This window comes from Mesorhizobium sp. WSM4823 (assembly GCF_055811195.1).
This window is the reverse complement of the sequence record NZ_JBVVQL010000004.1, coordinates 114792-171515: the sequence shown is the minus strand read 5'-3', so window position 1 is coordinate 171515 and position 56724 is coordinate 114792. Positions and strand designations below refer to the sequence as shown.

Annotated in this window: 50 protein-coding genes and 1 riboswitch (2 of these 51 running past the window's edge); of the genes, 19 read left to right on the top strand and 31 right to left on the bottom strand. The window is 62.7% G+C overall.

Features of this window, described 5'->3' with window-relative positions; translation table 11 throughout:
* From AC0L26_RS12765 to bcoG, 7 genes are all read right to left on the bottom strand, one after another.
* Window positions 1–604, bottom strand: partial view of an alpha/beta hydrolase gene (locus AC0L26_RS12765; protein WP_473632849.1) — the 5' portion only. The gene continues 338 nt to the left of window position 1, outside the view; the window shows 604 of its 942 coding nt (coding positions 1–604); the start codon lies at window positions 602–604; its stop codon lies off the left edge, out of view.
* A 214-nt stretch (window positions 605–818) separates the two neighbouring features.
* Window positions 819–1601, bottom strand: coding sequence for a carnitinyl-CoA dehydratase (locus AC0L26_RS12760; protein ID WP_473632848.1), 783 nt, complete (start codon window positions 1599–1601; stop codon window positions 819–821).
* Window positions 1594–3672 carry an acetate--CoA ligase family protein gene (locus AC0L26_RS12755; RefSeq protein ID WP_473632847.1) on the bottom strand — a complete coding sequence of 693 codons (2079 nt, stop codon included), beginning with the start codon at window positions 3670–3672 and terminating at the stop codon, window positions 1594–1596. Before AC0L26_RS12755 ends, AC0L26_RS12760 begins: the two co-directional genes overlap by 8 nt.
* A 186-nt stretch (window positions 3673–3858) precedes the next feature.
* Window positions 3859–5022, bottom strand: a complete 1164-nt coding sequence (locus AC0L26_RS12750; protein ID WP_473632846.1) for an acyl-CoA dehydrogenase family protein — start codon at window positions 5020–5022, stop codon at window positions 3859–3861.
* Between the two features lie 5 nt (window positions 5023–5027).
* Entirely contained in the window at window positions 5028–6125 is a 1098-nt protein-coding gene (locus tag AC0L26_RS12745; protein WP_473632844.1) for a carnitine 3-dehydrogenase, read from the bottom strand.
* On the bottom strand, window positions 6122–6751 hold the full coding sequence (locus AC0L26_RS12740) for an HD domain-containing protein (protein ID WP_473632843.1): 630 nt from the start codon (window positions 6749–6751) through the stop codon (window positions 6122–6124). Before AC0L26_RS12740 ends, AC0L26_RS12745 begins: the two co-directional genes overlap by 4 nt.
* A 28-nt stretch (window positions 6752–6779) precedes the next feature.
* Window positions 6780–7691 (bottom strand): 3-dehydrocarnitine:acetyl-CoA trimethylamine transferase BcoG, encoded by a 912-nt coding sequence (bcoG, locus tag AC0L26_RS12735; protein ID WP_473632842.1) that lies wholly within the window; start codon window positions 7689–7691, stop codon window positions 6780–6782.
* A 125-nt stretch (window positions 7692–7816) separates the two neighbouring features.
* Here bcoG and AC0L26_RS12730 point away from each other — a divergent pair, with 125 nt between their 5' ends.
* A complete protein-coding gene (locus AC0L26_RS12730; RefSeq protein ID WP_473632841.1) occupies window positions 7817–8797 on the top strand; it encodes a GlxA family transcriptional regulator in 981 nt (326 codons plus the stop codon).
* A 62-nt stretch (window positions 8798–8859) separates the two neighbouring features.
* On the opposite strand, the gene AC0L26_RS12725 is transcribed toward AC0L26_RS12730, so the two are convergent.
* Entirely contained in the window at window positions 8860–9069 is a 210-nt protein-coding gene (locus tag AC0L26_RS12725; RefSeq protein WP_473632840.1) for a hypothetical protein, read from the bottom strand.
* Between the two features lie 185 nt (window positions 9070–9254).
* Window positions 9255–10580 (bottom strand): xylose isomerase, encoded by a 1326-nt coding sequence (xylA, locus tag AC0L26_RS12720; protein WP_473632839.1) that lies wholly within the window; start codon window positions 10578–10580, stop codon window positions 9255–9257.
* 113 nt (window positions 10581–10693) lie between these two features.
* On the opposite strand from xylA, the gene AC0L26_RS12715 reads away from it, so the two are divergent.
* Window positions 10694–11056: a nuclear transport factor 2 family protein gene (locus AC0L26_RS12715; RefSeq protein ID WP_473632838.1), complete on the top strand. Its 363-nt coding sequence runs from the start codon at window positions 10694–10696 to the stop codon at window positions 11054–11056.
* A gap of 194 nt (window positions 11057–11250) precedes the next feature.
* Here the strand turns inward: AC0L26_RS12715 and xylB are convergent, their stop codons facing one another.
* Together xylB and AC0L26_RS12705 are read right to left on the bottom strand one after the other, a co-directional pair.
* Window positions 11251–12705 (bottom strand): xylulokinase, encoded by a 1455-nt coding sequence (gene xylB, locus AC0L26_RS12710; RefSeq protein ID WP_473632837.1) that lies wholly within the window; start codon window positions 12703–12705, stop codon window positions 11251–11253.
* A gap of 81 nt (window positions 12706–12786) precedes the next feature.
* Entirely contained in the window at window positions 12787–14109 is a 1323-nt protein-coding gene (locus AC0L26_RS12705) for a tetratricopeptide repeat protein (RefSeq protein ID WP_473632836.1), read from the bottom strand.
* 226 nt (window positions 14110–14335) lie between these two features.
* On the opposite strand from AC0L26_RS12705, the gene AC0L26_RS12700 reads away from it, so the two are divergent.
* A complete protein-coding gene (locus AC0L26_RS12700; RefSeq protein WP_473632835.1) occupies window positions 14336–17176 on the top strand; it encodes an autotransporter family protein in 2841 nt (946 codons plus the stop codon).
* A gap of 89 nt (window positions 17177–17265) precedes the next feature.
* Here the strand turns inward: AC0L26_RS12700 and AC0L26_RS12695 are convergent, their stop codons facing one another.
* Window positions 17266–17889 carry a LysE family translocator gene (locus tag AC0L26_RS12695; RefSeq protein WP_354489625.1) on the bottom strand — a complete coding sequence of 208 codons (624 nt, stop codon included), beginning with the start codon at window positions 17887–17889 and terminating at the stop codon, window positions 17266–17268.
* A gap of 204 nt (window positions 17890–18093) precedes the next feature.
* Between AC0L26_RS12695 and AC0L26_RS12690 the strand changes: the two genes are divergently transcribed.
* Entirely contained in the window at window positions 18094–18867 is a 774-nt protein-coding gene (locus tag AC0L26_RS12690) for a L,D-transpeptidase (protein WP_473632834.1), read from the top strand.
* A 120-nt stretch (window positions 18868–18987) separates the two neighbouring features.
* On the opposite strand, the gene AC0L26_RS12685 is transcribed toward AC0L26_RS12690, so the two are convergent.
* Together AC0L26_RS12685 and AC0L26_RS12680 are read right to left on the bottom strand one after the other, a co-directional pair.
* The gene (locus tag AC0L26_RS12685; protein WP_473632833.1) at window positions 18988–19326 is read right to left on the bottom strand and encodes a hypothetical protein; all 339 of its coding nucleotides are present in this window, start codon (window positions 19324–19326) and stop codon (window positions 18988–18990) included.
* A 48-nt stretch (window positions 19327–19374) separates the two neighbouring features.
* Window positions 19375–20478, bottom strand: coding sequence for a hypothetical protein (locus AC0L26_RS12680; protein ID WP_473632832.1), 1104 nt, complete (start codon window positions 20476–20478; stop codon window positions 19375–19377).
* A 525-nt stretch (window positions 20479–21003) separates the two neighbouring features.
* Between AC0L26_RS12680 and AC0L26_RS12675 the strand changes: the two genes are divergently transcribed.
* The 5 genes from AC0L26_RS12675 (at window position 21004) to AC0L26_RS12655 (ending at window position 26372) form a co-directional block, all read left to right on the top strand.
* Window positions 21004–22170, top strand: coding sequence for a diphosphate--fructose-6-phosphate 1-phosphotransferase (locus tag AC0L26_RS12675; protein ID WP_473632831.1), 1167 nt, complete (start codon window positions 21004–21006; stop codon window positions 22168–22170).
* Between the two features lie 16 nt (window positions 22171–22186).
* Window positions 22187–22912, top strand: coding sequence for an MBL fold metallo-hydrolase (locus tag AC0L26_RS12670; RefSeq protein ID WP_473632830.1), 726 nt, complete (start codon window positions 22187–22189; stop codon window positions 22910–22912).
* Between the two features lie 460 nt (window positions 22913–23372).
* On the top strand, window positions 23373–24908 hold the full coding sequence (locus AC0L26_RS12665) for a DegQ family serine endoprotease (RefSeq protein ID WP_473632829.1): 1536 nt from the start codon (window positions 23373–23375) through the stop codon (window positions 24906–24908).
* Window positions 24909–25017: 109 nt separating this feature from the next.
* Window positions 25018–25629, top strand: a complete 612-nt coding sequence (locus AC0L26_RS12660; RefSeq protein WP_473632828.1) for a molybdopterin-dependent oxidoreductase — start codon at window positions 25018–25020, stop codon at window positions 25627–25629.
* A complete protein-coding gene (locus AC0L26_RS12655) occupies window positions 25626–26372 on the top strand; it encodes an FAD-binding oxidoreductase (RefSeq protein WP_473632827.1) in 747 nt (248 codons plus the stop codon). Before AC0L26_RS12660 ends, AC0L26_RS12655 begins: the two co-directional genes overlap by 4 nt.
* 87 nt (window positions 26373–26459) lie before the next feature.
* On the opposite strand, the gene AC0L26_RS12650 is transcribed toward AC0L26_RS12655, so the two are convergent.
* Complete coding sequence (locus AC0L26_RS12650) at window positions 26460–27575, bottom strand: FAD-binding oxidoreductase (protein WP_473633200.1); 1116 nt, start codon at window positions 27573–27575, stop codon at window positions 26460–26462.
* 25 nt (window positions 27576–27600) lie between these two features.
* On the bottom strand, window positions 27601–28848 hold the full coding sequence (locus AC0L26_RS12645) for an aromatic ring-hydroxylating oxygenase subunit alpha (RefSeq protein WP_473632826.1): 1248 nt from the start codon (window positions 28846–28848) through the stop codon (window positions 27601–27603).
* 112 nt (window positions 28849–28960) lie between these two features.
* Window positions 28961–29162: riboswitch (cobalamin riboswitch) on the bottom strand.
* A 507-nt stretch (window positions 29163–29669) separates the two neighbouring features.
* Between AC0L26_RS12645 and AC0L26_RS12640 the strand changes: the two genes are divergently transcribed.
* The 3 genes from AC0L26_RS12640 (at window position 29670) to AC0L26_RS12630 (ending at window position 30486) form a co-directional block, all read left to right on the top strand.
* Window positions 29670–29870, top strand: a complete 201-nt coding sequence (locus tag AC0L26_RS12640; RefSeq protein ID WP_473632825.1) for a DUF680 domain-containing protein — start codon at window positions 29670–29672, stop codon at window positions 29868–29870.
* Window positions 29871–29956: 86 nt separating this feature from the next.
* The gene (locus tag AC0L26_RS12635) at window positions 29957–30178 is read left to right on the top strand and encodes a DUF680 domain-containing protein (protein WP_352926646.1); all 222 of its coding nucleotides are present in this window, start codon (window positions 29957–29959) and stop codon (window positions 30176–30178) included.
* A gap of 71 nt (window positions 30179–30249) precedes the next feature.
* A complete protein-coding gene (locus tag AC0L26_RS12630; RefSeq protein ID WP_473632824.1) occupies window positions 30250–30486 on the top strand; it encodes a DUF680 domain-containing protein in 237 nt (78 codons plus the stop codon).
* 156 nt (window positions 30487–30642) lie between these two features.
* Here AC0L26_RS12630 and AC0L26_RS12625 read toward each other — a convergent pair whose 3' ends face one another.
* From AC0L26_RS12625 to AC0L26_RS12605, 5 genes are all read right to left on the bottom strand, one after another.
* Window positions 30643–31755, bottom strand: coding sequence for an ABC transporter ATP-binding protein (locus AC0L26_RS12625; protein ID WP_473632823.1), 1113 nt, complete (start codon window positions 31753–31755; stop codon window positions 30643–30645).
* Between the two features lie 24 nt (window positions 31756–31779).
* A complete protein-coding gene (bglA, locus tag AC0L26_RS12620) occupies window positions 31780–33444 on the bottom strand; it encodes a beta-galactosidase BglA (RefSeq protein WP_473632822.1) in 1665 nt (554 codons plus the stop codon).
* Between the two features lie 4 nt (window positions 33445–33448).
* Window positions 33449–34603 carry a carbohydrate ABC transporter permease gene (locus AC0L26_RS12615; RefSeq protein WP_473632821.1) on the bottom strand — a complete coding sequence of 385 codons (1155 nt, stop codon included), beginning with the start codon at window positions 34601–34603 and terminating at the stop codon, window positions 33449–33451.
* 1 nt (window position 34604) lies between these two features.
* The gene (locus AC0L26_RS12610; RefSeq protein ID WP_352926632.1) at window positions 34605–35618 is read right to left on the bottom strand and encodes a carbohydrate ABC transporter permease; all 1014 of its coding nucleotides are present in this window, start codon (window positions 35616–35618) and stop codon (window positions 34605–34607) included.
* Between the two features lie 230 nt (window positions 35619–35848).
* Window positions 35849–37204 (bottom strand): ABC transporter substrate-binding protein, encoded by a 1356-nt coding sequence (locus AC0L26_RS12605; protein WP_473632820.1) that lies wholly within the window; start codon window positions 37202–37204, stop codon window positions 35849–35851.
* Between the two features lie 359 nt (window positions 37205–37563).
* Here AC0L26_RS12605 and AC0L26_RS12600 point away from each other — a divergent pair, with 359 nt between their 5' ends.
* Entirely contained in the window at window positions 37564–38586 is a 1023-nt protein-coding gene (locus tag AC0L26_RS12600; RefSeq protein WP_473632819.1) for a substrate-binding domain-containing protein, read from the top strand.
* A gap of 175 nt (window positions 38587–38761) precedes the next feature.
* Here AC0L26_RS12600 and AC0L26_RS12595 read toward each other — a convergent pair whose 3' ends face one another.
* The 5 genes from AC0L26_RS12595 to AC0L26_RS12575 all read right to left on the bottom strand — a co-directional run bounded on the left by AC0L26_RS12595 (window position 38762) and on the right by AC0L26_RS12575 (window position 45954).
* Window positions 38762–40414, bottom strand: coding sequence for an ABC transporter ATP-binding protein (locus tag AC0L26_RS12595; protein WP_473632818.1), 1653 nt, complete (start codon window positions 40412–40414; stop codon window positions 38762–38764).
* Window positions 40414–41238, bottom strand: coding sequence for an ABC transporter permease (locus AC0L26_RS12590; protein ID WP_473632817.1), 825 nt, complete (start codon window positions 41236–41238; stop codon window positions 40414–40416). Before AC0L26_RS12590 ends, AC0L26_RS12595 begins: the two co-directional genes overlap by 1 nt.
* A gap of 9 nt (window positions 41239–41247) precedes the next feature.
* Entirely contained in the window at window positions 41248–42207 is a 960-nt protein-coding gene (locus AC0L26_RS12585) for an ABC transporter permease (protein ID WP_352926619.1), read from the bottom strand.
* Between the two features lie 16 nt (window positions 42208–42223).
* Entirely contained in the window at window positions 42224–43813 is a 1590-nt protein-coding gene (locus tag AC0L26_RS12580) for an ABC transporter substrate-binding protein (protein WP_473632816.1), read from the bottom strand.
* Between the two features lie 155 nt (window positions 43814–43968).
* On the bottom strand, window positions 43969–45954 hold the full coding sequence (locus tag AC0L26_RS12575; protein WP_473632815.1) for a CocE/NonD family hydrolase: 1986 nt from the start codon (window positions 45952–45954) through the stop codon (window positions 43969–43971).
* Between the two features lie 180 nt (window positions 45955–46134).
* Here AC0L26_RS12575 and AC0L26_RS12570 point away from each other — a divergent pair, with 180 nt between their 5' ends.
* Together AC0L26_RS12570 and AC0L26_RS12565 are read left to right on the top strand one after the other, a co-directional pair.
* Window positions 46135–46389: a BrnT family toxin gene (locus tag AC0L26_RS12570; protein ID WP_473633199.1), complete on the top strand. Its 255-nt coding sequence runs from the start codon at window positions 46135–46137 to the stop codon at window positions 46387–46389.
* Window positions 46376–46687, top strand: a complete 312-nt coding sequence (locus AC0L26_RS12565) for a BrnA antitoxin family protein (protein WP_473632814.1) — start codon at window positions 46376–46378, stop codon at window positions 46685–46687. Before AC0L26_RS12570 ends, AC0L26_RS12565 begins: the two co-directional genes overlap by 14 nt.
* A gap of 10 nt (window positions 46688–46697) precedes the next feature.
* Here the strand turns inward: AC0L26_RS12565 and AC0L26_RS12560 are convergent, their stop codons facing one another.
* Genes AC0L26_RS12560 through puuE form a run of 4 tightly spaced genes read right to left on the bottom strand, consistent with a single transcriptional unit; the run spans window position 46698 to window position 50118 of the window.
* Complete coding sequence (locus AC0L26_RS12560; RefSeq protein ID WP_473632813.1) at window positions 46698–47291, bottom strand: nucleoside deaminase; 594 nt, start codon at window positions 47289–47291, stop codon at window positions 46698–46700.
* Window positions 47291–47794 carry an ureidoglycolate lyase gene (locus tag AC0L26_RS12555; protein ID WP_473632812.1) on the bottom strand — a complete coding sequence of 168 codons (504 nt, stop codon included), beginning with the start codon at window positions 47792–47794 and terminating at the stop codon, window positions 47291–47293. Before AC0L26_RS12555 ends, AC0L26_RS12560 begins: the two co-directional genes overlap by 1 nt.
* Window positions 47791–48654, bottom strand: a complete 864-nt coding sequence (locus tag AC0L26_RS12550) for a bifunctional allantoicase/(S)-ureidoglycine aminohydrolase (protein ID WP_473632811.1) — start codon at window positions 48652–48654, stop codon at window positions 47791–47793. Before AC0L26_RS12550 ends, AC0L26_RS12555 begins: the two co-directional genes overlap by 4 nt.
* Before the next feature lie 30 nt (window positions 48655–48684).
* The gene (gene puuE, locus AC0L26_RS12545) at window positions 48685–50118 is read right to left on the bottom strand and encodes an allantoinase PuuE (protein WP_473632810.1); all 1434 of its coding nucleotides are present in this window, start codon (window positions 50116–50118) and stop codon (window positions 48685–48687) included.
* Between the two features lie 174 nt (window positions 50119–50292).
* On the opposite strand from puuE, the gene uraH reads away from it, so the two are divergent.
* The 4 genes from uraH to xdhC all read left to right on the top strand — a co-directional run bounded on the left by uraH (window position 50293) and on the right by xdhC (window position 55671).
* Window positions 50293–50667 (top strand): hydroxyisourate hydrolase, encoded by a 375-nt coding sequence (gene uraH, locus AC0L26_RS12540; protein ID WP_473632809.1) that lies wholly within the window; start codon window positions 50293–50295, stop codon window positions 50665–50667.
* Between the two features lie 3 nt (window positions 50668–50670).
* Window positions 50671–52152 carry a xanthine dehydrogenase small subunit gene (xdhA, locus tag AC0L26_RS12535; protein WP_473632808.1) on the top strand — a complete coding sequence of 494 codons (1482 nt, stop codon included), beginning with the start codon at window positions 50671–50673 and terminating at the stop codon, window positions 52150–52152.
* Window positions 52153–52357: 205 nt separating this feature from the next.
* Window positions 52358–54706: a xanthine dehydrogenase molybdopterin binding subunit gene (gene xdhB, locus AC0L26_RS12530; RefSeq protein ID WP_473632807.1), complete on the top strand. Its 2349-nt coding sequence runs from the start codon at window positions 52358–52360 to the stop codon at window positions 54704–54706.
* Window positions 54707–54768: 62 nt separating this feature from the next.
* Complete coding sequence (gene xdhC / locus AC0L26_RS12525) at window positions 54769–55671, top strand: xanthine dehydrogenase accessory protein XdhC (RefSeq protein ID WP_473632806.1); 903 nt, start codon at window positions 54769–54771, stop codon at window positions 55669–55671.
* Between the two features lie 68 nt (window positions 55672–55739).
* Here the strand turns inward: xdhC and AC0L26_RS12520 are convergent, their stop codons facing one another.
* Window positions 55740–56724, bottom strand: partial view of an LLM class flavin-dependent oxidoreductase gene (locus tag AC0L26_RS12520; protein WP_473632805.1) — the 3' portion only. The gene runs 281 nt beyond the window's last position; 985 of the gene's 1266 nt are visible here — the last part of the coding sequence; its start codon lies beyond the right edge, outside the window — the gene reads right to left on this strand; the stop codon is at window positions 55740–55742.

Here is a 56724-nt window from a genome sequence, read left to right as displayed (position 1 = left end):
GCGCCTCCGCATGGGTCACGTAAGAGCCTTGCGAGCGGTCGCCACCGAGACCGGGATAGATCAGCACCTGGCCGATCGGCCTTCGCGCATGGCCGCGTGTTGCGTGGCTGACCGCAGCGGCGAGATTGCCGCCGGCGCTGTCACCGCAAAGCAGGATCGGGCGCTTGTAGGCCGTCGCCGCCCATTCGAAGGCGCTGATGGCATCGTCGAAAGCGGCCGGGTGAAGATGTTCCGGGGCCAGCCGGTAGTCGACCGAAACCACCTCATAGCCGGTGCGGGCGCAAAGCTCGGCGCAAAGATCGTCATGGCTGTCGAGCCCGCCGAGGATAAAACCGCCGCCATGGAAGTAAAGCACCATCGCCGCCGCTTCCGGCGCCGGCGTCCGGTAGATGCGGATCGGGATGGGATGCGACCGCGTGGCAATGGCGGTGGTCTCCGCCGTGACATTGTCTGGGTAGCCGGCAAAGAACTCGCGGCACATGCGGTCGTAGATGGCGCGCTGCTGATCGATCGTGAAGTCGATCGTATCAGGCGGATAGTAGGAATTGGTCCGCTCGATGAAGGCCCATGTCTCGGTGTCGATGAGGGTTTTGTAGTCGGTCATGGCGTCTGTGCCGACTGCAAAGGTCGAGCCCAGGCACCCCCCTCTGCCCTGCCGGGCATCTCCCCCTCAAGGGGGGAGATTGGCAGCTTCGGGTTCGGTGCTTTTCCTGCGACATAGAAGATTGGCGAAAGCCTTAGCGACATCCAATCTCCCCCCTTGAGGGGGAGATGCCCGGCAGGGCAGAGGGGGGTGCCTCGCGCCATCATCTCCGATGTTATCGTCCCTTCCACACCGGCTCGCGTTTTTCGGCAAAAGCGCGAAAACCCTCGAGATTGTCCTCCGAGCCGTACAGCGCGTCAACCGTCGGCAACTGGCGGCGCGTTACCTTGTTCATCGCATCCTGGAAGGTGAGCGCCTCGGCGATCCGCGCCGTCTCCTTGATCGCGGCGAAGACCAGCGGCGGGCCGCCGGCCAGCAGCCGTGCGACCTCCCAGACGCGCTCCTCGAGCCTGTCCTTTGGCAGCACTTCGTTGACCAGGCCCCAGCTATGCGCTTCGGCGACATCCATCCAGCGGCCGGTGAGCAAAAGATCCATGGCCACATGATAGGGGATGCGCTTCGGCAGCTTGATCGTCGCTGCATCGGCAAGGGTGCCGGCGCGGATTTCGGGCAGCGCGAAAGAGGAATGATCCGACGCGTAGATGAGGTCGCAGGACAGCGCCAGCTCGAAGCCGCCGCCGACCGCCATTCCGTTGACGCAGGCGATGACCGGCTTGTTAAGGTCGCGCAGTTCCTGCAACCCGCCAAACCCGCCGACGCCATAGTCGCCGTCGACCGCATCGCCGCCGGCCGCGGCCTTCAGGTCCCAGCCGGCGCAGAAGAACTTGTCGCCGGCGGTCCTGACGATGGCGACCCGCAGATCCGGATCGTCGCGGAACGCCTTGAAGGTCTCGCCCATCAGCCGCGAGGTTTTCAGGTCGATGGCATTGGCCTTGGGCCGGTCGAGCGTGACTTCGAGGATCGTGCCCTCGCGGCGGGTGGTGATGACGTCAGACATTCTTTTCCTCTCCCAGCACCAGCAGCGCGTCGGCGATCCAGGCGCCCTTGCCTTGCGCGCAGACGATCAGCGGGTTGATGTCGAGCTCCTCGATCTCGCCGGCACTCTGCTGCACGAAGGCGGCAATGCCCGAAATCGCATCAATAGCAGCCGCGACATCGGCCTTGGGCCGGCCGCGGTAACCTTCGAGCAGCGGGAACAATTTGAGCCCGCGCAACGCCGCCTCGATGTCGTCGCGTGTCGCCGGCAGCATCAGCGTGACGCTATCGCGCAACAGCTCGACCAGCACGCCACCCGTGCCCAGCGTCATCACCGCGCCGAACATCGGGTCGCGGGTGAAGCCGACGAGCAGCTCGGCGACGCCGTCGCGCACCATGCGCTCGACATAGAGGCCGGTGCCGAGCGGTTCGAGATCATGAGCGGCGGTGCTGACGGATTCGGCATCCCTGAGGTTGAGCCGCACCGCGCCAAGCTCGGATTTGTGGGTGACGCCCAATGCCTTCAGCGCCACCGGAAAGCCGAGCGCCATCGACGAGATCACCGCCTCGACCGCGTTGCCGGCGCGCTCGCCCTTGGGCACGGGAAGCCCGGCCTCGATCAGCCGCGCCTTCGCCTCGGCATCATCAGGTGTGACATGGTCGCCGGCCGGCGCCCCGGAAGCAGACGTGTCGATCGGCCGCGCCTGCGGCTGGCGCCACGCCCAGCCGATAAAGGCGGCCGCCTGGGCGGCGTCCATGGCTTCGGAAATGCCGAACAGCGGCACCATGCCGCGAGCCATCAGCCCGGCGGTGTATTCCTCGGGCAGGTTCTCCGGCAGCGACGAGACGATCGCACCCTGCGCCTTGTTGGTCTTCAGCGCCGATTCGAAGGCGCGCAGCGTCGCCCACCAGTCGGTGTCCGAGCAGCGGTCGGGACGGGGAAAATCGAGCACAAGCATGTTGAGATCGAAGCCGCCCGACACCATGGCGGTGAAGGTGGCGGTCATCGCCGGCTCGTTGTTCCAGATGAAGGTGTGATAGTCGAGCGGGTTGGCCACCGCAACCAGCGGCCCGAGCGTCGATTTTACATGGACACGGTGCGTGTCGGTGAGAACAGGGAAATTGACCCAGCGGCCTTCGGCGCTGTCGGCCATCACAGAGGCTTCGCCGCCCGAACAGCTCATCGACGACAGCCGGTAGCCGGGCAGGGGTCCGGTGACATGCAGCAGTTTCAGCGCCTCGATGAAGGCCGGGATGGAATCGACGCGGGCGATGCCGAGCCGCTTCAGGAAGGCGCCCGAGGCGGCGTCGGAGCCGGCAAGCGAAGCAGTGTGCGACACCGTCGCCTGCCGCGCCTGCTCGGAGCGGCCGACCTTCATGGCGATAATAGGCTTCTTCAACTCCCGCGCCCGCGCCGCCAATCTTTCAAAGCCGGCTACCGAATCGAACGCCTCGATATGCAGCCCGAGCGACGTGACGCGGTCGTCCTCGATCAGGCCGAGCGCCATCTCGGAAAGCCCGGTCTGCGCCTGGTTGCCGGCGGTCATCAGAAAGGCGATCGGCAGGCCGCGCTTCTGCATCGTCATGTTGATGGCGATGTTGGACGACTGGGTGATGATGGCAACGCCACGGCCGCCCTCGGCCAGCCTGATGCCGCCATGCTGGTCGGGCCACAGAAGCGCGCCGTCGGCATAATTGATCAAGCCATAGCAGTTCGGCCCGATGATCGGCATCCGGCCTGCGGCCGCGACCAGTTCGGCCTGCAGCCGTTCGCCGTCCTCGTCATAGGCCTCGGTCTCGAGAAAGCCGGCGGCAAAGCAGACGGCGCCGCCGGCGCCGCGTTCGGCCAGTGCTTTGACCACCTCGATGGTCAAATGCCGGTTGACGCCGACAAAGGCTGCATCGGGCGCGCCCGGCAGCTCGGCCACGGAGCGATAGGCCCTGCGGCCGGCGACTTCCTCCTTGGTCGGGTGAACCGGCCAGATCTCGCCGGCAAAGCCCATCTTGATCGATTGTGCGACGACCGCAGCCGCCTGTGCGCCGCCGAACACGGCAATTGTTCGCGGGCGCAAAAGGCGCTCAAGTTTGTGCATGAACACCCCCCTCTGCCCTGCTGGGCATCTCCCCCGCAAGGGGGGAGATTGGCAGCTTTGCCAGCCGCGCCACATTTGCAACGGTAGCTATTGGCGAAGTCAGAGATCGGAGCGAATCTCCCCCCTTGCGGGGGAGATGTCCGGCAGGACAGAGGGGGGTGGGAAGGAATGCGAACATTGCGCTGTTCAGCCCCCAAACGGGCGCAGCAGCGCCCGCGAAATAATGTGGCGCTGGATTTCCGACGTGCCTTCCCAGATGCGCTCGACGCGGGCGTCGCGCCAGATGCGCTCCAGCGGCAGATCGTCCATCAGACCCATGCCGCCATGGATCTGGATCGCCTCATCGGCGACGAAGGCGAGCATTTCGGTGGCCTTCAGCTTGGCCATGGCCATGTCCTGGTCGGTGATGGTGCCCTGATCGTACTTCCAGCCGGCTTCGAACACCATCAAATCGGCAGCCTTCAATTCGGTCGCCATGTCGGCGAGCTTGAACGACACACCCTGGAACTTGCCGATCTGCTGGCCGAATTGCTGGCGCTGCGCGGCGTACTCGATGGCATGGCCAAGCGCCCGCTCGGCACGGCCGAGACAGGTGGCGCCGACCTGCAGGCGCGTTGCGCCAAGCCATGAATTGGCGACGTCGAAACCCTTGTGAACCTCGCCCAGAACCTGGCTCGCTGGCAGCCGGCAATCGTCGAATTCGAGGATGGCATTGGTGTAGCCGCGATGCGACACGTTGCGGTAGCCGTCGCGCACCGTAAAACCCTTGGTGCCCTTGTCGACGAAGAAGGCGGTGATCTTCTTGCGTTTTCCACGCGAAGTTTCTTCCTCTCCCGAGGCCATGAAGACAATGGCGAAGTCGGCAAGATCGGCATGGCTGATGAAATGCTTGGTGCCGTTCAGCACCCAGTCGTCACCGTCCTGCACGGCGGTCGCCTTCATGCCGCGCAGGTCGGAGCCGGCGCCCGGCTCGGTCATCGCCAGGCAATCCCATTTCTCGCCGCGAATGCAGGGAAACAGATATTTTTCGCGCTGCTCCGGCGTGCCGGCCAGAAGGATGTTGGAAGGCCGCGCCACGCAGGTCCAGTGCAGCGCATAATTGGCACGGCCAAGCTCCTTTTCGTAGAGCAGCCAGGTCACCCTATCGAGCCCGGCGCCGCCGACTTCCGTTGGCATGTTGGCGGCATAGAGCCCGGCTTCGATCGCCTTGGCCTTGATCTCCTCGATGAGCTCGCGGCGCAGCACGCCGGTGCGCTCGACCTCGCGCTCATGCGGGTAAAGCTCGTTCTCGACGAAGGCGCGTGTGGTCTCGACGATGAGCTTCTGTTCCTCGGAAAGACCGAAATCCATGGTCTTCAGCCTTTCTTCTTTTTCTTCGGCTTTTCAGCTTTGGCCTTCACCGGCTTGCTCGCCTTGGCCTTCTCGGCCGTCTTGGAGGCGGTGGGCTTCGTCGCCGCAAGCTTGGCGAGCTGCTTGGTATAGTCCTTGTGCAAGGCGCCGGCGCCCCAGCCCTTGCCTTTGTTCTGTTTCGACAGCGCATCCATGATCGCGACCAGATTGTCGTCGCGGATCTTTTCCAGCTCGCGGATCGACAGCCCATGCGCCTGGTCGTCCGACTGGGTGGCGATCAGGTCGACCAGTTCGTCGTTGAACTCCGGCACATCCATCAGCTTGGTCCACGGCCATTTCAGGCACGGCCCGAACTGCGCCATGAAGTGGCGCATGCCGGCCTCGCCGCCGGCGACGCGATAGACCTGGAACATGCCCATCTGCGCCCAGCGCAGGCCGAAGCCATAGCGCATAATGTCGTCGAGTTCCTCGACCGTGCAGATGCCGTCCTTGATCAGCCACAGCGCCTCGCGCCATGCTGCCTCCAGCAGCCGGTCGCCGACGAACGCCTCGATCTCCTTGCGGATCACCACCGGCTTCATGCCGATCGAGGCGTACATCTCCTTGGCAACCTCGATCGCCTCGGGAAAGGTCTGTTGGCCGCCGACGATCTCGACCAGCGGCAAAAGGTAGACCGGGTTGAACGGATGACCGACGACCAGCCGCTCCGGATGCTTCTTCATCGCCACCTGCATGTCGGTCGGCTTGATGCCCGAGGTGGACGAGCCGACGATGGCGTTGGCCGGCGCATAAAGGTCGATCTCGGCCAGCACGCGGTGCTTCAGGTCTAGCCTTTCGGGCACGCTTTCCTGGATGAAATCGGCATCGGCGACGGCATCGGCGATCGTCTTGGCAAAGGTCAGTTTGCCTTCCTTGGGCAGGCCGCCGGGCAGCATCTGCTTGTAGGCGCGGCGCGCGCCTTTCATCACCTCACCGACCTTGCGCGCGGCTTCCGGGTCGGGGTCGAAGATCGCCACGTCGATGCCGTTGAGCAGCAGCCGCGCCACCCAGCCGGCGCCGATGACGCCGCCGCCGACGGCGGCTGCCTTGGTGATGATGCTCATGCGGAGGCTCCGGTTCTTTTGCTGGCTTTTTTGGGGTTGATCAGAGGCACGCGCTCGCCGGCGCGGATCACCGACGCGTCATAGGCTTTGCGCGCGAACACTTCGAGCACGAAGGGCCGGAAGAAATCGATCGGCAGCGTGTCATAGTCCGGGTCGAAGCTCGACTGGTCCCAGCGCTCGCAGAACTGGTCGCAATCGTCGAAATAGTGATGGCCGGCGAAACGGTCGCGCGCATGGGGATTGCCGCCGAGATGATGCGCGTAATAGAGGCGCTGGAAGTCGCCGTGCTTTTCCACCACCCATGTGCATTGCTCGCGCACGAACGGTTTTAGGATCGAAGCTGCATATTCGTCGTGATTGTAGGGTGCGTAGATGTCGCCGATGTCGTGCAACAGCGCGCAGGCAATCCAGTCCGTGTCGGCGCCATCGCGCCAGGCGCGCGTCGCCGCCTGCAGCGAATGGCCGAGCCGGGTGATCTTATAGCCGGACAGGCCTTCGTCGAGCTGGACAAGCGCGTCGAGCAGCCGCTCGCCGGTCTTCGCCGCATAGTCGATCTCATGCTCGGTGAGGAATGCGTAATCTTCGCTGTCGCCGTCCTTCATGGCGGTAAATTTCACGGTCTTCATCGGCGGCTCCTCCCTACCGATTCCCTGTTCAAAGCGGCGCGCGCTTCGTCAGATTGAGCTTCTTGCGCACTTCATCCGGGCCGATGACCCTAGCGCCCATGTTCGACACGATGCTGACCGCCCGCTCGACCAGCTGCGCGTTGGTGGCGAGCACGCCCTTGTCGAGCCAGAGATTGTCCTCGAGCCCGACCCGGACATTGCCGCCGGCCAGCACCGCGGCGGCAGCATAGGCCATCTGGTTGCGGCCGATGGAAAACGCCGACCAGGTCCAACTCGACGGCACGTTGTTGACCATGGCCATGAAGGTGTTGAGATCATCCGGCGCGCCCCACGGCACGCCCATGCACAATTGCACGAGAGCATCCGGATCCAGCACCTTTTCTTCGACCAGTTGCTTGGCGAACCACAGATGGCCGGTGTCGAAGGCCTCGATCTCCGGCTTGACGCCGAGTGCCGTCATCATGCCGCCCATGGCGCGCAGCATGCCGGGCGTGTTGGTCATGACATAGTCGGCTTCGGCGAAATTCATGGTGCCGCAATCGAGCGTGCAGATTTCCGGCAGGCACTGGCGCACATGTTCCACGCGGTTGGTGGCGCCACCCATATCGGTGCCTTTTTCGTTCAGCGGCAGCGGGTTTTCCGGCGAGCCGAACACCATGTCGCCGCCCATGCCGGCGGTCAGGTTCAGCACCACGTCGACGTCTGCCGCGCGGATGCGCTCGGTCACCTCGCGGTAGAGGTGCACGTCGCGCCTGGGTTTGCCGGTCTCGGGATCGCGCACATGGCAGTGGACGATCGCCGCACCCGCCTTTGCCGCATCGATGGCCGAATCGGCGATCTGCTTGGGCGAACGCGGCACATGCTGAGAGCGGTCCTGCGAGCTGCCGGACCCGGTTACGGCACAGGTAATGAAAACCTCACGGTTCATCGCAAGCGGCATCGACTTTCCTCCCAATCAGCACGGACGGCTCCGATTAAATGTCGCCCATCAAACATGGGTCCGATCGAACAGATGGCAACAATGCCTGACTTGCCGGAAACTGTTTTGCGTTTTACGAAGGTCGTGTGACGAAAAACGAAAAACCGTCGATCTTTCGCGCCGAGCGCTCGCCGCTCAAGGTGACGCTGCTGGTGTTTTCCGGCTCGTCGATCATGTGCGTGGCATCGGCCGTCGATCCGTTGCGCGCCGCCAACCGTATTGCCGGCGAAACACTATTCGATTTCAGGCTGGTTTCGGTAACCGGCGAGGCGCCGATCACCACATGTGGCCTGCCGGTTGCGGTCAGCGGTCGCTTCGATGCGACTGAGACCACCGACATGCTTGTCGTCGTTGCCGGTTTCGGCACACAGAACTACGCAACCGCTGCCTTGCTTGCTGGCCTGCGGCGTGCGGCCCGCGCGGCGCGCGCCTGCGGTGGCGTCGAGGCCGGCACCTGGCTGGTTGCCCGCGCCGGCCTGCTGGAGGGGCGCAGCGCCACCACCCATTGGGAGGATATGGAGGATTTCTCCTCGGCCTTTCCCGGCACCGATGTGCGCCCCGACCGCTACGTCATCGACGGGCCGGTCTTCACCTCCGGCGGCGCCTCGCCGACCTTCGACCTGATGCTGCACCTGATCCGCACGCGGCTCGGCATGGCCGTCGCGCTCGATGTGGCGAGCGTCTTCATCTACGACCAGGCGCGGGCGGCGACCGATGCCCAACCGCTGGTCTCGCTCGGCCGCCTCGATGGCTACGATCCCAGGCTGGCGCAAGCCATCCGGCTGATGGAAGCCCATGTCGACCAGCCGCTGACCATTGCCGCGTTGGCAAAGCGCGCTGGGGTGACCGCCCGAACGCTGGAAAGCATTTTTCGCAAATCGATCGGCGAGACGCCAGGCGCCTATTATCTCAGGCTGCGGCTGGGCGCCGCGCGCCGGCTGGTGGTCGACACGCGCGTGGCCATGGCCGATATTGCCGGGCGGACAGGATTCTCGTCCGCCGCGGCATTTTCCAGGGCGTTTTCAAGAGCTTTCGGCGAAGCGCCGGTGAGGCTGCGTCGGGGATAATGCATGTCGCCCAAAAGTGTGTAGCGGTTTTGGGGGTAACGACATGCATAGACAAAGGTGGATTAGGCAGCGTCCTGGCGGTCGCTTTTGCCGTCGATTTGCGAGCGCATCTGTCTCGCTAGATGGATCTCGAAGCGGCTGGCGACCGCGCGATCCCATTCGTTTGCACTGCGCGCACCATGCTTGGGGTGCGGCAGCGCCATCAGCCGGTCGATGATCGATCCAGCCTCGCCAGATGAGAGCAGGGCGTCGATTTCGCGTTCGTGCTGCATATCGTTTCGCCTCCTTCTTTCTGTTCCCGCCACCAACAACACTATACGAGATTCGTGACGGCTGTTTGAAGGCAAGAGCGAGGCGATTGAGGGGCGTGCGAGGCAAAACCTTGTCGTCGGTTCCGCCTTCGCGCAAAGCTGTTCCGGGCCGGCGGGCCGGTCAAAAGACCCGCCGGTGCGACACCTCAGACGTACCGATTGACGATATTTTCGAGCAGTTCCTGGCGGCCGGATTTGGGCTGCGGCTCGATCTTCTTCTTGACGACACGCTCGGCGATTTCCTCCAGCGTGCGCTTGCCCGAAAGCATCGCCTTGGCCTCGGCGGAGTTCCAGCCGGCATAGCGTTCGGCCAGTGGTCCCGACAGCGCCTTGTCCTCGACCATGCGCGCGGCGGCCTTGAGGCCGCGTGCGCAGCAATCCATGCCGCCGATATGCGCGATCAAAAGATCCTGCGGATCGAGCGACTGACGCCTGAGCTTGGCGTCGAAATTGGTGCCGCCGGTCTTGAATCCGCCGGCCTGCAGGACATGATAATAGGCCAGCGCCATCTCCGGCACATTGTTGGGGAACTGGTCGGTGTCCCAGCCCGACTGGTAGTCGTTGCGGTTCATGTCGATCGAGCCGAAGATGCCGAGCGCATTGGCCAGCGCCAGTTCATGCTCGAAGGAATGGCCGGCCAGGATCGCATGGCCCTGCTCGATATTGAGCTTGACCTCCTTCTCAAGTCCGAAGCGTTTCAGGAAACCGTAGACCGTGGCGACGTCATAGTCGTACTGGTGTTTTGTCGGCTCCTGCGGCTTCGGCTCGATCAGGATGGTGCCCTTGAAGCCAATCCTGTGCTTGTAGTCGACGACCAGGTTGAGGAAGCGACCAGCCTGTTCCTGCTCGCGGGCAAGATCGGTGTTGAGCAGCGTCTCATAGCCCTCGCGGCCGCCCCACAGCACGTAGTTCTCGCCTTTCAGCCGCTTGGTGACGTCGATGCAGTGTTTCACCGTCGCTGCCGCGTAGGCAAACACATCCGGATCGGGATTGGTGGCCGCCCCCGACATGAAACGGCGATTGGAGAACAGGTTCGCTGTCCCCCAAAGCAGCTTGACGCCGGTCTGCTTCATCTTCGTCGCAAAGTAATCGGCGATCTCGTCGAGCCGCGCGGCACTTTCGGAAAAGTCTTTTCCTTCCGGCCGCACATCGGCATCGTGGAAGCAGAAGTAAGGCGCACCCAGCAGCGAAAACATCTCGAAAGCGACGTCCGCCTTGAGTTTGGCCAGTTCCATCGTGTCGGTGCCGCCGGCCTTGGCAAACCATGGCCGCTCGAACGTTTGGCCGCCGAACGGATCGCCGCCCGGCCAGGCGAAGGAATGCCAGTAGGCCACCGCAAAGCGCAGATGATCCTCCAGCCGCTTGCCGGCAACGACTTCATCGGGATTGTAGAACCGGTAGGCCAGCGGATTGGTCGAATCCGGCCCCTCATATTTGATCGTCTTGATGTCACCGAAAAAGCCGCTGGTCATGATTGTCTGTCCTCTCGCATGTTTCCGTCCTGATTACCTCAGGCGTAATTGGTTTCACGTTGGCGCTGGATGAAAAGGGTCATGTCAAAGCCACTCAACAACGGAGACAGACCATGACCGACCTCAACACGATCGCCCAGAACTACATCACCGCCTGGAATGAGAGCGACGCCGCTCGCAGGACTGCCTTGCTCAAGGCGGCCTTCACCGAGGACGTCAGCTATCGCGATCCGATCATGCAGGGCGACGGCCATGCTGGCGTCGCCGCACTGATCGACGGCGTTCAGCAGCGTTTTGCCGGCTTTCGGTTTTCGCTGAAGGGCAAGCCGGACGGATTTGGCGACACGATCCGCTTCTCGTGGAATCTCGGGCCGGAAGGCGCTGACTCCGTCATCGAAGGCACCGACATCGGCGTCATCGAGAATGGCCGCCTGAAAAGCGTCACCGGCTTTCTCGATAAGGTTCCGGCACAGTGAGGCCATCTCGGCAAAGTTGGTGCCAAGCACCCCCCTCTGCCCTGCCGGGCATCTCCCCCTCAAGGGGGGAGATCGGCTGGCTTTTCCGCCTTCGCCAATCACCGATCTCGCAAGACTGGCATAGCCGTCGACGCTGCCGATCTCCCCCCTTGAGGGGGAGATGGCCGGCAGGCCAGAGGGGGGTAAGCGCCGGCTCACGCAGTTACAGCACTGATCGCCGGGTAGAGTGACCGGTAGCGCTGATAGGCATCCGCATAGGCGTCGCTTAGTGCGGCGACCGGTTCGATGGTGGCATCGGTGGCCGGCGCCGTGCACACTCTGAGCGGATCGGCGCCCGTCGCCGCGATCAGGCCGAGCCGGGCCGCCCCGAAGGCAGCGCCGAAATCGCCGTCGGCGGGAATGTCGACGGGCAGACCGAGCGCGGTGGCGATTGCCTTCAACCAATAGAGGGAGCGCGAGCCGCCGCCGATCGCCGTCACCCGCGTCAGCGTCGTGCCGGCCTTGGTCAGGGCTTCGAGACTGTCGCGGAAGGCGAAAGCCACGCCTTCCAGCACGGCCTGGGTCAACACGGTGCGGCTGGTTTCATGCGCAAGCCCGGTAAACGCGCCGCGAATGGCCGAGTCGTTATGGGGCGTGCGCTCGCCTGAGAGATAAGGCAGGAAGGATACGCCGGACGGAGCCTTCAGCGTATCGCCAAGTTCGGCGGTCAGCTCGCCGGGCCCTTTCCCTGATATCTCCGACAGCCAGTTAAGCGAATCGGTTGCCGACAAAATGACGCCCATCTGGTGCCAAGTGTCGGGCAGCGCATGGCAGAACGTATGCACCGCACTTTCCGGGTTGGGCAGATAGGACGCGTTGGCGGCGAACAGCACGCCTGACGTGCCGAGCGAGACGAAGGCCTGGCCTGCTCCGACCGTGCCCATGCCACAAGCCGAGGCCGCATTGTCGCCGGCGCCGCCGGCGATCGGGATGCCGGCCTGCATTCCCCATTTCGAGGCCAGTTCGCTGCGCAAGCCGCCGGCCTTCTCGGTGCCCTCGACCAGCGACGGCATCTGCTTTTCGTCGAGCGACGTGGCAGCGAGCAGATCGGATGACCAGCCTCGCTTGCCGACGTCGAGCCAGGACGTGCCGGCCGAGTCAGACATTTCCGAAATGTGCTCGCCGGAGAGCCAGAGCCGCAGGAAATCTTTTGGCAGCAGGACCTTTGCCACCTTGGCGAAAATATTAGGCTCGTTGTTTTTCACCCAGACCAGCTTCGGCGCGGTGAAACCGGGGAAGACGATGTTGCCGGTGAGCTTGCGAAAGCGCGGATCGGCGTCGAGCTTGGCCGCCTCGGCATGGCTGCGCGTGTCGTTCCACAGGATGCAGGGGCGCAGCACCTTGTCGCCGGCATCGAGCAAGGTGGCGCCGTGCATCTGACCGGACAGGCCGATGCCTTTGACGGCGGCGAGTTCCCCTGGATGGGAGGCCTTGAGCTCGGCGATCGCTTCCCCGCAGGCGCGGATCCAGTCGGCGGGGCGCTGCTCCGACCAGCCGGGGTGCGGCCGCGAGACGTCGAGTGAAGCATGGCCGGAGCCGATGACGGTCTGCCCGGCATCGATCAAAAGCGCCTTGACGCCCGACGTGCCCAGATCGAGGCCGAGATACATGGTGTCCTCCCAATGCCATTAATTTTTTCGGATCTCGAAAAAATCTGACTTGGCAGTTTTTAAGACAAGATCCGCCTCCGGTCAATTCTCCGACAAATCGGCCGCCCGCCGCGAGAACAGTGCCGACAGCGGACTGCCCGGCCGCGCCAGCGCGCGTTCCCCGGCAAGCGCCCTTGTCAACGCATGGTCGCCGGAACGCAGCGCCGCCTCGATCAGCGTCAGGTCGATGACGTCGCGTTGCGCGTGGCTGCCGCCGAAGCGGTAGGCGATCGCCCGGATTGGCCGGATCAGGCGTACCGTCTCGGCATAATTGCCGTCGCCGAACGCTTTGATGGCGAGCGTCAAGGGATGGCCGACGTCCCGGGTGAAGACGGCGTTGTCGTCATTGCCGCGCATGGCCTCGCGCTGCGCCTCAAGCAACGTGCGAAGCGGCGCTTCTTGGCCGGCGCCGACGAAGGCCATCGTCGCGTGGGCATCGTTGAAGGCGTAGTTGCCGCCGCCGGTCTTCGCCCAGTTGGCGGCGAGCGCCGCCCAGCGGTCACCTACGTCGACGCCGCCGAGATGCAGCCGCCACAGGATCGCCGAGGCATCGACCATGTTGAGCGCCAGCGTCGATCGCTCGCCATAGATCGGCCCGTCATAGAGCGCCAGCACCTCGTCCGTCTCGCCGAGATCATAGTGGAACAGCGCCAGATGCCACCAATTATGCACTTGCAGGAAGCTCTCTTGTGTCCACGCTTCCGGGTTGGCGCGCATCCATGCGATGCCGTCCTTCTGGCGGCTCTGCATCTCCATGACATGGGCGACGGCGTGCTGCGCCCAGCCGTCGCGGGGCTCGATGTCGACTGCCATACGGCCAAGCCTTTCGGCGCGTGCATAGTCGCCCATTTCCTCCAGCCCAAAGGCCTGCATGCCGAGTATCGCGTGGTAGCCCGGCATGCCGGTTTGCCAGGATGGCAGCGCGCGGCCGATGCGGTCGCGCAGCATGCGGGCGTTGCCGGTGAAGAAATCGATCTGGTGCCCGGTCTGCAACGCCAGGGCATCGAGAGGGAACTCGATAGCGAGGTCTTCAAGGATGCGGGCGGCTTCATGCCAGCGCCCGGCGGCAAGATGGCCGAGCGCTGCGACATGCGCCCGCTCGCGCGTCGTCGCGGCAAGCTGCAGCGCCGCCTCATGGCATGTCCTGGCCACGGCCGTCGCGTCGCGCTCGGTGGCGAGGCCGAAGAGATAGCCTTTGAACACATGGGCCATGACGAATCCGGGATCTTCGGCGATGGCGCGGTCGACCGAGCCGACCGGATCGCAGACGAAGCATTGCAGCTCGCGGACAGCCTGGCTGTAGGACGAGAACCCGGTGTCGGTTGCGCCCGAAAATGTCAGGCCGAATGCGTCCCTGACTGCCATGTCTTACCCGTCGATGACGACACAATTCCGGAGGTTTCAGCCAATCTTAGAGCATCCGCGGCAGGCGCGCCAACGAGAAACCTGGACTAATCGTTCCATGCCTATCCGAGCGCCTTTGCAGTTTATCAACCATGAGCCACAGATTAGTCTTTGTAAAACCGAGCGGATTGTGGCTTCATTGCGACATCGGGCGGGGGCTTGAAATATCGAATCGGGAGGGGACGCAATGCGGCACCAACAAACCAAGCTGCCGGGCGGCTGTTCAGAGCGCGTCGACGCGACGGTTGCTTTGCTGCGGCGAAAGTCATTTTATTCGCGTGCGCGGTTCATTAGTCTTTTTGCAACTACGTCGCTGGCGTTCTTGCCCAATTCTGCGGCCTTCGCCGCCTGCGTGCTGGTCCCGTCTGCCGGAAACGACATTTTCACTTGCGACAGCGGTGATTCGGGCGGCAGCCTCACCGATATTGCCGGCAACAACACGCTGACCTTTCCCGCCGGCGGCACCGGGCAGGTGAGCGGGAGCGTCACCTTCGGCGCCGGGACCGACCGTATTGAAATGCAGTCCGGCACCATCGCCGGTGCGGTCAACCAAGGCGACGGATCCGATTCCTTCGTCATCGGCGGCGGCACCGTCACCCGCAATGTCCAACAGGGCTCCGGCATCGACGATTTCAACATGAGCGGCGGCCAGATCGGCTCGCTCAACCAGGGCGACGGCCTCGACACGTTCACGATGTCGGAAGGCCGTATCGTCGATTTCTTCGACGATGGCGACCATGCGGTGATGACGGGCGGCCGCATCGGCCGCGTCAACATGAAGCTCGACGACAATGTCTTTGACATGTCCGGCGGCACTATCGACAAGAATCTCGTAACCGGATTCGGCAACGACACGATCATCCTGTCGAACGGCACGATCGGCGGCAATATCAGCGTCAGCGGCGGAACTGACAGCGTGACGGTGACCGGCGGCACGGTCGGTGGTGAAATACGCATGAGCGTCGGCACCGATACTTTCACCTGGGACGGTGGCGGCATCATTTACGGTGCGATCGACCTGGGCGGGGACGCAGATACGGCTTCGCTCAGCAATCTCACCGACGCCAATATCGGTGCAACACCGCAGATCACAGGCGGCGTCGGCATCGACGCTCTCACTTTCGACAACATAAAGACGGGTGACGTTGCCCGGTTCGACAGTTGGGAAACGATCGATCTCACCAATGACAGCCAGCTCATCTTCGACCAAACGCTGACGCTCGGCGATGCTGGAACGAACACGGGATCGCTCACGGTCGATGCCAGCAGCACCATCTTCGGCGGCGAGGCGAATGGGGGGGTCGCGGCCTTCACCGCCGGGCAGTTCGCTGATGTCGTCAATGCCGGTCGCATCGACCTCACCAATGGTGGCGACGGCGCGACCGACACATTCACCATCGCCGGCAATTATACCGGCGAGGGCGGCCAGCTCTTCCTGAACACGGTGCTTGGCGACGACACCTCGGCCTCCGACAAGTTGGTGATCGACGGCGGAACGGCTTCCGGGACCACTGGTATGAACATCATAAATTCCGGCGGCACCGGCGACACCACCACGCAGGACGGCATCATGGTCGTTGAAGCGATCAACAACGGCACCACCGACAGCGGCGCGTTCGCGCTCAACAGCCGCGTCGCCGCCGGAGCCTATGAATATTTCCTGTTCAAGGGTGGCGTCTCGGCAAATACCGAAGACAATTGGTATCTCCGCTCCACCCTCGTCACGCCTCCGGCTGGTCCGCCGCCGGAACCGGCGCCCGCTCCAGATCCGGTAGAACCGCAGGCGCCGCCACCCCAAGCGGAAGAGCCCGAGATCGTTCCTCCTCCGCCGGCGTCCGAATTGCCGGACACTCCGCTGCCGTCCGAGGGAGACGGGACGACGGAGCCTACCGATCCGACGCCTCCGGTCGATGTGAGCGATCCCGAACCGGAGCCGCCGCCTGCACCGCCGCCGGCCGAGCCAGCCGAGCCGCCGCCACCGCCTCCCGCGCCGCCCACAACCCCGGCGCCTGTCCCGGGGCCAACGGCCACGCCGCCCACACCCGGCGCGACGCCGGTGATTGCGGATGAGGTTCCGCTCTATCGCATAGAAGTGCCGACCTATGCCGTCGTGCCTCCGATCGCGCATCATCTCGCGCTGTCGACGCTTGGCACCTTCCATGAGCGTCGTGGCGAGCAGATACTTCTTCACGGCGGCGGTTATCTGCCGGCGACATGGGGCCGGATCTTCGGCCAGAGCACCGAGATGGGGTGGAGCGGCACGGTCGCGCCGAGCTTCGATGGCAACCTCTTCGGTTTCCAGGCCGGACAGGATCTGTTTGGCCGCGAAACCGACAATGGCCATTTCGACCGCTTCGGCTTCTTCATCGGCCATGCCAACATAGATGGCGACGTCAAGGGCCAGGCGCTTGGCTGGAACGATCTCGCCGTCGGCGACATCGATCTCGGCGGCACCAGCTTCGGCGGCTACTGGACCCATATCGGGCCGCAGGGCTGGTATGTCGATGCCGTGTTGATGGGGACCTGGTTCAACGGGGACGCATCATCGAATTCTGGCGAGAGCATCGATATCGGCGGCACCGGCGTCACCGCCTCGCTCGAAGGCGGCTATCCGATCGCCTTGACCGATCGATGGACGCTCGAACCACAAGGCCAGATCATCTGGCAGCACCTTTCGCTGGACGATACTGCTGACAGCTTCTCCTCGATCTCCTTCGATACGGACGATGCTGTCACCGGCCGCCTCGGCTTCAGGCTGCAAGGCAATTACCCGACCAGTGCCGGCGTGATCCAGCCCTATCTGAAGGCCAATCTCTGGCACAATTTCTCTGCCGATCAGACGGTCCTTTTCGACGGCGATCCCATCATCACCGAGTTCGGCGGAACCTCGCTCGAATTCGGTGGCGGCATCGTGGCCAAGCTCAACGAGAAACTCAGTCTCTTCGCGACAGCGGACTACACCACAGATATCGATGGCGAGGAGACCGAGATATTCGAGGGCAATCTCGGCCTCAGCATCAAATGGTGAGGCAGGCTAGACCATGATCCCGAAAAGTGGAAACCGGTTTTCGGACAAGATCATGGTCCACTAAAAGAAAGAGCCCGCCCCATCTTGCTCTAGTTACCTGAGCGCATCGCCACCGTGGCGATGCCGGCGCCGACCAGCAGCGTGCCGCCGGTGCGGTTGAAGATGCGGATCGCCCGGGGATTGCGCACGACGTTGCGCGCCCTTGCGGCGATCAGCGCATAGCCGAAAGCGTTGGCGAAGGCGAGCGCCAGGAAAGTCGTCTCGAAGATCAGCATCTGCGTCCAGAAATCGGCATGCCGGTCGAGGAACTGCGGCAGGAAGGCGACGAAGAAGGTGATGCTCTTCGGGTTGAGCGCAGTGACCAGCCAAGCATGCGCCATCATCTTGGCCGAGGAGACCGCATCGAGGCGCGGCTCGGCCTTGAGCGTGCCGCCGGCGCGAAACAGCTTTATGCCGAGATAGATCAGATAGAAGGCGCCGATCACCTTCAGCACCGTGAACACGGTGGCCGACGCCGCCAGCAGCGCGCCGATGCCCAGCATCGACAGTGTCATCGCCGTGAAGTCGCCAAGCGCCACGCCGACCGCCATCGGCAGCGCCGTGCGCCAGCCCTGGCCGAGTGCATAGGACACGACCAGAAGTATGGTCGGGCCGGGAATGACAAGAAGGATCGTCGAGGCCGCGACAAAGGCGGCCCAGTTTTCGAAGGACATGCTCGTCTCCTTGGGCTTAAAGAAGAGGATAAATCCTTGACCCGGCGAAGATGTAAAGAGGCAGCATCGAAAACTACGGCACGACCGTTCGGCCAGGAGGTTAAGCCAGGGCAAGACGTCTTCACGCTTTTTCAACCATGATTGGTAAAAATGCTTCGATCCGGCCGGACCGTGTTTCCCGCCGATAGCGTAGGGTTTGAGTACATGCGTGAGTTGCCGCAACGTCTGACGCCGCCGTACAAAGGCGACGCCGTCGAAATCGAAATTTCCGAAAACCAGCTTTCCCGCCGTGCGGTGCTGTCCGGCGCCGGGGCGCTGGCGCTGCTCGGCGTTGCCGGCTGCAGCCAGACGCTCGATTTGCCATCGCTGCAACTTGACGGCGTCACCACCGGTGCGATCACCCCTGTCCGCCCGAGCATCAGCGTCGACAAGAACATCACCAGCCCTGGTGTGATGTATGCCTCCGTCACCGATGGCGGCTTCACGCTGCCGGAAGTGCCTTACCTCAAGGTCAAGCCGGAGTTCCGACGCCAGATCGTCGTCGACCCGACCGGCGAGCAACCCGGTACCATCGTCGTCCATTCCCAGGAGCGGCTGCTCTATCTGGTGCAGCCCGGCGGTGACGCGATCCGCTACGGCGTCGGCATCGGCAAGGAAGGCTTCCGCTGGTCCGGCCGCGCCAACATCCAATACGGCAAGGAATGGCCGACCTGGACGCCGCCGGCCGAGATGATCGCCCGCAAGCCGGAACTGGTGAAATGGCAGGGCGGTCAGCCTGGCGGCCTCGACAACCCGCTCGGCGCGCGCGCCCTTTACATCTACCAGAACGGCCAGGACACCGGCTATCGCATCCACGGCTCGCCCGAATGGTGGAGCATCGGCCAGGCGATGTCGTCGGGCTGCGTTCGCCTGATCAACCAGGACATCATCGACCTCTACAGCCGCGTCTCCAGGAAGAACCCGGTCGTCGTCGTCTGACGTGCGGCCGCTATGTTTGGCCGCTTGCCGCCTTGTCCAAGACGCAATCTTCGCCGAGCCGAAACTAGAAGACCGGCAGATTTGGCCGGCCGCGGTTCCTTGATCACCAAGAACCGGAAGTTAACAGTGATCGATTTTGGGCTTCCTTAAAACGGCTTCCACAAACCGCTCACCCTGCACGCGTCCTGTTGGGTCCATCCCCTCATTGGTCGGAGCGGCGGCGGGCGGAGCGGCGGCAATAAAGTCTTGTGTGAACGTGACGATGCCTGGCGGCCCTTTCAACGTGGCAAATCCCGCTTTCTTGCAGGCGTCCAGAAACTCCCGAGTGCGTCCTTGTTCAATGATCGCCCGCACATGTAGTACGACGCCTTCTATCAAAAGTTCTCTTGTGTAGCGCTGTCCCTGTTTGATCCGGGAACCTTCCTCATCTGTTTGCAGTGAGTTCACTCGCTTGGTCATTCTGGTCGCCCTAGCCATATTTCTTTCCTCCCGCGCCAAATCTCGGATTTATCTGCCGGTAATAAGGTCCAATATTCTCTGATCTTTGTCTTGATCCTCTAGGCGATTGAGTTCGCGAGCACTTTCTGCCGCTTGACGCCGGAACTTTTGGCTCGCTTCGGCATCGCTTCTTGCTTCTGCCACAGTTGGCCCGCCGAGCGACGGCAGTTGCATCACCAGCGTGAGCGTATGCACGTCGACTCTTTCCCGGTTGGCGCGCAGCAGCGCCCCTTTTACATCTGTGCCTCTCGCCTGTTGGCTCAATTCAAGCTTGGGGGAGATGCCGCCTGTCAATGTCGTGGTGAACACAAGCGTATCGCTCAGAGTAGGCAGCGGCGGTTTGCCGGATGCCACAAGCAACTCGGCATCCGACAATTGTCCAATGAGATTGCCCGACTGATTGGATGTGATGAAGCTCCTAATGATCTCAATGAGGTCTAGCTTGCCGGCAATCGGGTAAGCGCCATTTGGCAGTGGCTCGCCCGGTCGTTCCTGCCTGAACCTGTTGCATTCCCGGATCGTCGGGCGGTTCGTCAGCAACTCGTCGACGCGGTCACCTAACACGAATTCGCGTTTCGCCCGGCGTTTGCCTTCAAACGACCCACCAATGGTGGTCGTTAGCGTTCCTCGGCTAACAACGCTCAGAAGGTCGACATTGGCACCCAAGGCATCAGTCTGTGTCATGTCGAAGACGAATTTGTAGGCGATAAAGGCTTTGGAGTAAGTCTCGACAACCTGCCTGATCTCTGGATCATCGACTGGCAAACCCCTGTATCCGGAAGTGAGGAACGCCTGGAAAGCCTCGGACTCATAATTGGCTCTCCATACCCAAATGTCTTCCTTTTCAGCCGCGCCGATATGCGCGGGCACGAGCCGAATGAGGCGTTCGCGGCTCAGACTCGCGGCCACCTCTCGATTTTCAAGGTGGCGTGTGAGGGCTTCGCCCAGTAGCGTGATGAACGCATCGCGCATTTCGCATCTGATTGCCTGGGCGATGCGAGCGGTATCGAGACGCGTGACCTGCTGGGTCGTCGGTCGTCCGGCACAGGAAAACAAGACCGGTATAGCGGTCAAAATAGCTGTCGCCCGCAAAATTGCATAAATAAGGCGCAAAACTTTGTCCCCCCAGGAAAGTAAGAGCGCGATATATAAATTCAATATATAAGAGAAAAATAGGGTTCAGGGCCGCTTGAAAATAAGTCTAATCGGTTATTCGTGACGATAATAATGGCCAATAAATCGCTAGAAAATATTGTTCGCGGTGTATTCTACTTTATGATGAAACAAAAATTCCGAGACGTCGCGATCGGCAGCTTTTAGAAGCGACGTCTTATATACCGTATTGTCATCGCGAAGACAAGCGTAATGTATTAAAGTGATTTTTACCCATATAAGCCAGCCATCGCCCGCCTCAAGTTTCCAATATTAGGCTCTATTCCACCGTATCGATCTCGAAATCAAGACGGCTACCCCCACGAAGAAAACCCGGTCGTCGTCGCCTGATGCTGCGGAAAACTGGTTTCCAATTTTCACAGAGGCGGTCCTTCATCTCAAGATACTGCTCCAGACTCTCCCGTTGCGTGATCTCGCAAGACAGGCGAATGTGCCTGCAATTTCACTGCTCGGGAGAACTGAACGATGCCAGGAACTTTTGTGATCGCGCAAGGCGGCGGCCCGACCGCCGTCATCAACCAGACGATGGTGGGCGCCGCGCTCGAGATCCGCAAACGGCATCCCGGCGCCAAGGTTCTAGGCTCCATCCATGGCGTGCGCGGCATCCGCGACGGCAACTATGTCGATCTTTCGGCAATTGCCGAGGACCGGTTGCGGCTGATTGCGGCAACGCCGAGCGCAGCCCTTGGCTCGACCCGCGACAAGCCGGATGAGGCCTATTGCGAGATCATCCTCAACGGGCTGAAGAAGGCCGGCGCCGACGCCTTCATCTACATCGGCGGCAACGACACGTCGGGCACGCAGCAGATACTGACCGACGCCGCCGGCGGCAAGATCGCTTTCGTCCATGCGCCGAAAACCATCGACAACGATCTCGAGGAGAACGATCACACGCCCGGCTTCATTTCGGCGGCCGAATTCGTCGCCGGCGCCTTTCTCTCCGTCGACCTCGATTTTCGCGCTTTGCCCGGTATCTATGTCGGCATCGTCATGGGGCGGCACGCCGGCTTCCTCACCGCCGCCGCTGCAGCATGGCAGCTCGACCCCGACAGCGGCCCGCATCTCGTCTATGTGCCGGAGCGTCCGTTCTCGGCCGCTAGCTTCATCGACGACGTGCGCGCCACGCTCGACCGCCATAAGCGCTGCATCGTTGCAGTCTCCGAAGGCGTCAGCACTGCCGACGGCAAGGCGCTGGTCGAAAGCCTCGTCCCGCCGGACAAACTGGAGCGCGACGCACATGGCAACGTCAAGCTGTCGGGTAGCGACCTGCCGGCCGCCCTCGAGCGTGCGCTGGCTGAAGGATTGCCGGGCAAGCGGGCGCGTGTCGATGCACTCGGCTACATGCCGCGCGGTTATGTCGGCGCTATCAATCCCGTCGATGCGCAGGAAGCTTTCGACGCCGGCGCCTTCGCCGTTTCGGTGGCCGAACAGGGCGGCGGCTCGGTGGCGCTGCAATATGACGGCAAAAAAACCGTGCTGAAGAAAGTGCCGCTGAAAAATGTCGCCGGCAAGACGCGCCATATGCCTGACGATTTTATGAAGCCTGATGTCAACCAGCTCTCTGATGCGGGCATGGCCTATCTGAAGCGGCTGGTCCCCGAGAAATACAAGGTCGGGAAGCCGTTCGTCTGATGCCGGGTCTCTTGCGATGACTGACTGGTTCAGCAAGACCGTCGTCGACGCCGATACGACGATGCTGACCGAGCCGTTCGTGCATGATTTCGTGCGCGCCAACATCTGGCATCTGCGTGGCCGCGACGTCGACCTGCTCGTCGACACCGGTATGGGGCTTTGTCCGCTGGCGCCTGAGATCGACACGCCTGATGGCAAGCCGCTGCTCGTCGTCGCCACCCACATCCATCTCGACCATGTCGGCTCGCTGCACGAATTCCCGCTGCGGGCAGGGCCGAGGATGAGTGCCGCGCATTTCGACAGCATGGACGAAGCGGTCACCTACGCCCACATGTTCCACGATCTCGACGGCGCCGTCTCGAAGCTGCCGGCGCCCGGCTGGAAAGCGGCCGATTACAAAATTCCACCGGCCCCGCTGACGCGAACGCTTGACGAGGGCGATTTGATCGATCTCGGCGATAGGCAGTTCCGCGTGCTGCATCTGCCCGGCCATTCGCCCGATTCGATCGCGCTGTTCGATGAGGCCGACGGCCTGTTCTTCGCCGGCGACGCCATCTACGACGCCGTGCTGATCGACGACCTGCCGGATTCCGACCGACCAGCCTATCGCAGCACCATGCAGCGGCTGCTCGATTTGCCCATCCGCATCGGCCATGGCGGCCACGGCCCGAGCTTCGATGCAAAACGGATGCGCGAGATCGCCACCGCCTATCTCAGGCGAACAGACGGGATCGGCGGATAAGAGGCTCCGGCAGGGCGGGAAGAGACGCGGACAGGCGCCGTCGGCGAAGCCGCCGATCTCCCCGCAGGGGTCCCGCAAGGGGGAGTGGCGGTCATCGCGGCTTTCGCCAACCCACCGCCACCCAAGCGATTGGGCTCTGGTTGCCAACAATTTCGCTTGACTTGTGACGGCAGTTATGCTATGAATTTATTCGTGGTGCTGACTGCGCCTACGACCCGCCGCCGAGGCGGGTTTTTTGTTTTCGGGTTTCTGCGCATCGCCCGCGGGCGACACCCACCCGTATATTAAATCTTCGTAATATCATCTGGAAACCCCAATCGGCGCCCTAGATGCGGAGGCTGTCGATCCGGTCGGCTGCCGCGCCAGGCGAGACAGGCAGGCGACCCTCGACACGCCGAATGGGCGGTTCCCCAGCCGGAACGCCACGGTGCCCAACCAATTTCTCGCCCGGACAACGGCCATGTCACCCATCCATATTCTTCGCAGACATCGCGTCGCCGCCTTGCTGGGCGCCGCACTGATCGTCAGCCCTTTAATCGTGCCCCTCGCCCCCAAGCTGAGTAGTGCTCTGGCAGAAACAGTGACGCCTCCCGTCACCGGCATCACGGTGCCCAATGGATCGTTCGCCCCGATCGTCGCGGCCGACAAACCGGCAGTGGTGACGATCACCACCGTCATGAAGGCACAGTCGGAGACCATGAGCGACGCTGCTCCCTTCGGCGACGGTTCACCCTTCGACGACTATTTCCGTCAGTTCTTCGGCGACCAGGGACTGCCCGGCCCCAGGACGCCACCTCAGCAGGCGCCTCGCGCAGAGGCGCTCGGCTCCGGCTTCATTGTCGCCGCCGACGGCACCATCGTCACCAACAATCACGTCATCGATGGCGCCACGTCGATCAAGGTGACGCTCGACGACGGTACCGAACTTCCTGCCAGACTGGTTGGCCAAGACGCCAAGAACGACCTCGCTGTCCTCAAGATCGAATCCGACAAGGACCTGCCGACCGTCAAATGGGGCAACTCCGACAAGCTCATGCCGGGCGACCAGGTGCTTGCTTTCGGCAACCCGTTCGGTCTCGGCACCACGGTTACATCAGGCATCGTCTCGGCGCGCGGCCGCGATCTGCACAGCGGGCCGTTTGACGATTTCATTCAGATCGACGCGCCGATCAACCACGGCAACTCAGGCGGTCCGCTGATGGATGTGCGCGGCAACGTCGTCGGCATCAACACGGCGATCTTTTCGCCGAATGGCGGCAGCGTCGGCGTTGGCTTCGCCATCCCGTCGGACCAGGCTCAGAAGGTGGTCGCCAAGCTGATGAAGGGCGGCTCCATCCAATACGGCTATCTCGGCGTCCAGATCCAGCCGGTGACGCCGGATGTGGCGAGCGCCGTCGGCCTCGATCCGCCCAGCGGTGCATTGGTTTCCGAGGTCACCGACGGCTCGCCGGCAGCAAAAGCCGGGATCGAGACCGGCGACGTCGTCACCAGCTTTGCCGGTCAACAGATAAAGGATCCCAAGGACCTGTCGCGTACCGTTGCCGACGTCGCGCCGGGCGCCACGGAAACGCTCGATGTCTGGCGCAAAGGGAAGACTGTCGAAATTTCCGTCGACGTCGGGCGCAATGGAGACGATGTGCAGCCGGCATCAGTCGGCGGCGGACCGGAGGCACCGTCCGCACAGCCGGGCCTTCGTGCGCCGGCGATCGGCCTCGGTCTGATGGACGTCACCCCGGATGTCCGACAGGCGATGAACTTGGCGCCCAACCAGCGCGGCGCGCTGGTCGAGAGCGTCAATCCTGACAAGGCGGCCTCGGCTTCCGGTATCCAGCCGGGCGACATCATCGTCGCCGTCAACCAGGCGCCGGTGCGTGACGCCAGACAGGCTGACCAGGCGATCGCCCAGGCTGGGAAGGCTGGAAAAAAATCCGTGCTGCTGCTCGTCGAACGCGGCGACGCACAGATGTTCGTCGCCGTGCCCTTCGCTAAGGGCTGAAGCGGCGCATTGCCGCGAGGTTGCGGCCAAAATTATGGTTGCCCGCCAGAGCATCTTCGAGAAGACTGGTGATGGCCGGTAAACGGCCTCAAGCAAACGGATTGTCTCGATGGTCACGCGCGGCTTCTCTTCAGGACGAAAGCCCCCGACGGATGCGGATGCGCGCATTCCGCCGGGGCAGTATCTCGAGCAAGGGTTTCCGGTGCTGTCGGCCGGGCCGACGCCGCGTGTGCGCACAGAGGAGTGGTCGTTCACGCTCAAGCACGGGCCGCGGCCGATCAAGAAGTGGAATTGGGCCGAATTCAATGCCTTGCCCATGAGCAAGATGACCCGCGACATCCATTGCGTCACCGCTTGGACCAAGTTCGACACGGCCTGGCAGGGTGTGCTGGTCGACGATATTCTGGCGGATGCCGGCATCGAGCCGCCGACCGGCTTCACGCTGGCGCTGTCGTTCGACGGCTACACCACCAACGTGCCGACGAAGGACCTCACCAGCGGCAAGGCGATGGTGGCGCTGCTTTATGAAGGCGAGCCGATCACGCCGGACCATGGCGGCCCGGCGCGGCTGCTGGTTCCGCATCTCTATTTCTGGAAATCGGCCAAATGGCTGAACGGGCTGCAGTTCACCGAGCGCGACGAGCCTGGCTTCTGGGAGTTGCGCGGCTATCACATCTATGGCGACCCGTGGCGCGAGCAGCGCTATACGGGCGATCCATGAGCGACGGGCCGGCGGCGCAGTCGCCCTGGCAGACGGTCACCATCAGGCGCATCGAAAAGCGCACGCCGCGCGTCACCAGCTTTTTCCTCCAGCCTTCGCGGCCCTTCGCCTATCGTGCCGGGCAGCATGTCGATGTCAGGCTGACGGCGCCGGACGGCTATCAGGCGCGCCGCTCCTACTCCATTGCCTCGGCGCCGGAAGCCGGCGAGACGATCGAGCTGGCGATCGAAAGGCTCGACGACGGCGAGGTCTCGCCCTTCTTCCACGAGGTCGCTGCGGTCGGCGACGAGGTCGAGTTGCGCGGACCGCTCGGCGGCCACTTCGTCTGGTCCGACAGCGACGGCGGCCCGCTTTTGCTCGTCGGCGGCGGATCGGGCGTGGTGCCGCTGATGGCGATGATCCGCCATCGTTCCGCGCGGAAATCGACGGTGCCGGCGGCGTTGGTGTTTTCCACACGGGTCTGGGACGAGGTGATCTTTCGCGACGAGCTGATCGATTTCCACGATCGCCGGGACGGCTTCGATCTGGTGCTGACGCTGACGCGCGAGCCGGCCCGGCGCCCGGCGGACTATTCACGGCGGATCGATGTTGCGATGATAGAGCAATCGATGGTGCGACTGCCCGCGCCGCCAAGGTTCACCTTTGTCTGCGGCTCGAATGCCTTCGTATCGGCCGCCGCCCAGGCGCTGATCGATGCCGGCGTTCCGGCAGGCCTTATCCGCACCGAGCGCTACGGGGTTTAATGCATATCGCGCAAAAATGTGCAGCGGTTTTGCGATAACGACATGCGTCGCATAATGCCGGTCAGACGTGCTCTAGGCGCCTGCCTTTCAGGCCTCGATTTCCAACGCCGACAGCGGCTTCGAACAGCAGGCAAGAATGAAGCCGTCATCGATCTCGTGATCGAGGATGCCGCCATTGTGGCTCATCTCGACTGTGCCTGAGACCTTTTTCACCTTGCAGGTTCCGCACAGGCCGAACTCGCAGGCCGCCGGGATGCGCACGCCCGAAGCACGCGCCGTCTGCAGCACGGTCTGGCCGGCAACGCAGTCGGCATCGATATCCGAAAGCGAAAAGCGGATCGGCGTTGCCGCCTCGGCAGGTGCTTCGGCCCCGCCCCCTGCCGGCCCATCCTTTGCCGGCGAACCAAATGGGGCCGGTATTTCCTCCACCACTGGAGCCGCAAAGCTTTCCTGATGATAGTTGGCCATGTCGAAGCCGGCGGCCTCCAGCATCTGCCGCACGGCGCGCATGAACGGGTCGGGGCCGCAGCAGAAGATTTCCCGCTCGCGAAAATCCGGCGCCAAAAGCGGCAGCCTGATCGCGTCGATCCGGCCCATATGGCCGAACCAGCCCTCGCGGCTGGAGCGCTCTTCGATCATGAAGCCGAGCGTTAGGCCCGGCATGCGGCTGCCGAGCAGCTCGAGTTCCTTGCGGAAGATGATCTCCTCGGGCTTTCGCGCGCAGTTGACGAAGCCGACATCGGTCCAGGGCGCGCAGTCGTTTAGCCAGCGCAGCATCGACATCATCGGCGTCACGCCGGAGCCGGCTGAAATGAACAGATATTTGGCCGCGGGATGGCTGTGCAGCGAAAAGTCGCCCGCCGGCCCATAGGCCTTCACGTGAACGCCGGGCTTGAGATTGTCGAACATCCAGCGCGTGCCGACGCTGCCGGCCTGCGCCTTCACCGTCACCGCGATCGAAAACGGCCGCGACGGCGAGGACGACAGCGTATAGGTCCGCATCAGCGGGCCGTCACTGGTCGGCAGTTCCAGCGTCACGAACTGCCCCGGTCTGTAGCGGAACCAGGTCTGGTTGTCGGAGCGGAAGGTGAACGTCTTCACGTCAGGCGCCTCGTCGCTGACGCCGATCACTTCCAGAACCTGGAGCCTGTCGTTCCAGGGCGCCATATCGTCGAGATGGCGGTAGAGCCCGAGATCCGTCATTGCGTTCATCTCTTCACGTTTCTCTTCAGGTGACGCTGCGCAGCGCCGGCCGGCCGTCCTCGGCAAGGCGCGGTCCGATGAAGGAGGCGTACCATTCGACGAACTGGATGACGCCGCCCTCATGCAGTTCCGAATAAGGGCCGGGCTCGTAAGCCGGCGACAGGATGCCGAAAGCGTTTTCCTCGACGATGCGGCGGTCCTGGTCGTTGGTCTCGGTCCAGACATGGGTGAGTTCGGCAAGGTCGTAATCGACGCCCTCGACCGCGTCCTTATGGACCAGCCATTTGGTGGTGACGGCGGTTTCGGTGGCGCTGATCGGCAGCACGCGGAAGGTGACCGCATGATCGCCGAGGATGTGGTTCCAGGTCGTCGGATAGTGATAGAGCAGCAGCGAGCCGATACGGTCCGTGGAAACGCTGTCGGAAAGGTTCTTCTTTACGGCGCGTCTTCCCGTCATCGTATAGCTGACGGCGTCGCGCAGCAGCGGCGCGCGGGTGGCGCGGTATTGTCCCGCCGGATCGATGCGGAACTTGCTCGGCAGGCCCGCTGCCTCGCATTTCGTCCAGTGCGCCAGCATCTCGGGATCGCTGTCGGCGCCCTGCACGCCGGTCACGGTCGGTGCCTCCGGGAATGTCTTGCACAGTTCCGGATGATTGCCGGCGCAATGATAGCACTCGCGGTTGTTTTCCCAGACGAGCTTCCAGTTGCCCTTCTCGACGATAGTCGATTCGAACGCCACCTTTGCCTCGCGCAGCCGGTGCGGCAACAGGTAAGGTTCGATCATGGCGCGCATCGGCGCGAAATCGGCGGGCTCCTTGGCCAGGCAGATGAAGATGTAGCCGCCGACGCTCTCGCAAGCGACCGGCCTCAGGCCGAACTGGCTTTTGTCGAAACCGTCCGCCATCTGGCGGGCGAACAGAAGCCGGCCGTCCAACTCGTAGGTCCATTGGTGATAGGGGCAGACGAGCTTCGCCGCCGTGCCCTTGTCGGCATTGCAGACGCGGCTGCCGCGATGCCGGCAGGAGTTGTGGAAGGCATTGATCTTGCCTTGCTGGTCGCGGACCAGCACAACCGGATAATCGCCGATCTGGGCGGTGATGTAGCTGCCCGGCTTCGGCAGTTCGCAATCATGGCCGATGAACAGCCAGTCGCGATACCAGATCAGCTCCATGTCGAGTTTGAAGAAGTCGGCATCGGTGTAGAAGGGCTGCTCGAGCGAGTAGCCTTGCCTGCGGCCGTGCAAGAGCCTCAGCATGTCGTTGCGCGTGTCCATGTCCTGTCCTCTTGGCTAAGGACTGACTATGGTGGTGATGGAGGAAGGATCGGCGCAGGCCGGCGAACGGCCGGCATGAACTATCCGCCTCTTGACCGCCCACCGCGATCAGTCGAGTTCAACACCTCGGGCTGGTTTCCGGGCTCTGGAGTGTCCTTGCGGGCGGTCGCGACACCTTCCCAGGCTTGTGGCCCAGTGGTCTCCCGTTGCGACTTGAACTCCACCACCGTTGCGGGGGCAGCGCCGGGTTCTGACCGGCTTCCCAATTCTCCGCTTCGTCGTCACCAAGCGGCACCTGAGATGGTGTGATCTAATCATGACGGCCGGCCGACTGTCGGCATGAAAGCGACATCGTATCCATGCGGCGCGACACAGCCGGCCAAACCTGCAGGTTGGCAATAGCAGGGCTGGAACCCCATTTTTCGGCGGCCATTGCCGGCGGTCGTGGCATCGAATCCGACCCGTAGCGGAGACAAAGAAGGTTAACAGTTTCCAAAAGTGACTATTAGCCACTTCTAAAATCGAACCGAACGGTTCGTTTCTGTTGACAATGCGTGTATAACGCTGTGAACGCAGGTCCGCCAATCCGTCAAATGGGCGAATAGTGCATTCGGCTTAAGTAATTGAAAGAACAACCAAAGTCGATGCAGATAGAAGCACCTGGTACAATTTCAAGGTGCAGATTCTTGGTCCACACGGAACAACTTCGTGATTGGAATCTGCCGGATGGCCTTCCCACATCGGGCCTGTCCGAACGACGCGAATTCCTTTCAAGACACGCCGCTAGACGGACCGAAAACTAAGATACTGGAGTACCAACAATGAAAAAGATTGCTCTTGCTGCCGTCGCCGTTTTGGCCATCACCGGCAGTGCCTTTGCCGGCAGCGACCATTATGGGTCCGACGGCGCCAACCAGCCGACTGCTGCGGTCGACAGCTCTTACACGGCTTCCATTCAGAAGCCGGCTCACGCTGAAAAGCCCGTTGTCCAGGGCGCCGACCGTAACCGTTTCGGCAATTAACAGCTGATCCCACAATTAACAGCTGATCCCAGACAGGCGGCGGCCAAGTCTGCCGCTCGGGATCTGACAAATCTGGAGTACTAGAAATGAAAAAGATCATTCTTGCCACTGCCGCCATTTTGGCCATCTCCGGCAGCGCTTTTGCCGGTAGCGACAACTTTGGATCCAACGGCGCCAACCAGCCGGCCGTTGGGGTCGACAGCTCGTACACGGCTTCGGTTCAGAATTCGGCATTGGCGCAGAATCCGGTTCCGGCTGACGAGAAGCCCGTCAACAGCAGTGACCGTGACCGCTTCGGCAACAACTAACAGTCAGTTCCAACAGAGCGGCGGCATCTGCCCGCCGCTCTGGTGGAACATGAAAATCCAGGAACATTAAAATGAAGAAGATTGCTCTCACTGCCGCCGCACTTTTGCTTGTTGCCGGCAGCGCCTATGCCAACAACGACAAGGTTGGCGGGACCGACATCAACGAGCAGGCGACCGTCAACGTCGACAACACGCAGACGTCTTCGGTGCGCAACACCGCTTCGCCGGTCTACAAGCTGCTCAATTCGTCGGGCGACGTACACAAGTCCGCCCCGCAGGGCAGCGACCGGAACCTGTTCGGCCGCTAGCGCATCGGCCCGAAAATCGGAATCGATTTTCGGAAAGCACGATGCGTAGGTTCAAAGTGTTAGAGCGACTTGAAAGCGCAAGAGCGGCGGGCTTTGCCCGCCGCTCTTGTTTTTGGCTTCGCCAAACTGCTTATATCGGCAGTCTTGCGGCCTCTCTCAGGCCGCCTTTGCTTCCGCTTCGTGAAGCGTGAAGGACCGCCCGTCGGCATCGAAGATGTGGAGGTCGCCAGCGTCCGCACTCAGCCGCAGCTTTGCCCCGCGCTTGACCTCGACATTGCCGGGCAGCTTGGTCACCAGCGGCAGGTCGGCGCGGCCGATGTCGACATAGACAAGCTGGACCTCGCCGAGCTGCTCGACATAGTCGACCGTTCCCTCGAAAAGATAATCCGCACCGCTAGCGATCACCAGATCCTCCGGCCGCACGCCGAAGCTCACCGAAGCACCTTTCGCTGAAGCAGGCGTGGCGATCGGCACCGTCGCCTTGCGCCCGCCGACATGGCTGACCATGGTCGGGTTGCCTGATTTGTCGATCGTCGCCGGCAGGATGTTCATGGCCGGCGAGCCGATGAACTGGGCGACGAACAGATTGCCGGGTTTCTTGTAGAGCTCCATCGGCGTGCCGACCTGCTCGATATGACCATCCTTGAGAACCACGATGCGGTCGGCCAGCGTCATTGCCTCGACCTGGTCGTGGGTGACGTAGATCATCGTTGTGGCAGGCATCGACTCCTTGAGCTTGGCGATCTCGATGCGGGTTGCGACGCGCAGTGCCGCGTCGAGGTTCGACAGCGGCTCGTCGAACAGGAAGACCTTCGGGTTGCGCACGATGGCGCGGCCGATTGCGACGCGCTGGCGCTGGCCGCCCGACATCGCCTTGGGCAAGCGGTCGAGATATTTGGTCAGCTGCAGGATTTCCGCCGCCTGGCGCACCCGCTTGTCGATCTCGGCCTTGCTCTCCTTACCGATCTTCATCGAGAACGCCATGTTGTCGTAGACGGTCATGTGCGGATAAAGCGCATAGGACTGGAACACCATGGCGATGCCCCGTTTCGACGGCGGCACGTCGTTGACCACCTCGCCGTCGATCCTGAGCTCTCCGGAGGTGATTTCCTCAAGCCCGGCGATGGACCGCAGCAAGGTCGACTTGCCGCAGCCCGAAGGCCCGACGAAGACGATGAACTCGCCCGACCTTATGTCGAGGTCGATGCCGTGCAGAATGTTGAGATTGCCGTAAGATTTCTTCACTTGCCTTAGCGTGACATCGGCCATGGTTCCCTCCAGTGAATTGCAAACTTAGTCGATGCGCCCGAACCAGGCGCCGTAGCCGCCGAGGCGGATAGAACCGGCGCCAGTCTGTCCCGAAAACCCGTGCCCCGGCAAGGGCTGCAGCGAGCGTCCGGCGAGATCGATTTCGGCCGGTCGGCTGCCGAGATTGAAGACGCAGACGATCTGCTCGTTGCCCTCGCGACGCGTGAAGGCGACCGTATCGCCTTCGCTTTCGATGAAGTCGATATCGCCCTTGGCCAGCGCCGGGTGCAATCGGCGGAAGCCGAGAAAGCGCCGGTAGTGTTCGAGCAGCGAGCTGTCGTCGCCCTGCTGCACATCGACCGCTTGCGAAAGGTGCTTGGTGGGCACGGGCAGCCATGGCTTTGCCTTGGAGAAGCCGCCATTGCTGTCGGCGCCATTCCAGACCATCGGCGTGCGGCAACCGTCGCGGCCCTTGAATTCCGGCCAGAAGCGGATGCCGTAGGGGTCCTGCAGATCCTCGAATTGCAATTCCGCTTCGCCAAGACCGAGCTCCTCGCCCTGATAGATGCAGACCGAGCCGCGCAGCGACATCAGCAGTGCCGAGATCACCTTGAGATAGGCGGTCTGGTCGGCTTCACCGGCCGCCCAGCGCGAGGCAGTACGCATCACGTCGTGGTTGGAGAAGGCCCAGCACGACCAGCCGTCGCTGGCGACCTTGCCGAACGCCTCCAGCACCGAACGCACCTTGGCCGCGCTGATCTTTTCGGGCGCCAGAAAGTCGAACGAGTAGCACATGTGCACGCGCTTGCCGCCGGCGGTATAGGCCGCCACCACCTCCAGCCCGCGTTGTGAATCGCCGACTTCGCCGACCGCCGCCGTCGCCGGATATTCGTCGAGCAGGGCGCGGAAGCGTTCGAGGAAACCGAGGTTTTCGGGGCGGCTCTTGTCGTAGAGGTGATCCTGATAGTTGTACGGGTTGACGGAAGGCGCCGTCTGGTCGTTGCGCTCTTCGGGCGGCAGCGGCGGATTGTCCTCCAGACCCTGGCTGTGGAAATAGAAGTTGATGGTGTCGAGACGGAAGCCGTCGACGCCGCGCTCCAGCCAGAAACGGGTGACATCGAGCAGCGCATCCTGGACCGCGCGGCTGTGGAAGTTGAGATCAGGCTGCTCGGCCAGGAAATTATGCAAATAATATTGCTGGCGGCTGGTGTCCCACTGCCAGGCCGAGCCGCCGAAGATCGACAGCCAGTTGTTGGGTGGCGTGCCGTCGGGCTTGGCGTCGGCCCAGACATACCAGTCCGCCTTAGGATTGGTGCGGCTCGAGCGGCTTTCCCTGAACCACGGATGGATGTCGGCGGTATGCGACAGCACCTCGTCGATCATCACTTTGAGCCCGAGCCTGTGCGCCTCGGCGGTCAGGGCATCGAAATCGGCCAGCGTGCCGAACATCGGATCGACGTCGCAATAGTCTGAAACGTCGTAGCCGAAATCCTTCATCGGCGACTTGAAGAACGGCGAGATCCAGATGGCATCGACGCCGAGCGCCGCGATATAGGGAAGCCTGCCGATGATGCCTTTGAGGTCGCCAATGCCGTCGCCGTTCGAGTCCTGATAGCTGCGCGGATAGATCTGGTAGATCACGGCGCCTCGCCACCAGTCGCGGTCGACGGCGAGGTCGGGGCTCAACGTCGCTTTCACAGCGGATTGCATGAGCTCAACCTCCCTTTACCGAGCCCGCGAGCAGCCCGCGGACGAAATAGCGCTGCAGCGAGAAGAACACGATCAGCGGCACGATAATCGTGATGAAAGCCGATGTCGTCAGGATCTCCCAGTCGCCGCCGCGCGACCCGAGCAACGCATTGAGCTTGGCGGTCAGCACGATCTGGTCGCCCTCTGTGCCGAGGAAAACCATCGCAACCAGCAGATCGTTCCATACCCAGAGAAACTGGAAGATGGCGAAGGAGGCCAATACTGGGAACGACAGCGGCAGCACGATCTTGACGAAGATCTCGAAATCGCTGGCGCCGTCGATGCGCGCCGATTCCATGATTTCGCGCGGCAGGCCGGCAATGTAGCTTCTCAGGAGATAAATGGCGAAGGGCAGGCCGAAGCCGGTATGTGCCAGCCAGATGCCGAGATAGGTTTTCGACGGTACGCCAAAGAAGCTGCCGACGCCGTTATAGAGCTTCAGCAGCGGGATCAGCGACATCTGCAGCGGCACCACCAGGAGCCCGATGATCACCGCGATCAGCAACGCCCGGCCGGGAAAGCGCATCCAGGCCAGCGCATAGGCCGCGAACGCCGCGATCAGGATCGGGATGACGGTGGCCGGAATGGTGACGGTCAGCGAATTCATGAAGGAGCGGCCGATGCCTTCTGAAAACAACACGGTCCTATAATTGTCGGTGGTGAATTTCGGTGGCGCCGACGAGGCGTAGTAGACGCGCTGGCCGCGCTCGCCCTCGAAGGGCTTCGTCGAGGTCATGACGAAACTGCCGTCGGCGTTGAGCAGCAACGTCTCGCCGTCGCCGAGATCGGCCGTCGTGCCCGCGGCATACTGCGTCGGCGCCGACGACTTGACGCCGAAGGCGCTGATGTCGCGGGCCGCATCGTCGCCGAAAATGTTGCCCTCGAGGACGAACTTGCCGTCCTTCTCGATTTGCGCCGAGGCGGGTGGCAGCCGGCCTGCTTCCGTCTGGCTGGAACTGGCGAACGAGTTCCACCAGCCCGAGGCGATGATCTGGTCCTTGTCGCGCAGCGACGAGACAAGAATGCCAAGTGTCGGGATGGTCCAGATCGCGACGAAGATGAAGACCGCGATATGGACGCCGAAACGGCTGGCAAAGGACTTTCCGGTCGCGACCGCCATCTCAATGTCCTCCCGTCTCTTTGTTGGCCTGGCGGATGTTCCAGACCATGATCGGAATGACCGCGATCATGATGATGATGGCAATGGTCGCACCGCGGCCGAAATCGCCGCCGCCGCGGAACATCCAGTCGAACATCAGATTGGCCAGCACCTGGCTGTTCCACTGGCCATTGGTCATCGTCAGCACGATGTCGAAAACCTTCAGCACCAGGATGGTGATGGTGGTCCAGACGACGGCGATGGTGCCCCAGATCTGCGGCACCATGATCTTCCAGAAAATCTGGAACGGATTGGCGCCGTCGATGACGGCCGCTTCGAGTGTCTCCTCGGGAATGCCGCGCAAGGCAGAGGACAGGATGACCATGGCAAAGCCGGTCTGGATCCAGATCAGGATGACCATCAGGAAGAAATTGTTCCAGAACGGCAGCGATATCCAGACCTGCGGCTGGCCGCCGAAATACTGGATGATGGCGTTGAGCAGTCCGATCTGCGTCTGACCGGCGCCTCTATACTCATAGATGAATTTCCAGATGACGCTGGCGCCGACGAAGGAGATGGCCAGCGGCAGGAAGATGAGGCTCTTGGCGATGGTGCCCCACCAGATCTTGTCGGTCAGGACGGCGATGATCAACCCGAGGAAGGTGCAGGCAGCGGGTACGACCGCCAACCAGATGATGTTGTTGAGGATGGAGGTGCGGAACTCGCGGTCGCCGAACGCCCATTCATAGTTGGCGAAGCCGACGAAATTGGCGCCGCCGCGATCGAGGAATGACAGCCTGAGCGTCTCCACCACCGGGTAGATCAGGTAGATGGTGAGGATGATCATGGCCGGGCCGACGAACAGCCACGGACGGATCAGTCCTTGCCGGCGCAGATTGTCGATGGCTGCCGCACCCTTGACGCCGCGCGACGGGAAGATGACGTCCACAAGTTTGTTGGCGCCCCAGAAATAGGCGACGCAGCCGCCGACGCCGATGATGATGACTGTTATGGCCGAGAAAATCTGAGCCGCCACGGGTCCCTCCCTCTGCGCATGATCCGCCAGTCGAGAATGGCTTTGGCGACGGGATCATGGGCCGATTCAGTTGTTGAGAGCGATCGAACGCAAACCGGTTTCCACCATTGCTGATCGCACTCCAAGCTGGAATGTCTTTGTACTCGTGACAATAGGTGCGGCGCGGGCCGCCGGTCGGATCCGGGCCCTTGAGGCCCGGATCCATTCAGGATCGGTAGTCCGAGGGCCGCCTACTTGATCGCGTCCCAGCTCTTCTGGATGTCGGTGGCGACATCCTGGGCGGACTTGCCGCCGACGAGATCGATCATGCCGGTCCAGAAGGCGCCGGCGCCGATCTTGCCCGGCATCAGGTCGGACCCGTCGAAGCGGAAGGTCGAGGCTTCGGCAAGGATTTCGCCCTGCTTCTTCAGCGCGTCGCTGGCATAGGCGTCCTTGTTGACCGATTTGAACGGCGTCACGAAGCCACCTTGGGCCATCCAAATCTCATGGGCGAGCGGCATCTTCAGGAATTCGATGAACGCGCGGGCACTCTTGCTATCTTTAGTGATCATGGCCAGCGTGCCGGCGCCGAGCACTGGGGTGCCGAGGTCGGGCTTGGACGCGTAAGGTGGGAAGTAGAAGAAGTCGGCATCCTGGCCGACCTCAGTGCCTTCCGGGAAGAAGGTCGGGATGAACGACGCCTGGTGATGCAAGTAGCATTTCGGCGGTACCGAGAAGAGGCCTTTCGGGCTGTCGCGGAAGTCGGTCGCCGCCACCGCCTTGGCGCCGCCGTCGACCATCTTGTCGTCGGTCGCGATCTTGCCGAAAATATCGATGGCGTTGACCACTGCGGGGTCGTTGAACGGGATCTCGTTCTTCACCCACTTGTCGTAGGTCTCGGGCGTCTGGGTGCGCAGCATGATGTCCTCGACCCAGTCGGTCGCCGGCCAACCGGTGGCGCCGCCCGAACCGAGCCCGATGCACCATGGCGTGCCGCCGTCGGCGATGATCTGCTTTTCGAGCTCGGCGAGCTCTTCCTGCGTCTTCGGCACCTCGTAGTCGGCTTCCTCGAAATTGTCCGGCGAGTACCAGACCAGCGATTTCACGTCGGCCTTGTAGGGGAAGGCGAAGAAGCCCGGCTTGCCGTCCTTGTCGTTGAAGGTGCCGAGATCGACCCATGACTGGCCGGCGCCGTAATTGTCCTTGATCCAGTTGGCGGTGTCGTCGCCGAGCGGCGTCAGCAGGCCCTTGGACGCCAGGTCCTGGATCAGGCCCGGCTGCGGCAGCACGGCAATGTTGGGCGGGCTGCCGGCCTGCGTGTCGATGACGATCTGCTGTTCGTAATTTTCCGACGAGGAGTATTTGATCTCGGCGCCCGTTGCCTCCGAGAAATAGTCTAGAACGGTGCGGATGAGGCCTTCGTCCTCGCCGCGCCAGGGGCCGAAGATCGACAGCGTCTCGCCCTTGAGGTCGACCTTCTTGAGCTCTTCGTAATTCGCCCAGTTGAAGCGGGGATCCTCGCCCGGCTTGAACTTCAGTTCGGCTTGCGCCGGCGCGCCTAGGGCGAGCGTGACAAAAGCGGCGCCCAGCAGAAGCATTTTCGTCATCGGTATTCCCTCCCAGTGGTGACAAACACCGGACGGAACCTCCATTCCGTCCGCCGACGCTGCGGGACTGTGACTCAGTCGGAAAGGAACCGCAACCTTTCGAAGAGTCTTCCAAAGCGTTTTGGTCTTTCCGATGGGGCCACTGAATCGATCAGAAGTCAAGAGAGAGGTAGCCTAATCGATTTAGTTTCCGCGATTTAGGAGTAAATAAAGTGCGCTGCACACGCTTTTTGGGGGTGCAGCAGTAAATTCTGCTTCAAACCAGGCGGAAACGGTGCTTATGGTCTTTGCATCGCTCAGCGTTGCTCGTCGCGGGTGATCGACGCACATTTAAAGCGCTTTGGGGCTTGGAGGCCTCCATGAACCTCAAACAGCTCTCGCATATGCTGGCGCTTTCGCAGACAACGGTAAGCCGCGCGCTGAACGGCTACCCGGAAGTCAACGAGGAAACGCGCCGGCGGGTGATCGACGCCGCCAAGCGCCACGGCTACCGCCCCAACCCGAGCGCGCGCCGGCTGGCCACCGGCAAGACCGGGATGATCGGCTATGTCTTGCCGACCGGGGCGGCAGTCGACATCGATCCGCATTTCGTCGAATTCCTGTCCGGTCTCGGGGACTACGCCCGTTCGCACGAACTCGACCTGGTGCTGTCCCCGGCCGATGCCGACGACCAGGAGACGACCTACCGGCGCATCGTCGCCAACCGGCAGGTCGACGCCGTCTATATCTCGTCGCCGAGGCCGGCCGACCGGCGGGTGGCGCTGGTCAACACGCTCGGCATCCCCTTCATCGTCCATGGCCGCAGCGAAGGGCTCGATTTCGACTACCCCTTCACCGACATCGACAATGAGGGCGCCTTCCACGAGGCGGCACGGCTGCTCGTCCAGCTCGGCCACCGGCGGCTGGCGCTGATCAACGGCGACGATCGCGAGACTTTCGCCATTCACCGTGAGCGTGGCGTGCGCCGGGCGCTGGCGGCGAGCGGTCTGCTGCTTGGCGAAGGCCATGTCTGTTCCCTCGCCATGACCGAGGAGAACGGCTACCGCGCGGCCAGGCGGTTGCTCGAGCAAAGCGACGCGCCGACCGCGATCGCATGCTCCAGCCTGATCATGGCGCTCGGCGTCGTGCGCGCGGTGCGCGATCTCGGCCTGACCATTCCGGGCGACCTGTCGCTGATCGCCCATGACGACGTTTTCCCCTGGCTGAAGCCGGAGAATTTTTCGGTGCCATTGTCGACGACGCGTTCGTCGATCCGTTTGGCCGGCGCGCGCGTCGCCGAGCGCCTTGCGGCGCGGATTTCCGGATTGGAGGAGGGCACCCGCGGCGAAGTCTGGCCGGTCGATCTGGTGATCAGGGCATCGGTCGCCGGTGCACCGGGTTAGAGGTAACTGAACGGCCGAGGTCGACTCTTGCCGGTGACCACATCCGAGCCGGCGCCGCTCGGCGCAGCCATCTCGACGGCGGGCGCGGTGACGAAGACGTAGGCGCCTCACAAGGGGAGAAGGAAGGGGCGCGCGCGTGCCAGCGTCGCACCGGGCATAGACGGATCGTTGCGCGCTAATTCCCCGCGCTGGCCATACGCCGGCCCTTGATCGCCTTTTCCAGCCAGCCGATCTCCATCTCGGGGACCGAGGACAAAAGAAGGTCGGTATAGGCATCGAAAGGTGGCGCCAGCACCTGGCTTTTAGCGCCGTAGCGCACCACTTCGCCGCGATACATCACCGCGATCGAATCGGCGATCGACTTCACCGTCGCGAGATCGTGGGTAATGAACAGATAGGCGACGTTTTCCTCCTTCTGCAACTCGAGCAAAAGCTTGAGAATGCCGTGGGCCACCAGCGGGTCGAGCGCCGAGGTGACCTCGTCGCAGATGATCAGCTTCGGCTTGGCGGCGAGCGAGCGGGCGATGCAGACGCGCTGCTTCTGGCCGCCGGAAAGCTCGGCCGGGTAACGGTCGATGAAGCCCTTGCCCATTTCGATTTTGTCGAGCAGTTCGGCGACGCGCCGGTCGCGCTCGCGACCGCGCATACCAAAATAGAATTCGAGCGGCCGGCCAATGATGGTGCCGACGGTCTGGCGCGGGTTCATCGCGACGTCGGCCATCTGGTAGATCATCTGCAACTGGCGCAGATCCTCTTTCGGCCGGTCGGCAAGCCGGTTGGCGAGTGGACGTCCGTCGAAGGTGACGGTGCCCTGTTCGGGCGGCAGAAGGCCGGTGATGGCGCGCGCCAGCGTCGACTTGCCCGAGCCGGACTCGCCGACCACTGCCAGCGTCTGGCCCGGATAGATGTCGACCGAGACGTTCTTCAGCACCTTGATGTGGCTGCGGCCATAGGCGGCGGTGATGTTCTTGACCGACAGGAACGGGCTCGTGCCGGGCTTCTGTTCCTGGTGCTCGATCTCATGCACCGAGACCAGCGCGTTGGTGTATTCCTGGCGCGGTTCCTTGATGATCTGACGGGTGCCGCCCCATTCGACCAGCCGGCCGTGGCGCAGCACCATGATCTCGTCCGAAACCTGGGCGACGACGGCAAGGTCGTGGGTGATGTAGAGCGCCGCCACATGCGTGTCGCGGATGGCGTCCTTGATCGCCGCCAGCACGTCGATCTGCGTCGTCACGTCGAGCGCCGTGGTCGGCTCGTCGAAGACGATCAGGTCGGGCTCGGAGCACAGCGCCATCGCCGTCATCACACGCTGCAGCTGACCGCCCGACACCTGGTGCGGAAAGCGCTCGCCGATGCTTTCGGGGTTCGGCAGGCTGAGCTTCTTGAACAGTGCGACGGCGCGTTTTTCGGCCGCAGCCCGTGTCGCCGTGCCGTGCAGCAGCGTCGCCTCAACCACCTGGTCCATCAGTCTGTGCGCCGGGTTGAACGCCGCCGCCGCCGATTGCGCGACATAGCAGACTTCGCGGCCGCGCAGCTTGCGAAAACCCTCTTTGCCGCCCTTGAGGATGTCGCGGCCGTTGAGGATAACCTCGCCGCCGGTGATGCGGACGCCGCCGCGGCCATAGCCCATCGACGACAGGCCGATGGTCGACTTGCCGGCGCCGGACTCGCCGATCAGGCCGAGCACCTTGCCCTTCTCGAGCGTCAGCGAGACGTCGTGGACGAGCACGATGTTCTTGGGCGCTTCGCCCGGCGGGAACACCGTGGCCTCGATGCGCAGATTGCGGATGTCGAGCAGTACGGACTTCGCTCGCTGATCAGCCATCACCCGCGTCCTCCCTTCAGGCTTGTCGTGCGGTTGAGCACCCAGTCGGCGACAAGATTGACGGAAATCGCCAGCATGGCGATCGCCGCCGCCGGGATGAGCGCCGCCGCGATGCCGAAGACGATGCCGTCCTTGTTCTCCTTGACCATGCCGCCCCAGTCGGCGCTGGGCGGCTGCACGCCGAGCCCGAGGAAGGACAGCGTCGACAGGAACAGAACGGCATAGATGAAACGCAGGCCGAGTTCCGAAACCAGCGGCGACAACGCGTTGGGCAGGATCTCGCGGAAAATGATCCACACGCTGCCTTCGCCGCGCAGCTTGGCCGCCTCGACGAAATCCATGACGTTGATATCGACGGCGACCGCCCGCGACAGGCGGTAGACGCGGGTCGAGTCGAGAATGCCCATGACCAGGATCAGCGTCACCAGATTGGTTGGCAGCACCGAGAGCACGACAAGACCCATGATCAACGTCGGGATCGACATCAAGAGATCGACGAGGCGCGAAAGCAGCGTGTCATACCAGCCGCCGAAAACAGCCGCCGAGAAGCCGAGGATGGCGCCAAGCGAGAAGGACAGCGCGGTCGCCAGCACCGCGATGAACAACGTGATGCGGGCGCCGTAGATCATGCGCGACAGCAGATCTCGGCCGAGATTGTCGGTACCCAGCCAATGCGTCGCCGACATCGGCGCCCAGACGTCGCCGACGATCTCGCCATTGCCGTACGGCGCAATCCACGGCGCGAAGATAGCCGCCAGCACGAACAATGCCGTCAGCGCCAGGCCGATCAGCGCCGGGATGGGGATGCGTTTTATGTCGAGCATGCCCGCTCCCTATTTCGGATGTCTGAGACGCGGATTGGCGACGATCGCCGCTATGTCCGCAATGATGTTCAGGCTGATATAGACGGCGGCGAAGATCAGGCCGACCGCCTGCACCACCGGCACATCGCGTTTGGTGACGTGGTCGACGAGATACTGGCCCATGCCCGGGTAGACGAAGATCACCTCGACCACGACGACGCCGACGATAAGGTAGGCGAGGTTGAGCATGACGACGTTGATGATCGGCGCAATTGCGTTGGGGAAGGCATGTCTGCGGATGACGGCGAATGCCGATAGCCCCTTGAGTTCGGCGGTTTCCACATAAGCCGACTGCATGACGTTGAGGATCGCGGCGCGCGTCATGCGCATCATATGGGCGAGCACCACCAGCGTCAGTGCCGCCGCCGGCAGCATGATCGCCTGCATGCGCTCGCCGAAAGGCATTCCGTCATAGACGGTCGAGATGCCAGGGAAGATTTGGTATTTCACGGCAAAGAAATAGACGAGCACGTAGCCGATAAAGAACTCGGGAAACGACGTCGAGGCGAGTGCCAGCCCGGAGATCAGCTTGTCGACCCAGCCATTGCGGTAGCGCACCGCAATCAGGCCAAGGATGATCGCCAGCGGCACAGCCACCGCGGCCGCCCAGAAGGCAAGGAACAGCGTGTTCCACAACCGCCCTTTGATCGATGTCGCAATATCCTGGCCGCTCGACATGGCAGTGCCGAGATCGCCGGTCACGACGCCGCCGAGCCAGCGGAAATAGCGGATGAAGGCCGGATCGTTGAGGCCGAGCTGCTCGCGCAGATTGGCGAGCGATTCCGGTGTGGCCGATTGTCCGAGGATGGCTTGCGCAACGTCGCCGGGCAGGATTTGCGTGCCGGCGAAGATCAGGACCGAAACGGCCAACAGCAGGAGGATGCCCAGCGCAATGCGCTGGGCCACCAGTTTCACGATGGGTGAGGACATATCCGCAAGGCCGGGCTCAGGCTTCGAGCCAGCACTTTGCCAAAGCGTAGCCGTTCATCAGCTCCTGATGCGGATCGTCGACCCAGCCGGCGACCTTGGCGCCCGTCGCGTCGATGAACTGGTTGAACATCGGCAAGATCAGGCCGCCCTCGTCGCGGACGACCACCGCCATGTCGCGATACATCGCCTTGCGCTTGGTGTTGTCGAGCTCGGCGCGTGCCGCCAGCACCATCTTGTCAAAATCCGGACGCAGGAAACGCGTGTCGTTCCAGTCGGCCGTCGACAGGTAGGCGGTCGAATACATCTGGTCCTGCGTCGAACGTCCGCCCCAGTAAGAGGCGCAGAAGGGCTGCTTGTTCCAGACTTCCGACCAATAGCCGTCGCCCGGCTCGCGCTTGATTTCCAGCGTGATACCGGCCTTGGCCGCGCTTTGCTGGAACAGCTGCGAGGCATCGACAGCGCCGGGGAAGGCGACATCCGAAGTCCTGAGCAGGACGGCGCCGTCATGGCCAGACTTCTTGAAGTGGAACTTGGCTTTGTCGGGATCATATTTGCGCTGCTCGATGTCATCGGAAAACAGCGGATAGGCCGAGTTGATCGGGAAGTCGTTGCCGAGCGAGCCGTAGCCTCTGAGGATCTTGTCGAGCATTTCCTCGCGGTCGATCGCCAGTTTCAGCGCGGTGCGCAGGTCGTTGTTGTCGAACGGCGCCGTGTTGCAATGCATGATGAAGACGTAATGGCCGGGGCCGGCATGGTTGCGGATGGTCACGCCGGGCAGGCGCTTGATCAGGTCGACGATCTTCGGCTCGACGCGGTTGATCATGTTGACCTGGCCGCCCTGCAGCGCGGACGTGCGCGCGGTGGCGTCGTTGATGACGATGATCTCGATCTGGTCGGCATGGCCCATCTTGTCGGCCTGCCAGTAATTGGCGAAACGCTCACCACCGTGGCGCACGCCAGGCTCGTTGGTGGTGATCTTGTAGGGGCCGGCCGAGATGCCGGCATCGGCTCCGTCCTTGCCGCCATTGGGCTGGACGATCAAATGGTAATCGCTGAGCAGATAGGGCAGGTCGGCATTGGGTTCCTTCAGCGTCAGGATCACCTCCTTGCCGCTGGCCTTGATGCTTTCAATGCCTTTCATGTAGCCGAGCGCGCCCGACTTCGACTTCTCGTCCGAATGACGTTCAAGCGTGGCAGCCACGTCCTCGGCGGTCACCGTCTTGCCATTGTGGAATTCGACGCCGTCGCGGATCTTCAGCGTCCAGACCTTGGCGTCGTCGGACGAGCCGATATCCTCGGCGATGCGGTTCTCGAGATCGCCTTCCGGGGACAGCTCGACGATCAGTTCGCCCCACATCTTGCCGAAGGCGAACGGTACCTGCGTCATGAACAGGGCCGGATCGAGGCTGTTGGTGGACTCGCCGCCGACCAGGCCGGCCTTCAGCGTGCCGCCCTTGACCGGGCCCGCGGCGCGCGCCGCGCTAGAAAGCAGCGAGTTGGCGAAGGTCGCGGTGACGCCGAGCGCTGCCGCCCGGCCGAGAAAATCACGACGGCTCAGTTTGCCGGACGCGACGCGCCGGCTGAGAAATTCCAGTTCGTTCGACATGTTGAGTTCCTCACTCTGTTGGTTCGACCTTATGGTCGTTTTTATCATTTCTTGTGAGGAGAATAATGACCGCAAGGGAAGGTCGTAAGCAAGACCGAATGCGACATGCTGTGGCGTAAATCGTACGTCGCAATTGGACCAATCCGCATAAGCGCTCAAAGCAGCGCGCGCGGGATTTTCTCCTCGAAATTCCGCTCGAAAACCAATTTCTCGCTTTCATAGGCTTCGATTCTGGCGTTAACCATGAAGCTTTGCGCGTCCGACCGTATTTCGGCTGACGTTTCGGTGCGCACCGACCATCCATTTCGCGACAGCGTTTGCGTCCAGTGCGTCTTGCCCGACGCTGACAGCGGGTTGTCCGGATGGATCGCCCATGTCTCACGAGCGATGCTGCCATTGGCAAGGCCATGCTCCAGATCGCGCACCTCGCCGAAATCGTCGACGATGGAAAGTGTGACGATTCCGGTCTTCTCGTCGCGATCGACACGACGCTCGGAATTGGCAGCGCGGACCGTTTCGGTTGCCCAGGGCGCGGCGGCCTCGGGGGTGGGGAACGTGACTTCGTCGCCTTGCGCCAGCGGGCGTAACGGCAGCTTCAGTGTCGCCGCCGACAGATCGAGCCGGGCCGGTTCCGGCGATGGCCAGATCATCGGCCAATAGGCGTTCGAAACGGCAATACGCAGGCGGTGGCCTGATGGCACGCGGTAGGCGCATTGGTCGAGCACCACCCGGGCGCCGACGGTTTCGCCCGGCACCAGCGCTTGCGGGAATTCGTGCGAGTTGCGATGCGTCAGGTTGAGCACGCCGTAGGAGATCAATTCGGATGCGCCGTCGGGATGCACGTCGCACAGCCGGATGGCGATGTTTGCCTGCGGTCGATCCGAGGCGACCCGGATCAAAACCTCCGGCGCGCCGACAATGTCAATCGCCTCGCCGAGCGGCGGCTGGTCGAAACACACCGACAGCGCATCGTCGGGGCGCTGGTCACCAGGCAATTCCGGACCGAAGGTAAAGGGAAAGTATTCGCCGCCGGCAAGCCCGCAGCTTTGCGGCGAAGCCACGATTGCAGGCTTGGCCCCTTCCGGGATCAGTTCGATCGCCTCAGCCTGGATGTTGGGCGATGGCCAGTCTGCTTCCGCGACCCAGCGGCCCGGCCGCTCCGGATGCCAGCGCGCGGGGCGCACACTGTCCATCACATAGGCGCGGTAGGCCGGGTCGGCTTCGACGCCGGTGTCGACCTCCTTCAGCCAGCGGTCCCACCAGCGCAAGGCCTCCTGCAGGAAGCCGATCGCTGGTTTCGGTGCTGCGTAATGCGGGTATTTGTGGATCCATGGGCCGACGATGCCCTTGGCCGGCGCCTCGATGTTGGCGGCGAGATGCGAAATCGTATTGCGATATCCATCATGCCAGCCGCCGATCGACAGTACGGCGGCTTTAATGGCGGAATAGTCTTCGCAGATCGAACCGCGCTTCCAATAGGCGTCCCGGTGCTGGTGCTTCAGCCACAGCGGCGCCAGGAAGGGCTGGTTCTCCAGCCGGGTCAGCCACAGGTCGCGCCATCTGTTGTCGCCGGCCAGCAGCGGATCCGGCGGCCGCGACGAATAGGATAGCATGGTCGAGGCCCAGCCGAAATTCTCGATCAGCAGGCAGCCGCCCTTGTAGTGGATGTCGTCGGCATAGCGGTCGACCGTCGAGCACAGGCTGATGACGGCCTTCAGCGCCGGCGGCTGCTTGGCTGCCGTCTGCAGGCAGTTGAAGCCGCCCCAGGAGATACCCATCATGCCGACATTGCCGTTGCACCAGGGCTGGGATGCCGCCCAGGCGATTACGTCGTAGGCGTCCTGCAATTCCTGCTCGGAATATTCGTCGTCCATCAGCCCTTCGGAATCGCCATTGCCGCGCATGTCGACGCGGATCGAGGCATAGCCATGGCCGGCGAAATAGGGATGCGTCAGCTGATCGCGAAAGATCGTACCGTCGCGCTTGCGGTAGGGCAGGTGCTCGAGAATCGCCGGCACCGGATCGTCGCCGGCATCGGCCGGCATCCACACCCGCGCGGACAGCCGGCAGCCATCCGGCATGACGATGCCCATATCAGGAAATTCGACGACCTTGCGGTGAAATTCGGTGACGGTCTTCATGGCGGGCTCCAGGATGTCAGTGACGCATGAAGCGCGCACGTCATGAAGTCAAACCCGCGACGGTCTGTGTCGCACGACGACGATTTGGCGGGGCCACGCTCGATTTCCATCTTGCGCTATCCCGTTAATTTATGTATTACGTTTATTAGCTTGGATCCGACGCGCTGAGGATGGTTTCGCCTGAAAATCGTGTGGGATGAGCCAAAGCGCGTGACGAATCTCGAAAATCGAGGTCTCGACTTTGCCAAACTGGATATTGAGTTTTTTGCAACCGCGACCGTCCTCCCAGCCAAAGCCGGCCGGCTCAAGGCGATTGGCGAATTCAAGGAGACTATTCTCGCCGTTATTTTCAAGCCGCTGGGTTCCGAAGCGATTTCGGTGATCTCAATGCGTCGTGCCAGCCGAAAGGAAAGGTCAGTGTATGAGCAATCCTAAATCTCATATTCGACCGCTTACCGACGAGGAGGAAGCGGAGATTCAAAGACAGATTGCTGCTGATCCCGATGACGCGGAGGCGACCGACGGACAGTTGGCGCAAGCCAAGCCTTTCGCGGAAGTGTTTCCGGAACTTTTCGAGAGCATCAGGCGTGCGCGTGGACGGCCAGCCGTGGAGAAGCCCAAGCAGGTCGTGTCCATCCGCCTGGATCAGGATGTCGTCAGCAAATTCAAGGCGACCGGCAAAGGCTGGCAGGCCAGGATAAATGAGGTGCTGAAGAAGGCGAAAGTGGGCTAGGCAATCCGCGTCAGTTCAGCGGAATGTCGTTCTCGGCCTTGCTCGCCTGGTAAGCGTTGGACAATTCGTCGTAGCGCGCGGAGATTGTGCCGATCCGCGTTTCCAGACGCTTGCGTTCAGCCTCGGGCAGCGACCGCACCAGTCTGCGGATCGAAAAGCTGTTCCAGTAGGCGTTCTCGGCATTGTAGCCGCCGGGGTCGAGAGTGAAGACCTCCTTCAGGATCTTCAAATCATGCGGAATGGCGAAGCTGTCGCGCGAATCCTCGTGGCTGAACAGATAGTAGAAATTGTCGAAACCGGTCCAGGTGATCGCCGACAGGCAGAGCGAGCAAGGTTCGTGCGTAGCGAGGAAGATCGCGTCCTTGGTGTCGACGCGCTGGGCCTTCGGCATTTCATAGAACCGCTTCAGGCAGTGCACCTCGCCATGCCAGAGCGGATTTTCCGTCTCGTTGTTGGTTTCGGCGAGCACCAGCGAACGGTCGTCCTTTCTCAGGATCGCCGCGCCGAACAGCTTATTGCCGTGGGCAACGCCTTCGGCCGTCTTCGGCACGATATCATGCTCGATCACGTCGAGCAGGCGGTCGATCAGCGAGACGTCGGTCATCATGCGGTCCCGTCGGGAAGATGGATCTCGTAAGCGTGCGAGAAATGGCACTCCTCCAGATTGGAGCCGTCGCCGCCGCGGTCGACGACAAGAAAATCCTGGGCCTCGCCGATCGGCGTCAGCACGCCGTGCCAGAGGTTGCGCGGATAGTTGACGCCTTGCCCGGGCGCGGTGATGAAGGCGTGCGGCTCGCCCGGACCTGCGTCGCCATCATGGCAGACGATGACCAGGAACGGGCGAGGCGACAGCGGGATGAAAGCCTGGCTGCCGAACGGATGACGCTCGACCATGGTGAGCTTCAGCGGAAAATCGTAAGGCGTGCCGCGCACCAGGGAGATCAGCACGCGCCCATTCGGCCCCAGCGCTTGCGCTGTGGCGAGGTCGTGATAGCGCTCGGCCTTGCCGACATTGATCGGGTAGTGATTGTCGCCGCCCATATCGATGACGTCGCCGAACTCGGCAAAATTTTCGCGGGTCAGCTGTCGAGCGACGATACGGCTCATGGTACCCGTCTCGCGACGCCGGCGCCGCCAAGCTTGGCGTGGCGGTTGACGTCCTTGTAAAGAAGATAACGGAATTTTCCGGGGCCGCCGGCATAGCAGGCCTGCGGGCAGAAGGCGCGCAGCCACATATAGTCGCCGGCCTCGACCTCGACCCAGTCCTGGTTGAGGCGATAGACTGCCTTGCCTTCCAGCACATAGAGGCCGTGCTCCATGACATGGGTTTCGGCGAAGGGGATAACCGCGCCGGGCTCGAGCGTGACGACGGTGACATGCATGTCGTGGCGCATGTCTTCAGGATCGACGAAGCGTGTTGTCGCCCATCTTCCTTCGGTGCCGGGCATGGGCGTTGGCGCGATGTCCCGTTCGTTGGCGAAGAAAGCTTGCGGCGTATCGATGGCCTCAACGGCCTCGTAGGCTTTCCGGATCCAGTGGAAACGAACGGATGCGCCGCCCTCGTTGCGAACGGTCCATCCGCTGGCCGGCGGCAGGAAAGCAAAGCCGCCCGGCTGCAGGACATGTTTCTCGCCAGCCAGAAAAACGGTCAGCTCGCCTTCGACCACGAACAAGACGCCCTCGGCGCCGGCATCCGGTTCCGGCCGGTCGCTGCCGCCGCCGGGCGCCACCTCGACGATATATTGCGAGAACGTCTCGGCGAAGCCGGACAATGGGCGCGACAGCACCCAGACGCGGGTCTTTTCCCAGAACGGCAAGGCGCTGGTGACGATGTCCTGCATCACGCCCCGGGGAATGACGGCATAGGCCTCGGTGAAGACGGCGCGGCCGGTCAGCAATTCGCTCTGGCCGGGGTGGCCGCCATGCGGCGCGTAATAGGTTCGGTCGGCCATCTTGATCGTATCCATGAGTTCAAAGCCTGTTGCGGGAGCCAAAGCCTATTGCGGAAGTAAGTCCTTGAGGCGAAACAGCGCGATGCGCTCGACCTGTTTGCAGGCGGTGTCGAATTCAACGTTGTGGCTGTTGCCGCTGCGCGCCTCGAACTCCGCCAGGATTTCCGCCTTGGTCTTGCCTTTCACCGCGATGATGAAGGGAAAGCCAAAGGACGTGACGTAGGCGGCATTGAGTTTGGAGAACAACTCGCGCTCCTTGTCGGTCAGCGCGTCGAGCCCGGCGGAAGCCTGTTCCCTCGTCGATTCCGCCGTCAGCCGCTTGGCCTGCGCCAATTTGCCGGCAAGGTCGGGGTGGGCGTTGAGCACGGAGAGCCGCTCGGCCTCGCTGGCGCCGCGAAAGACACGGCACAGAGCATTGTGGAGGCCGCCGGCACTGTCATGCGCCGGGCCGAGCTCCAGCTCGTAGGCGCGCTCGGCGATCCACGGCGAATGCTCGAACACGCTGCCGAAAGCCTGGACGAAAGCCTCGAATTCCATCTTCGACGGCCGCAGCGCCGGCCGCCGGAACGGATGGGTCTCTTGCCAGTGCCTGGCAATGTCGATGCGCCGCGCTAGCCAGACCCTGTCGTGCGATTTGACGTAGTCGACAAAACGCTTCAGCGCCGCGACCCGGCCCGGCCGGCCGACGAGGCGGCAGTGCAGGCCGATATTCATCATGCGCGGCCGCCCTGCCTTGCCCTCGGCATAGAGCGTGTCGAAACTGTCCCTGAGATAGGCGAAGAACTGGTCGCCCGAGTTGAAGCCCTGCGGCGTGGCGAAGCGCATGTCGTTGGCGTCGAGCGTATAGGGGATGATGAGCTGCGGTTTCGCCGGCCCGTCCGGCCCGTCATGCTCGAACCAGTAGGGCAATTCGTCGTCATAAGTGTCCGACACGTAGTCGAAGCCGCCTTCTTCCACCGCCAGCCGCACGGTGTTGATCGACGTGCGGCCGGTGTACCAGCCGGTCGGCCGTGCGCCTGTCACCTCGTAGTGCAACTGGATCGCCGCTTCCATGTCGCGGCGCTCGTCCTCCGGCGCATGGTCGCGGTAGTCGATCCATCTCAGCCCGTGCGAGGCGATCTCCCAGCCGGCCTCCTGCATCGCTGCGACCTGGTCAGGCGAGCGCGCCAGCGCTGTGGCGACACCGTAACAGGTCACCGGCACCTCAGCCTCGGTGAACAGGCGCAGCAATCGCCAGAAGCCGGCGCGCGCGCCGTATTCGTAGATCGATTCCATGTTCCAGTGGCGCTGGCCAAGCCACGGTGCGGCGCCAACGATCTCCGACAGGAAGGCCTCCGAAGCCTTGTCGCCATGCAGAACGCAGTTCTCGCCGCCTTCCTCGTAATTGACGACGAACTGCACCGCGACATGCGCGCCGCCAGGCCATTTCGGATCCGGTGGATTGGCGCCGTAGCCGCGCATGTCTCGTTCGTAACGCATCGTCACTCCTGCCGGATGGTGTGATCAGGATAGTCGAAAGGGCGGCTTGCGCATTCCCCCGAAAATTTTGAAAGTGTTTTTGCAGCACTCCGCTCGACCGGGACTTATGCATCGCCTTTAATTGGCGCACAATTCGTCAAATATGTTCGACTGTACCGGGAATGGGAGCAGCCAGTGGCGGAAACGTCGAAAGCCGAAGGTGGACGTCTGACGACCCATGTCCTCGATACCGCAACCGGCAGGCCGGCGGCGGGCCTGTCCATCGAGCTCTACCGCATCGACGGCGACATGCGGATGCATTTGAAGACGGCGATCACCAATGCCGACGGCCGCTGTGACGCGCCGCTGCTTGCCGACGCACAATTCCGCACCGGGGAATACGAGCTGGTCTTCGCTGCCGGCGACTATTTGCGCCGGCAGGGGTTGAGGCTGCCGGAACCGGCCTTTCTTGACAGCGTGCCGATCCGCTTCGGCATGGCCGAGCCGGTGCACTATCATGTGCCACTGCTTGTCTCCCCGTACGGATATTCGACTTACCGGGGGAGCTGAGATATGGCCAAGATCACGGAACGCAATGAGATACGCTTCATCCTCAATGGCGAAAACGTTGCGCTAACCACCGTGGCGCCCGACGAGACCTTGCTCGACTGGCTGCGGCTCGAGCGCTCGCTGCGCGGCACCAAGGAAGGCTGCGCCGAAGGCGATTGCGGCGCCTGCACCGTGCTGGTCGGAAGGCTCTCGGCCGGTCGGCTGGTTTACGAAAGCGTCAATGCCTGCATCCGCTTCCTCGGCTCGCTCGACGGTACGCATGTCGTGACCGTCGAGCATCTGCGCGGCGACGGCGATAGGCTGCATCCGGTGCAGCAAGCTATGGTCGATTTCCACGGCTCGCAATGCGGCTTCTGCACGCCGGGCTTCGTCATGTCGCTCTATGCCCTGTGGATGCGGTCGCCGGAGCCGTCGGATGCGGCCATCGAAAAGGCACTGCAGGGCAATCTATGCCGCTGCACCGGCTATGAAGCCATCGTGCGGGCGGCGCGTGCCATCTCCAGCTACGGCAAGGCGGCGAACGACCCGCTGGCGGCGGAGCGCGAGGCCATCACGGCCAAGCTTGCGGCCATGAAAGACGGTGCGCGCATCGAGATCGGCGCCGGCAAACAGCGGCTGGTGGTGCCGGCCGATGCCGACGATCTCGCCACCGTGCTCGACAAGGAGCCGGGCGCTACCATTATTGCCGGTTCGACCGATGTCGGCCTGTGGGTGACCAAGCACATGCGCGAGATATCGCCGGCGATTTTCATCGGCAATCTCGACGGGCTCTGCGCGATCTCCGAAGACAAAGGCGTCATCTCGATTGGAGCCGGCATCACCTATAGCGAAGCCTTCTCGACACTGGCCAAGCGCATCCCCCCGCTGGGGCCGCTGTTCGACCGCATCGGCGGCGACCAAGTGCGCAATATGGGCACGATCGGCGGCAACATCGCCAACGGTTCCCCGATCGGCGACACGCCGCCGCCGCTGATCGCTTTGGGCGCGCGGCTGACGCTGCGCCGGGGCAACAAGCGGCGGACGATCCCGCTCGAAGACTTCTTCATCGCCTATGGCAAGCAGGACCGGCAGCCGGGCGAGTTCGTCGAGGCCGTGCATGTCCCGGTGCCGGCGAAAGGCACAAAGTTTGCCGTCTACAAGATCACCAAGCGCCGTGACGAGGACATCACCGCAGCACTTGGCGCGTTCCTGCTGACCCTGGCCAGGGACGGCACGGTCGCGGATATCCGGATCGCCTATGGCGGCATGGCGGCAACGCCCAAGCGGGCTCTCGGCGTGGAAAAGGCGTTGCTTGGCAGGTCTTGGACGGAGGCGACGGTCGAGACGGCGATGGCCGAATACGCCAGGGATTTCACCCCGCTGACCGACATGCGCGCTTCGGCCGAATACCGGGCGCTAGCGGCGCGCAACCTGCTGCTGCGCTTCTTTGCCGAGACCAGCGGCACCAAGGCGCCGATCCAGGTTTCAAGATACCAGGCGGCCTGATGTATATGAACGTCCGCGAACAAACAGCCGAACGGTCGCAAATAGCGTCCTTCTCCCCGTTCACGGGGAGAAGATGCCGGCAGGCAGATGAGGGGCAGCGCCGTCGTCGATCGATGTCTGCGAGGTCGGCAACGTCAGCGCTGCCCCTCATCCGATCCTTCGGGCCACCTTCTCCCCGTGAACGGGGAGAAGGGAGGAAAGCTGAATGACCAAGCACGCCCCCAACCTCAAGGCGCAGAAAATCTCCGGCGGCGTCGCCAGCGATCAGCGCCATGATTCCGCGCACAAGCATGTCCGCGGCACCGCCGTCTATATCGACGACATGCCGGAGCCGGCAGGCACGCTGCATGGCTGCCTTGGGCTTTCGACGGCCACGCATGCCACCATCATCAGCATGGACCTGTCGGCGGTGCGCGCAGCGCCCGGCGTCGTCGACGTGCTGACGGCCAGCGACGTGCCGGGCGAAAACGACATTTCGCCGACCGGCCGTCACGACGAACCGGTGCTGGCCGACGGCAAGGTGCAATTCTTCGGCCAGCCGATCTTCTGCGCCGTTGCCGAAACGCGCGAGCAGGCGCGCCGCGCCACAAGGCTGGCCAAGGTCGAATACAAGGAATTGCCTTTCGTCACCGACATCGGCGTGCTCGATCCCGGGAAGGATAAGCTTGTCACACCGCCGCTGACCTTGAAGCGTGGCGATGCAGCGGCAGCAATCAAAGCGGCGCCGCGCCGGCTGAAGGGAAAAATGCGCATCGGCGGCCAAGACCATTTTTATCTGGAAGGCCAGATCGCCATGGCCATTCCCGGCGAGGATCAGGACGTCACGATTTATTCCTCGACCCAGCATCCGAGCGAAGTCCAGCACATGGTCAGCCATGCGCTCGGCGTGCCGAGCCATGCCGTTACGGTCGAGATCCGCCGCATGGGCGGCGGCTTCGGCGGCAAGGAAACGCAAGGCAACCAATTTGCAGTGTTGGCCGCTATCGCCGCCAAAAAACACCGTCGCGCGGTGAAAATCCGGCCCGACCGTGACGACGACATGATCGCCACCGGCAAGCGCCACGACTTCCTCGTCGATTATGAGGTCGGCTTCGACGACGAGGGCAATATCCTTGGCGTCGACTTCATGTTTGCGGCGCGCTGCGGCTTCTCGGCGGATCTCTCCGGCCCGGTCACCGATCGCGCGTTGTTTCATTGCGACAACACCTATTTCTGGCCGGCAGTGCACGCGCAATCGGCGCCGCTCTACACCAACACCGTGTCGAACACCGCCTTTCGCGGCTTCGGCGGTCCGCAAGGCATGGTCGGCGCCGAGCGTGTCATCGACGAGGTCGCCTTCGCCGTCGGCAAGGATCCGCTCGAAATCCGTAAGCAGAATTTTTATGGCACCTCGGATCGCAACATCACGCCCTATCACCAGACGGTCGAGGACAACATCATCCATCGCATCGTCGCTGAACTGGAGGCGAGTTCCGACTATGCACGCCGCCGCCGCACCATCCAGGCCTTCAACGCCAACAGCCGCTTCATCAAGCGCGGTCTGGCGCTGACGCCGGTCAAGTTCGGCATCTCGTTTACCGCCACGCATTACAACCAGGCCGGTGCGCTGGTGCATGTCTACACCGACGGGTCGGTGCATCTGAACCATGGCGGCACCGAGATGGGGCAGGGCCTCTACGTCAAGGTGGCGCAGGTGGTGGCGGAAGAATTCCAGATCGACCTCGACCAGGTCAAGATCACCGCGACGACAACCGGCAAGGTGCCGAACACCTCGGCGACCGCCGCATCGTCCGGCTCCGATCTCAATGGCATGGCGGCGCAGAACGCAGCCTGGCAGATCAAGGAGCGGCTGACCAATTTCGCCGCTGAGAAATACCAGGTGCCGCGCGACCAGGTACTGTTCCTGCCCAACCGGGTGCGCATCGGCAATCAGGAAATCGCTTTCGCCGATCTCGTCAGGCAGGCCTACATGGCGCGCATCCAGCTTTCGGCGGCAGGTTTCTACAAGACGCCGAAAATCCACTGGGACCGCGACAAGGGTGAGGGCCGTCCGTTCTACTATTTCGCCTATGGCGCCTCGTGCTCGGAAGTCTCGGTCGACACGCTGACCGGCGAGTATATGGTCGAGCGCACCGACATCCTGCACGAGACCGGCCGCTCGCTGAATCGCGCCATCGATCTCGGCCAGGTCGAGGGCGGCTTTATCCAGGGCATGGGTTGGCTGACGACCGAGGAATTGTGGTGGGACGACAAAGGCCGGCTGCGCACCCACGCGCCGTCGACTTATAAGATCCCACTCGCCTCGGACCGGCCGAAGATCTTCAACGTGACTCTGGCCGACTGGCCGGAAGCAAGCGAGCCGACGGTCCACCGCTCCAAGGCGGTCGGCGAACCGCCTTTCCCGCTCGGCATGTCGGTGCTGCATGCGCTGTCGGATGCGGTGGCGAGCGTTGCCGACCACCGGATCTGTCCGCGCCTCGACCCACCGGCGACGCCAGAGCGGGTGCTGATGGCGATCGAACGGCTGAAGGGTGAGGCCAAGACGGGCACGTGAATCGGGCCAAACGTGCAAATCTGGCCGAAAAAACCTATATTTCCCCTTCGGGAACGTGAGCCATGAACTCGAAAGTGCAAAGCCTGAGAGACTTCCTTGCCGGCCACGGCCGAATTGCGCTGGTCGAGGTCGCCGGAACAAAAGGCTCGACGCCGCGCGAGACGGGCGCCTTCATGCTGGTCTCGGCATCGGCGATATCGGGCACGATCGGCGGCGGCCAACTTGAATATATGGCGATCGACAAGGCGCGGCAGCTGCTGAGCACACGTTCGCCGCCGCGGCCGGCAAGCAAAGAAGCCCGCATCGAGATCGATGAGGTCTGTGCCACGCTCGACGTCCCTCTCGGGCCGGAGATTGGGCAATGTTGTGGCGGTCGTGTCGAGGTGTCGATAGAACTGGTCGATGCGGCGCTCAAGGCCGAACTGATCCACAATGCCGAGGCGGAGGAGGCCAATCTGCCTCACGTCTACCTCTTCGGTGGCGGCCATGTCGGCCAGGCGTTGGCGGCGGCGGCGGCCTTGCTGCCAGCACATGTCGTCGTCGTCGAGACGCGTGCCGAGGCGTTGGAAGGCATGCCGGAAACGGTCGAGACCGAGCTGACGCCGATGCCCGAGGCCGTGGTGCGCAGAGCCCCGGCCGGGGCCGCCTTCGCCATCCTCACTCACGACCACGCGCTGGATTTCCTGATCGTCGCCGAGGCGCTGAAGCGCGGCGACACCGCCTATGTCGGCATGATCGGCTCGAAGACCAAGAAGGCGACGTTCAGGAACTGGTTCCTGAAGTCCGCGGAAGGCAGCAAGGCGGAGTTCGCCCGCCTCGTCTCGCCGATCGGCGGCGATGCCGTCAAGGACAAGCGCCCGCAAGTGATCGCAGCACTTGCCGCCGCCGAGATCATGACGGCGCTGGTTTCCCATTCGACAGCAATGCCAAGCTCGGCTTTCCACGGGAAAGCGATGGCCGAGTAACCTCAACTATTTATCCGGCGTCTTTCCCTAAGCGAACGGCAAGAACGTCGGTGTGCCGGTGCTTGCTCCTATGCGGGCCGTTTCAGACCGAGATGCTCGCGCAAGGTGCGGCCTTCGTATTCCGTGCGGAACAGTCCGCGCCGCCGCAATTCCGGCACGACGAGTGTGGCAAAGGTGTCGAGTTCACCCGGGAACCAGGACGGCATGACGTTGAAGCCGTCGGCAGCACCACCCTCGAACCGTGTTTGCAACTCGTCGGCGACCTGAGCCGGCGTGCCGACAATGCGCCAGTGGCCACGCGCCCCGGCGAAATGACGTGCAAGCTGGCGGATGGAGAGGTTATCGCGGCGCGACTGCTCGATGACCAGCGCCTGCCGGCTTTTCATCCCCTCGCTCGCCGGCAGCTCGGGCAACGGTCCGTCGATCGGATAGCGTCCGAGATCGGAGATGCTGAGATAGCTGGACAGCAGCGCGACGCCGACATCGTCGGGGATCAGCTCCTGCAGCTCCTCATGTTTTGCCCGGGCCTCCGCTTCGGTTGCCGCCACGATCGGCGCGACGCCCGGCATAATCTTGATGTCGTCGGGCTCACGCCCATAGGTCGCCAGACGCCCCTTGAGATCGGTGTAGAAGGCCTTCGCCTCCTCAAATGTCTGCGCCGCCGTGAAGACCACATCGGCGGTGCGGGCGGCAAGATCCCTGCCAACGTCCGAGGCGCCGGCCTGGACCATCACAGGCGCGCCTTGCGGAGAGCGTGGCAGATCGAGCGGGTCGCGAACCGAAAAGCTCTGGCCGTCGTGGCCAGGTCCGGAAACCCTGTCGAGCTTGCCTTGCCAGAGTGCGGTAACCACAGCAGCGAATTCACGCGCGCGCTCATAACGGTCGGCATGCGGGCGCAGGCCGGTCGCGCCGAAATTGGCGGCTTCGATGTGGCTGGCGGAGGTGACCAGGTTCCAGCCGGCACGACCGCCGCTCAGATGGTCGAGCGACAAGAAGGTCCGCGCCAGCCCGTAAGGCTCGTTGTAGCTCGTCGATGCGGTGGAGACGAGACCG

What these genes read in the sequence shown, in the direction of transcription:
- AC0L26_RS12760 (WP_473632848.1), bottom strand. Translation starts at nt 1,601, where the DNA reads ATGTCTGACGTCATCACCACCCGCCGCGAGGGCACGATCCTCGAAGTC.
- AC0L26_RS12755 (WP_473632847.1), bottom strand. Translation starts at nt 3,672, where the DNA reads ATGCACAAACTTGAGCGCCTTTTGCGCCCGCGAACAATTGCCGTGTTC.
- AC0L26_RS12750 (WP_473632846.1), bottom strand. Translation starts at nt 5,022, where the DNA reads ATGGATTTCGGTCTTTCCGAGGAACAGAAGCTCATCGTCGAGACCACA.
- AC0L26_RS12745 (WP_473632844.1), bottom strand. Translation starts at nt 6,125, where the DNA reads ATGAGCATCATCACCAAGGCAGCCGCCGTCGGCGGCGGCGTCATCGGC.
- AC0L26_RS12740 (WP_473632843.1), bottom strand. Translation starts at nt 6,751, where the DNA reads ATGAAGACCGTGAAATTTACCGCCATGAAGGACGGCGACAGCGAAGAT.
- bcoG (WP_473632842.1), bottom strand. Translation starts at nt 7,691, where the DNA reads ATGCCGCTTGCGATGAACCGTGAGGTTTTCATTACCTGTGCCGTAACC.
- AC0L26_RS12725 (WP_473632840.1), bottom strand. Translation starts at nt 9,069, where the DNA reads ATGCAGCACGAACGCGAAATCGACGCCCTGCTCTCATCTGGCGAGGCT.
- xylA (WP_473632839.1), bottom strand. Translation starts at nt 10,580, where the DNA reads ATGACCAGCGGCTTTTTCGGTGACATCAAGACGATCAAATATGAGGGG.
- AC0L26_RS12715 (WP_473632838.1), top strand. Translation starts at nt 10,694, where the DNA reads ATGACCGACCTCAACACGATCGCCCAGAACTACATCACCGCCTGGAAT.
- xylB (WP_473632837.1), bottom strand. Translation starts at nt 12,705, where the DNA reads ATGTATCTCGGCCTCGATCTGGGCACGTCGGGCGTCAAGGCGCTTTTG.
- AC0L26_RS12705 (WP_473632836.1), bottom strand. Translation starts at nt 14,109, where the DNA reads ATGGCAGTCAGGGACGCATTCGGCCTGACATTTTCGGGCGCAACCGAC.
- AC0L26_RS12700 (WP_473632835.1), top strand. Translation starts at nt 14,336, where the DNA reads ATGCGGCACCAACAAACCAAGCTGCCGGGCGGCTGTTCAGAGCGCGTC.
- AC0L26_RS12695 (WP_354489625.1), bottom strand. Translation starts at nt 17,889, where the DNA reads ATGTCCTTCGAAAACTGGGCCGCCTTTGTCGCGGCCTCGACGATCCTT.
- AC0L26_RS12690 (WP_473632834.1), top strand. Translation starts at nt 18,094, where the DNA reads ATGCGTGAGTTGCCGCAACGTCTGACGCCGCCGTACAAAGGCGACGCC.
- AC0L26_RS12685 (WP_473632833.1), bottom strand. Translation starts at nt 19,326, where the DNA reads ATGACCAAGCGAGTGAACTCACTGCAAACAGATGAGGAAGGTTCCCGG.
- AC0L26_RS12675 (WP_473632831.1), top strand. Translation starts at nt 21,004, where the DNA reads ATGCCAGGAACTTTTGTGATCGCGCAAGGCGGCGGCCCGACCGCCGTC.
- AC0L26_RS12670 (WP_473632830.1), top strand. Translation starts at nt 22,187, where the DNA reads ATGACTGACTGGTTCAGCAAGACCGTCGTCGACGCCGATACGACGATG.
- AC0L26_RS12665 (WP_473632829.1), top strand. Translation starts at nt 23,373, where the DNA reads ATGTCACCCATCCATATTCTTCGCAGACATCGCGTCGCCGCCTTGCTG.
- AC0L26_RS12660 (WP_473632828.1), top strand. Translation starts at nt 25,018, where the DNA reads ATGGTCACGCGCGGCTTCTCTTCAGGACGAAAGCCCCCGACGGATGCG.
- AC0L26_RS12655 (WP_473632827.1), top strand. Translation starts at nt 25,626, where the DNA reads ATGAGCGACGGGCCGGCGGCGCAGTCGCCCTGGCAGACGGTCACCATC.
- AC0L26_RS12650 (WP_473633200.1), bottom strand. Translation starts at nt 27,575, where the DNA reads ATGACGGATCTCGGGCTCTACCGCCATCTCGACGATATGGCGCCCTGG.
- AC0L26_RS12645 (WP_473632826.1), bottom strand. Translation starts at nt 28,848, where the DNA reads ATGGACACGCGCAACGACATGCTGAGGCTCTTGCACGGCCGCAGGCAA.
- AC0L26_RS12640 (WP_473632825.1), top strand. Translation starts at nt 29,670, where the DNA reads ATGAAAAAGATTGCTCTTGCTGCCGTCGCCGTTTTGGCCATCACCGGC.
- AC0L26_RS12635 (WP_352926646.1), top strand. Translation starts at nt 29,957, where the DNA reads ATGAAAAAGATCATTCTTGCCACTGCCGCCATTTTGGCCATCTCCGGC.
- AC0L26_RS12630 (WP_473632824.1), top strand. Translation starts at nt 30,250, where the DNA reads ATGAAGAAGATTGCTCTCACTGCCGCCGCACTTTTGCTTGTTGCCGGC.
- AC0L26_RS12625 (WP_473632823.1), bottom strand. Translation starts at nt 31,755, where the DNA reads ATGGCCGATGTCACGCTAAGGCAAGTGAAGAAATCTTACGGCAATCTC.
- bglA (WP_473632822.1), bottom strand. Translation starts at nt 33,444, where the DNA reads ATGCAATCCGCTGTGAAAGCGACGTTGAGCCCCGACCTCGCCGTCGAC.
- AC0L26_RS12615 (WP_473632821.1), bottom strand. Translation starts at nt 34,603, where the DNA reads ATGGCGGTCGCGACCGGAAAGTCCTTTGCCAGCCGTTTCGGCGTCCAT.
- AC0L26_RS12605 (WP_473632820.1), bottom strand. Translation starts at nt 37,204, where the DNA reads ATGACGAAAATGCTTCTGCTGGGCGCCGCTTTTGTCACGCTCGCCCTA.
- AC0L26_RS12600 (WP_473632819.1), top strand. Translation starts at nt 37,564, where the DNA reads ATGAACCTCAAACAGCTCTCGCATATGCTGGCGCTTTCGCAGACAACG.
- AC0L26_RS12595 (WP_473632818.1), bottom strand. Translation starts at nt 40,414, where the DNA reads ATGGCTGATCAGCGAGCGAAGTCCGTACTGCTCGACATCCGCAATCTG.
- AC0L26_RS12590 (WP_473632817.1), bottom strand. Translation starts at nt 41,238, where the DNA reads ATGCTCGACATAAAACGCATCCCCATCCCGGCGCTGATCGGCCTGGCG.
- AC0L26_RS12585 (WP_352926619.1), bottom strand. Translation starts at nt 42,207, where the DNA reads ATGTCCTCACCCATCGTGAAACTGGTGGCCCAGCGCATTGCGCTGGGC.
- AC0L26_RS12580 (WP_473632816.1), bottom strand. Translation starts at nt 43,813, where the DNA reads ATGTCGAACGAACTGGAATTTCTCAGCCGGCGCGTCGCGTCCGGCAAA.
- AC0L26_RS12575 (WP_473632815.1), bottom strand. Translation starts at nt 45,954, where the DNA reads ATGAAGACCGTCACCGAATTTCACCGCAAGGTCGTCGAATTTCCTGAT.
- AC0L26_RS12565 (WP_473632814.1), top strand. Translation starts at nt 46,376, where the DNA reads ATGAGCAATCCTAAATCTCATATTCGACCGCTTACCGACGAGGAGGAA.
- AC0L26_RS12560 (WP_473632813.1), bottom strand. Translation starts at nt 47,291, where the DNA reads ATGACCGACGTCTCGCTGATCGACCGCCTGCTCGACGTGATCGAGCAT.
- AC0L26_RS12555 (WP_473632812.1), bottom strand. Translation starts at nt 47,794, where the DNA reads ATGAGCCGTATCGTCGCTCGACAGCTGACCCGCGAAAATTTTGCCGAG.
- AC0L26_RS12550 (WP_473632811.1), bottom strand. Translation starts at nt 48,654, where the DNA reads ATGGATACGATCAAGATGGCCGACCGAACCTATTACGCGCCGCATGGC.
- puuE (WP_473632810.1), bottom strand. Translation starts at nt 50,118, where the DNA reads ATGCGTTACGAACGAGACATGCGCGGCTACGGCGCCAATCCACCGGAT.
- xdhA (WP_473632808.1), top strand. Translation starts at nt 50,671, where the DNA reads ATGGCCAAGATCACGGAACGCAATGAGATACGCTTCATCCTCAATGGC.
- xdhB (WP_473632807.1), top strand. Translation starts at nt 52,358, where the DNA reads ATGACCAAGCACGCCCCCAACCTCAAGGCGCAGAAAATCTCCGGCGGC.
- xdhC (WP_473632806.1), top strand. Translation starts at nt 54,769, where the DNA reads ATGAACTCGAAAGTGCAAAGCCTGAGAGACTTCCTTGCCGGCCACGGC.